51 protein-coding genes, 1 other RNA gene and 2 pseudogenes (2 of these 54 only partly in view) are annotated in these 57,671 nt (G+C 59.2%); 25 read left to right on the top strand and 29 right to left on the bottom strand.

Annotated elements, in window-relative coordinates; genetic code table 11:
• The 4 genes and pseudogenes from J8I82_RS13555 to ssrA form a co-directional block, all read left to right on the top strand.
• Positions 1 to 502: the 3' portion of a Bug family tripartite tricarboxylate transporter substrate binding protein gene (locus J8I82_RS13555; protein ID WP_209758189.1), read on the top strand. The gene continues 500 nt to the left of window position 1, outside the view; only the last 502 of its 1,002 coding nucleotides appear in the window; its start codon lies beyond the left edge, outside the window; its stop codon occupies positions 500 to 502.
• A gap of 7 nt (positions 503 to 509) precedes the next feature.
• Positions 510 to 1,619, top strand: a complete 1,110-nt coding sequence (locus tag J8I82_RS13550; RefSeq protein ID WP_209758187.1) for a CaiB/BaiF CoA transferase family protein — start codon at positions 510 to 512, stop codon at positions 1,617 to 1,619.
• Between the two features lie 438 nt (positions 1,620 to 2,057).
• A pseudogene (locus tag J8I82_RS39600) lies at positions 2,058 to 3,260 on the top strand (PhoPQ-activated protein PqaA family protein); the annotation flags it as partial.
• A 98-nt stretch (positions 3,261 to 3,358) separates the two neighbouring features.
• Positions 3,359 to 3,687: a transfer-messenger RNA gene (ssrA, locus tag J8I82_RS13540) on the top strand.
• Between the two features lie 507 nt (positions 3,688 to 4,194).
• Here the strand turns inward: ssrA and J8I82_RS13535 are convergent.
• The 4 genes from J8I82_RS13535 to J8I82_RS13520 are packed head-to-tail and all read right to left on the bottom strand — an operon-like array spanning position 4,195 to position 6,995.
• Positions 4,195 to 5,118 carry a beta-keto acid cleavage family enzyme gene (locus J8I82_RS13535; protein ID WP_209758185.1) on the bottom strand — a complete coding sequence of 308 codons (924 nt, stop codon included), beginning with the start codon at positions 5,116 to 5,118 and terminating at the stop codon, positions 4,195 to 4,197.
• A 48-nt stretch (positions 5,119 to 5,166) separates the two neighbouring features.
• Positions 5,167 to 5,655 carry an acyl-CoA thioesterase gene (locus J8I82_RS13530; RefSeq protein WP_209758183.1) on the bottom strand — a complete coding sequence of 163 codons (489 nt, stop codon included), beginning with the start codon at positions 5,653 to 5,655 and terminating at the stop codon, positions 5,167 to 5,169.
• A gap of 14 nt (positions 5,656 to 5,669) precedes the next feature.
• Positions 5,670 to 6,749, bottom strand: coding sequence for an MFS transporter (locus tag J8I82_RS13525; protein WP_209758181.1), 1,080 nt, complete (start codon positions 6,747 to 6,749; stop codon positions 5,670 to 5,672).
• A gap of 24 nt (positions 6,750 to 6,773) precedes the next feature.
• Complete coding sequence (locus J8I82_RS13520; RefSeq protein ID WP_209758179.1) at positions 6,774 to 6,995, bottom strand: hypothetical protein; 222 nt, start codon at positions 6,993 to 6,995, stop codon at positions 6,774 to 6,776.
• Positions 6,996 to 7,277: 282 nt separating this feature from the next.
• Here J8I82_RS13520 and J8I82_RS13515 point away from each other — a divergent pair, with 282 nt between their 5' ends.
• The 3 genes from J8I82_RS13515 (at position 7,278) to J8I82_RS13505 (ending at position 9,748) form a co-directional block, all read left to right on the top strand.
• Positions 7,278 to 8,123, top strand: a complete 846-nt coding sequence (locus J8I82_RS13515; RefSeq protein ID WP_209758177.1) for an IclR family transcriptional regulator — start codon at positions 7,278 to 7,280, stop codon at positions 8,121 to 8,123.
• Between the two features lie 588 nt (positions 8,124 to 8,711).
• A complete protein-coding gene (locus tag J8I82_RS13510; RefSeq protein WP_209758175.1) occupies positions 8,712 to 9,173 on the top strand; it encodes an excisionase family DNA-binding protein in 462 nt (153 codons plus the stop codon).
• 2 nt (positions 9,174 to 9,175) lie between these two features.
• On the top strand, positions 9,176 to 9,748 hold the full coding sequence (locus J8I82_RS13505) for a PIN domain-containing protein (RefSeq protein WP_209758173.1): 573 nt from the start codon (positions 9,176 to 9,178) through the stop codon (positions 9,746 to 9,748).
• Positions 9,749 to 9,957: 209 nt separating this feature from the next.
• Here the strand turns inward: J8I82_RS13505 and J8I82_RS13500 are convergent, their stop codons facing one another.
• Positions 9,958 to 10,203, bottom strand: coding sequence for a hypothetical protein (locus J8I82_RS13500; RefSeq protein WP_209758171.1), 246 nt, complete (start codon positions 10,201 to 10,203; stop codon positions 9,958 to 9,960).
• Between the two features lie 207 nt (positions 10,204 to 10,410).
• Here J8I82_RS13500 and J8I82_RS13495 point away from each other — a divergent pair, with 207 nt between their 5' ends.
• The gene (locus J8I82_RS13495; RefSeq protein WP_245179712.1) at positions 10,411 to 10,644 is read left to right on the top strand and encodes a hypothetical protein; all 234 of its coding nucleotides are present in this window, start codon (positions 10,411 to 10,413) and stop codon (positions 10,642 to 10,644) included.
• 785 nt (positions 10,645 to 11,429) lie between these two features.
• On the top strand, positions 11,430 to 12,017 hold the full coding sequence (locus tag J8I82_RS13490; protein ID WP_209758169.1) for a DUF6880 family protein: 588 nt from the start codon (positions 11,430 to 11,432) through the stop codon (positions 12,015 to 12,017).
• Between the two features lie 284 nt (positions 12,018 to 12,301).
• On the opposite strand, the gene J8I82_RS13485 is transcribed toward J8I82_RS13490, so the two are convergent.
• Together J8I82_RS13485 and J8I82_RS13480 are read right to left on the bottom strand one after the other, a co-directional pair.
• Complete coding sequence (locus J8I82_RS13485; protein ID WP_209758345.1) at positions 12,302 to 13,297, bottom strand: tripartite tricarboxylate transporter substrate-binding protein; 996 nt, start codon at positions 13,295 to 13,297, stop codon at positions 12,302 to 12,304.
• Between the two features lie 77 nt (positions 13,298 to 13,374).
• The gene (locus J8I82_RS13480) at positions 13,375 to 14,460 is read right to left on the bottom strand and encodes a tartrate dehydrogenase (RefSeq protein WP_209758167.1); all 1,086 of its coding nucleotides are present in this window, start codon (positions 14,458 to 14,460) and stop codon (positions 13,375 to 13,377) included.
• A 92-nt stretch (positions 14,461 to 14,552) separates the two neighbouring features.
• On the opposite strand from J8I82_RS13480, the gene J8I82_RS13475 reads away from it, so the two are divergent.
• Complete coding sequence (locus J8I82_RS13475; RefSeq protein WP_284183063.1) at positions 14,553 to 15,497, top strand: LysR substrate-binding domain-containing protein; 945 nt, start codon at positions 14,553 to 14,555, stop codon at positions 15,495 to 15,497.
• Positions 15,498 to 15,553: 56 nt separating this feature from the next.
• Here J8I82_RS13475 and J8I82_RS13470 read toward each other — a convergent pair whose 3' ends face one another.
• The 4 genes from J8I82_RS13470 to J8I82_RS13455 form a co-directional block, all read right to left on the bottom strand.
• Positions 15,554 to 16,930 carry an MFS transporter gene (locus tag J8I82_RS13470; protein WP_209758165.1) on the bottom strand — a complete coding sequence of 459 codons (1,377 nt, stop codon included), beginning with the start codon at positions 16,928 to 16,930 and terminating at the stop codon, positions 15,554 to 15,556.
• Positions 16,931 to 17,208: 278 nt separating this feature from the next.
• Entirely contained in the window at positions 17,209 to 17,739 is a 531-nt protein-coding gene (locus J8I82_RS13465) for an isochorismatase family protein (protein ID WP_209758163.1), read from the bottom strand.
• A gap of 63 nt (positions 17,740 to 17,802) precedes the next feature.
• Positions 17,803 to 19,452 carry an AMP-binding protein gene (locus J8I82_RS13460; protein ID WP_284183062.1) on the bottom strand — a complete coding sequence of 550 codons (1,650 nt, stop codon included), beginning with the start codon at positions 19,450 to 19,452 and terminating at the stop codon, positions 17,803 to 17,805.
• Positions 19,453 to 19,792: 340 nt separating this feature from the next.
• Positions 19,793 to 21,367, bottom strand: a complete 1,575-nt coding sequence (locus J8I82_RS13455) for a 4-hydroxyphenylacetate 3-hydroxylase family protein (RefSeq protein WP_209758161.1) — start codon at positions 21,365 to 21,367, stop codon at positions 19,793 to 19,795.
• Between the two features lie 122 nt (positions 21,368 to 21,489).
• Here J8I82_RS13455 and J8I82_RS13450 point away from each other — a divergent pair, with 122 nt between their 5' ends.
• Positions 21,490 to 22,134, top strand: a complete 645-nt coding sequence (locus J8I82_RS13450) for a TetR/AcrR family transcriptional regulator (RefSeq protein ID WP_209758159.1) — start codon at positions 21,490 to 21,492, stop codon at positions 22,132 to 22,134.
• 154 nt (positions 22,135 to 22,288) lie between these two features.
• On the opposite strand, the pseudogene J8I82_RS13445 reads toward J8I82_RS13450, so the two are convergent.
• Both J8I82_RS13445 and J8I82_RS13440 read right to left on the bottom strand, forming a co-directional pair.
• Positions 22,289 to 22,408, bottom strand: a pseudogene (locus J8I82_RS13445) (IS5/IS1182 family transposase); the annotation flags it as partial.
• Complete coding sequence (locus J8I82_RS13440; protein ID WP_209758157.1) at positions 22,396 to 23,028, bottom strand: TetR/AcrR family transcriptional regulator; 633 nt, start codon at positions 23,026 to 23,028, stop codon at positions 22,396 to 22,398. The pseudogene J8I82_RS13445 and the gene J8I82_RS13440, both read right to left, overlap by 13 nt.
• 287 nt (positions 23,029 to 23,315) lie before the next feature.
• Here J8I82_RS13440 and J8I82_RS13435 point away from each other — a divergent pair, with 287 nt between their 5' ends.
• From J8I82_RS13435 to J8I82_RS13425, 3 genes are all read left to right on the top strand, one after another.
• Positions 23,316 to 24,209: an NAD(P)/FAD-dependent oxidoreductase gene (locus J8I82_RS13435; protein ID WP_209758155.1), complete on the top strand. Its 894-nt coding sequence runs from the start codon at positions 23,316 to 23,318 to the stop codon at positions 24,207 to 24,209.
• Between the two features lie 96 nt (positions 24,210 to 24,305).
• Positions 24,306 to 25,169, top strand: a complete 864-nt coding sequence (locus J8I82_RS13430) for a class I SAM-dependent methyltransferase (protein WP_209758153.1) — start codon at positions 24,306 to 24,308, stop codon at positions 25,167 to 25,169.
• 581 nt (positions 25,170 to 25,750) lie between these two features.
• Positions 25,751 to 26,773: a zinc-dependent alcohol dehydrogenase family protein gene (locus J8I82_RS13425; RefSeq protein WP_209758151.1), complete on the top strand. Its 1,023-nt coding sequence runs from the start codon at positions 25,751 to 25,753 to the stop codon at positions 26,771 to 26,773.
• A gap of 429 nt (positions 26,774 to 27,202) precedes the next feature.
• Here J8I82_RS13425 and J8I82_RS13420 read toward each other — a convergent pair whose 3' ends face one another.
• From J8I82_RS13420 to namA, 8 genes are all read right to left on the bottom strand, one after another.
• Positions 27,203 to 28,117 carry a LysR family transcriptional regulator gene (locus J8I82_RS13420; RefSeq protein ID WP_284183061.1) on the bottom strand — a complete coding sequence of 305 codons (915 nt, stop codon included), beginning with the start codon at positions 28,115 to 28,117 and terminating at the stop codon, positions 27,203 to 27,205.
• A 134-nt stretch (positions 28,118 to 28,251) separates the two neighbouring features.
• Positions 28,252 to 29,169 (bottom strand): LysR family transcriptional regulator, encoded by a 918-nt coding sequence (locus tag J8I82_RS13415; RefSeq protein WP_209758149.1) that lies wholly within the window; start codon positions 29,167 to 29,169, stop codon positions 28,252 to 28,254.
• Positions 29,170 to 29,217: 48 nt separating this feature from the next.
• A complete protein-coding gene (locus J8I82_RS13410; RefSeq protein WP_209758147.1) occupies positions 29,218 to 30,192 on the bottom strand; it encodes a quinone oxidoreductase family protein in 975 nt (324 codons plus the stop codon).
• Positions 30,193 to 30,389: 197 nt separating this feature from the next.
• The gene (locus J8I82_RS13405) at positions 30,390 to 30,665 is read right to left on the bottom strand and encodes a YciI family protein (RefSeq protein ID WP_209758145.1); all 276 of its coding nucleotides are present in this window, start codon (positions 30,663 to 30,665) and stop codon (positions 30,390 to 30,392) included.
• Positions 30,666 to 30,755: 90 nt separating this feature from the next.
• The gene (locus J8I82_RS13400) at positions 30,756 to 32,285 is read right to left on the bottom strand and encodes a CoA-acylating methylmalonate-semialdehyde dehydrogenase (RefSeq protein ID WP_284183071.1); all 1,530 of its coding nucleotides are present in this window, start codon (positions 32,283 to 32,285) and stop codon (positions 30,756 to 30,758) included.
• A 105-nt stretch (positions 32,286 to 32,390) separates the two neighbouring features.
• Positions 32,391 to 34,004 (bottom strand): MFS transporter, encoded by a 1,614-nt coding sequence (locus J8I82_RS13395; protein ID WP_209758342.1) that lies wholly within the window; start codon positions 34,002 to 34,004, stop codon positions 32,391 to 32,393.
• A 226-nt stretch (positions 34,005 to 34,230) separates the two neighbouring features.
• Positions 34,231 to 35,121, bottom strand: a complete 891-nt coding sequence (mmsB, locus tag J8I82_RS13390) for a 3-hydroxyisobutyrate dehydrogenase (protein WP_209758143.1) — start codon at positions 35,119 to 35,121, stop codon at positions 34,231 to 34,233.
• A 614-nt stretch (positions 35,122 to 35,735) separates the two neighbouring features.
• Positions 35,736 to 36,782: an NADPH dehydrogenase NamA gene (namA, locus tag J8I82_RS13385; RefSeq protein WP_209758141.1), complete on the bottom strand. Its 1,047-nt coding sequence runs from the start codon at positions 36,780 to 36,782 to the stop codon at positions 35,736 to 35,738.
• Positions 36,783 to 36,908: 126 nt separating this feature from the next.
• Here namA and J8I82_RS13380 point away from each other — a divergent pair, with 126 nt between their 5' ends.
• Positions 36,909 to 37,292, top strand: coding sequence for a winged helix-turn-helix transcriptional regulator (locus J8I82_RS13380; protein WP_209758139.1), 384 nt, complete (start codon positions 36,909 to 36,911; stop codon positions 37,290 to 37,292).
• A gap of 194 nt (positions 37,293 to 37,486) precedes the next feature.
• On the opposite strand, the gene J8I82_RS13375 is transcribed toward J8I82_RS13380, so the two are convergent.
• Positions 37,487 to 38,368, bottom strand: coding sequence for a LysR family transcriptional regulator (locus J8I82_RS13375; protein ID WP_209758137.1), 882 nt, complete (start codon positions 38,366 to 38,368; stop codon positions 37,487 to 37,489).
• A gap of 182 nt (positions 38,369 to 38,550) precedes the next feature.
• Between J8I82_RS13375 and mmsB (J8I82_RS13370) the strand changes: the two genes are divergently transcribed.
• Entirely contained in the window at positions 38,551 to 39,465 is a 915-nt protein-coding gene (mmsB, locus tag J8I82_RS13370) for a 3-hydroxyisobutyrate dehydrogenase (RefSeq protein ID WP_209758135.1), read from the top strand.
• A 5-nt stretch (positions 39,466 to 39,470) separates the two neighbouring features.
• The gene (locus J8I82_RS13365; RefSeq protein WP_209758132.1) at positions 39,471 to 39,761 is read left to right on the top strand and encodes a DUF1330 domain-containing protein; all 291 of its coding nucleotides are present in this window, start codon (positions 39,471 to 39,473) and stop codon (positions 39,759 to 39,761) included.
• Positions 39,762 to 40,009: 248 nt separating this feature from the next.
• Here J8I82_RS13365 and J8I82_RS13360 read toward each other — a convergent pair whose 3' ends face one another.
• Positions 40,010 to 40,903, bottom strand: a complete 894-nt coding sequence (locus tag J8I82_RS13360; protein WP_209758131.1) for a LysR family transcriptional regulator — start codon at positions 40,901 to 40,903, stop codon at positions 40,010 to 40,012.
• Positions 40,904 to 41,026: 123 nt separating this feature from the next.
• On the opposite strand from J8I82_RS13360, the gene J8I82_RS13355 reads away from it, so the two are divergent.
• Entirely contained in the window at positions 41,027 to 41,806 is a 780-nt protein-coding gene (locus tag J8I82_RS13355; RefSeq protein ID WP_209758128.1) for an alpha/beta fold hydrolase, read from the top strand.
• Between the two features lie 159 nt (positions 41,807 to 41,965).
• Here the strand turns inward: J8I82_RS13355 and J8I82_RS13350 are convergent, their stop codons facing one another.
• The 5 genes from J8I82_RS13350 to J8I82_RS13330 all read right to left on the bottom strand — a co-directional run bounded on the left by J8I82_RS13350 (position 41,966) and on the right by J8I82_RS13330 (position 45,936).
• Entirely contained in the window at positions 41,966 to 42,535 is a 570-nt protein-coding gene (locus tag J8I82_RS13350) for a DUF6036 family nucleotidyltransferase (protein ID WP_209758126.1), read from the bottom strand.
• Positions 42,532 to 43,197, bottom strand: a complete 666-nt coding sequence (locus tag J8I82_RS13345) for a helix-turn-helix transcriptional regulator (protein ID WP_209758125.1) — start codon at positions 43,195 to 43,197, stop codon at positions 42,532 to 42,534. Before J8I82_RS13345 ends, J8I82_RS13350 begins: the two co-directional genes overlap by 4 nt.
• Before the next feature lie 367 nt (positions 43,198 to 43,564).
• Positions 43,565 to 44,038 (bottom strand): hypothetical protein, encoded by a 474-nt coding sequence (locus J8I82_RS38295; protein WP_245179707.1) that lies wholly within the window; start codon positions 44,036 to 44,038, stop codon positions 43,565 to 43,567.
• A gap of 514 nt (positions 44,039 to 44,552) precedes the next feature.
• Positions 44,553 to 45,401 carry a class I SAM-dependent methyltransferase gene (locus tag J8I82_RS13335; RefSeq protein ID WP_209758123.1) on the bottom strand — a complete coding sequence of 283 codons (849 nt, stop codon included), beginning with the start codon at positions 45,399 to 45,401 and terminating at the stop codon, positions 44,553 to 44,555.
• A complete protein-coding gene (locus tag J8I82_RS13330; RefSeq protein ID WP_209758121.1) occupies positions 45,310 to 45,936 on the bottom strand; it encodes a DUF2188 domain-containing protein in 627 nt (208 codons plus the stop codon). The genes J8I82_RS13335 and J8I82_RS13330 overlap by 92 nt, the downstream gene beginning before the upstream one ends.
• 242 nt (positions 45,937 to 46,178) lie before the next feature.
• On the opposite strand from J8I82_RS13330, the gene J8I82_RS13325 reads away from it, so the two are divergent.
• Positions 46,179 to 46,895: a hypothetical protein gene (locus J8I82_RS13325; RefSeq protein WP_245179705.1), complete on the top strand. Its 717-nt coding sequence runs from the start codon at positions 46,179 to 46,181 to the stop codon at positions 46,893 to 46,895.
• Positions 46,896 to 47,434: 539 nt separating this feature from the next.
• On the opposite strand, the gene J8I82_RS13320 is transcribed toward J8I82_RS13325, so the two are convergent.
• Positions 47,435 to 48,874, bottom strand: coding sequence for a TetR/AcrR family transcriptional regulator (locus tag J8I82_RS13320; protein WP_209758119.1), 1,440 nt, complete (start codon positions 48,872 to 48,874; stop codon positions 47,435 to 47,437).
• 546 nt (positions 48,875 to 49,420) lie between these two features.
• Here J8I82_RS13320 and J8I82_RS13315 point away from each other — a divergent pair.
• The 6 genes from J8I82_RS13315 to J8I82_RS13290 all read left to right on the top strand — a co-directional run.
• A complete protein-coding gene (locus J8I82_RS13315) occupies positions 49,421 to 50,299 on the top strand; it encodes a phytanoyl-CoA dioxygenase family protein (RefSeq protein WP_209758117.1) in 879 nt (292 codons plus the stop codon).
• A 203-nt stretch (positions 50,300 to 50,502) separates the two neighbouring features.
• Positions 50,503 to 50,916 (top strand): RidA family protein, encoded by a 414-nt coding sequence (locus J8I82_RS13310; RefSeq protein ID WP_209758115.1) that lies wholly within the window; start codon positions 50,503 to 50,505, stop codon positions 50,914 to 50,916.
• 145 nt (positions 50,917 to 51,061) lie between these two features.
• Positions 51,062 to 52,429 carry a DUF1329 domain-containing protein gene (locus tag J8I82_RS13305; protein ID WP_209758113.1) on the top strand — a complete coding sequence of 456 codons (1,368 nt, stop codon included), beginning with the start codon at positions 51,062 to 51,064 and terminating at the stop codon, positions 52,427 to 52,429.
• Between the two features lie 76 nt (positions 52,430 to 52,505).
• Positions 52,506 to 54,338, top strand: a complete 1,833-nt coding sequence (locus J8I82_RS13300) for a DUF1302 domain-containing protein (RefSeq protein WP_209758111.1) — start codon at positions 52,506 to 52,508, stop codon at positions 54,336 to 54,338.
• A 63-nt stretch (positions 54,339 to 54,401) separates the two neighbouring features.
• The gene (locus J8I82_RS13295; RefSeq protein WP_209758110.1) at positions 54,402 to 56,762 is read left to right on the top strand and encodes an efflux RND transporter permease subunit; all 2,361 of its coding nucleotides are present in this window, start codon (positions 54,402 to 54,404) and stop codon (positions 56,760 to 56,762) included.
• A 31-nt stretch (positions 56,763 to 56,793) separates the two neighbouring features.
• Positions 56,794 to 57,671 carry the 5' portion of a WD40/YVTN/BNR-like repeat-containing protein gene (locus tag J8I82_RS13290; protein ID WP_209758108.1) on the top strand. Its footprint extends 94 nt past the window's final position, so only the first 878 of its 972 coding nucleotides appear in the window; the start codon lies at positions 56,794 to 56,796; the stop codon falls past the right edge of the window.

The raw sequence follows: 57,671 nt of genomic DNA, 5'->3' as shown, positions 1-57,671 counted from the left end.
GATTGGCAGCGCCGCTCATCTTGCGGGCGCAGCATTTGCCAAGGCAGCAAACATCGAACTCGTGCATGTGCCGTACAAGGGGTCTGTCGAAATTGTGCCTTCCCTAATACGCCGCGACACGATGGTGGGGTTTCCCGTCGCCTCGACAGCCCTTCCGCAATTACAAAACCAATCCGTGCGCGCGCTAGCGGTCACTTCAGCGCAGCGACTCCCGAGCATGCCGGCGGTCCCTACGCTCAATGAGGCGCTTGGGCGCAAAGACTTGACGCTGGACTCGTGGAGCGGAATCTGGGCGCCAGCAGGGGTACCAACGCCCGTCGTTGCACGCCTGCATGCGGCGTTCCTGAAAGCGCTCAACGATCCGGGCGTACGCGACTTCTACCAGAAGTCGGGCACCGTTATTGACCCGACACCCAGCCCCGAAGCGTTTGCCCGCTTCGTCGCCGACGAAACGGGCAAGTATCGCCGCATCGTCGAACAAAGCCGTATTGCATTGCAGTGAGGCAAGGATGACCAAAGATCTTAATTTCGCTCCTCTGGAAGGCGTCAAGGTGCTGGACTTCTCCCACGTCATAGCCGGGCCACTGGCGACCTTCTATCTGGCGCAATTGGGCGCCACGGTACTGAAGATGGAGAATGCCAACGGCGGTGACGTGATGCGCCGCACCGAAAAGGGCCGACAAGCGTTCGTGGCGTTGAATGCGGGCAAGCAAAGCCATGTGGTCGACCTGGGCGAAGCCGCAGGTCTCGCTCGCGCACTGGAACTGGCGGCCACCTGTGATGTTGTAGTCGACAACTTGCGACCTGGCGTCCTTGAGCGCTATGGCCTCGGATTCGAGGCGATCCGGTCAATCAATTCCAAGGTTGTCTATTGCACGATCTCTGGCTATGGCCAAGGTAGTTCAGACCTGGCCAGCCGACCGGCCTATGACCACGTCATCCAGGCTGCAACAGGCATGGCGTTCATGGCCGGCACCGAAGGAGATCCGCCTATAAAGACCGGCTTCCCAGTGATTGACGCCGCCACCGGCATGCAGGCGACATTAGCCATCCTGGCCGGTCTACGTGAACGGGATCGAAAGGGTTGTGCCGTGCAACTCGACGTGTCCATGACTGGGGCGTCACTGCAACTGATGTACACCTTTGCGTGTGCGGCACTCACGACCGGCGAATCGCCAGCGCGGGTTGGCAACCAGGGATATTCCGGCAGCCCGAGCGCTGACTTCTTCGCTGCACGCGACGGATGGATTGCAGTTGGCGCCAACACGCCCCGCCAGTTGATGAGGCTGCTGGAAGTTCTAGACCTCTCCCATCTCGCAGCCGATCAATCCTACTTTGCCGAGCCGCTGGATCCAGCTTCACCTGCGTCATTTGTGCGATCGGTCAATCCCGCGCGACTTAAAGCGGTCATCGCTGATCGCCTGAGTGAATTCGAGGCGCACGAACTCGAAGCTCTTCTTGCGGAACGCGGCGTGCCGGCCGCCAAGGTACGCACAATTGGCGACTTCGCCAAGGATGCGAAAAGGCTAGGACAGGTGTCGACTGTCACGCTGCAAGACGACGTGGTTTCCGTCGTCTCACCGGGTCTCGGTTTCGGGGCCTGGACCCGGACCCGTTAAGCACGCCTCCCTTGCGCAGCGGACGACACGCGTCACCTCTACCTTGGTGGCCGTCGCGTTGAGTCCTGCAACGCACCGCTTATCACTCGTATCGGGCGCGCAAGCAGGCTCCCGATGGGGCATCCGTGGCGTCGAGGATTTAGGTCGGGGCTATAGCACGAAGAGGACGAACTTGTACCTAACGACGGTATACGCAAAAAATGCGTCGCTCAACTTTGATACCTCTGTCGGAGGACTCGGCTCGGGATACTACCTTGGAGCCGGTAAGAACAGCATGCTCGGCGCGGTGATCGGGATCCGCCATACCTTCTGAACTAGTTGGCTGCAACGGCCTTGCACCGGCATGACGCATCTCCGCACGGTCCCGGAGGCCCATCGCAGTGTTTTCGGGTTTAAGGCGTCCTTTCGGTGTCGACCTTACATTCTACTTGATCGCTCATGAAGAACTTATTTTACTTTCTCGTCTGCTGGACGCTGTTGTGCATCGGCTCAGCCCACGCCCAGAGCCAGGATGCGGAGCTGGCAAAGTATTTCAATTCAGGGGAAATCCTCGACGAAAATACGCTTGGCACGACGATTTCCGAGGATCACGTCGTGCATAGCGTCGCTCGTCCCGGCAAGAACGTTCGTGTAATCAAGTTGAAATTCACGAGCCAGAACTGGAAAGGCATGGTCTGGACGCACCCCGCGCGCATCTATGTGCCTGATGGATACAAGGGCGGGGGCAATGCGGGGATCATCGGCACCGAGCGCAACTTCTTTGATGACGCCAACTGGAACCGGCTGACAATACCCGGAACGCTATTGCGCACAGAAGAGCAGTACGCAGAAGCGACCGCAATTGATCTGGGCCTGCCCATCATGATTTTCAGCAATCCCGCTGAGGACTTCATGGGCATGGATGAAAGCGACCTGATGGGATACGCGCTCAAGAAAGTCCGCGAAACGCAGGATCTTGGCTGGAATGGCTACATTCCTATCACTAGGGCATATCTTCGGGCCATCACTCTGATGCATTCACTGCAAGGCGTTCAAACGGAGCGCGCAGTCATGATGGGGTGTTCAAAGCGTGGCGTAGCTGTCAGTCTGGCCACCGGTACCGGAGATGATCGCGTCGCAGGTGTAATGGCAACTTGCTTTTACGGAGGAAACAACCTCGATAGCCTCGCAAAGAGGTTCGCGGAGTTCGGACCAACCGTGCGGGGGCCCGCTAAGGACCGAGCCGGTCCTGGCTTTCAACCGGCCGAAGCGGTCCTGCGTATGTACAACAACCCGGTGGGACTCAAGATGCTCTCGCACTTCGACCCCTATATGTGGCGCGACAAGATCAAAGCTCGCTATCTCGTAGCACTTGGTACGAACGACGAGTTCTACGCTCTGGGGTCGGCTAACAGCATGCTTACCGAAATGCGAGGCGACAAGGCTTTCCTTGCCGTCGACAATTTGACGCACACGTGGGTGTCGCAGAAGCACCTGGCAGCATGGCGGATGTGGTTGGCGCACACATTTTTGAATCGCCATATCCCAAAGATTGACTCCAAGGCTGTTGTGAAAGAAGGCATGCTGCTTGTGTCAGCAAAGGTCGGATCAGAGACGCAGCCTGTATCCGTCAGGCTCTTTTATTCGTACAACAACGTGCTCGCCGATTGGCGAAAGGCCAAATGGCAATCGATGGACATGCAACGAACCAGCGCCGATTACTCAGTCCAGCTGCCTCTCATAGCGGGACAAAAGCTGGGCTATTACGTCGAAGTCGAAGATGTCGGGCAAGGCGGCGCCGGGTATGTCAGTTCGCTTGTAGAGCGCGTCGAGTAGTACGACGGTTCGATTCCGCCCAGGTCCACCAGAAGCACATTGCACGGGTAGTGCGCTTCTGATGGGCCTGACCTGGTTTCGACAGGGGGAGATAGGGTCGTGAGGCAACCCGTCAGAGAAGACGTTAAAACTAAATCGAAGTAAATGCTAACGACGAAAAGTTCGCATTGGCCGCCTAACAGCCGCCTTGGGTTGTAACTGACCTCGAAACAGAAAAGTTACTGACAAGGGCTCCTTCGGGGGCCCTTGTTCATTTGAAGGCTTGGCATCGATGGCAGCAGCGAATACTCGGAAATACTCGATCACCACGGCAAATGACAGCTCCTCCTGGCGTGCCTCAATGACCCCGCCCGCCTACTCTATGCTGGCGAAAACAGTCCCCACAGCGGCCCAAGCTATAAAACCTTGAAGCCCCGTCCAAGGGTGTGACGTAAAAGTCTAGACATTATGCCGGGTATGTCTCGCCGGAAGGTCTGTGGTATCACCGATCTGGTCGGCGGCGAAAAGTCTTGGTCATCGGAGGGGCACGGCGGTGCGGCAAGTCATGGATCTCCGCCCTCTGTCCGTCGTCTCTTCGCGCCCCACTTCTGCCGTCTGGCGCGGCGAGGCCGAGCGGCGGTAATGGCCGGAGGAGCGGTCATTGCGTTTCGCAACATAAAATAGACCAATGTCTAGTGCATTGCCGATATTGAAGGCCCCCGCGCGCGCGGGCGAACGTCAGTAGGCATGCGTTGCCAAGGCATGCCAAGCGGATGTCCAGTCACAGCAGGGCAAAATCCGGCCGAGTCCTCACGTCCTTCCGCGGCAATCCAAGCATCTGGCGCGCTTCCGCAGGGGAGGCAATGTCGTAGCCCATTTCACGCAGCAGCCGCACGGTCCGTTCGACCAGCGCGACGTTGGTCGCCAGTTCGCCCTGCCGGTAATACAGATTGTCTTCTAGGCCGACACGGATGATCGCGCCCCCAAGCAGCAGCGCATTAATCCCTGCAGGGAGCTGTGCCGGGCCAATTCCGCTTACGCAGAACACGCTGTCGTGCGGCAGCAGGTCGACCATGGATTGGAGCACCCGCGGGGTATAGGGCATTGCGTTCTGAAATCCGCGATGCGCGTTGAGTACCATATTGATGATGTAAGGGGGCTCGTCAAACCCCTGCTCGATCAGACTGGCGACGTCCTGCAGGATATGCGCCGGGTTGAAGACTTCCCATTCCGGCTTGATACCACGCTCCTTCATGCCCTGGGCAAGTTCGCGGCAGCGCGAAGGCGGTGTATTGAGCAGGACTTCCGTGCCGTTGAACGTGGCGTTCATCGTACAGGCGTCAAGCGTGCACATCTCAGCTCCCGCATCCATGCCCTTCAGGCGCTCAGTCCAGACAGTGTCGAGCAGCCCGTCCTCGAACGGCTTCACCATGTCACCATGGATGCCGCCGCCAGTCGAGTTGTTGATGACAATGTCGCACTTGTCCCGGATACGGGAATTGATGTCGCGGTAGATGTCCGCATTGCATGTTGCCAGGTCGTTCGGCAAGCGTGCGTGGATTGCCGCAACACTGGCCCCCGCGTTGTAGCAGTCATAAACATCCCGCGCAATCTCCGCCGGCTGCGTGGGCAGGTGGGGACTGTGCGACTTGAATGCCATGCCGCCGGTCGGGGCGACGAGCACGATTACCTTCTTGCTTTCCATTTTCTGTTCCTCAGGGTTGTACAGCCACGATGCAGTTGTGTCGTTCGCTCATGCCTGACTCGACAGGCCATTCGTGAAGCGGAAGGCGTTCTCCGTTGTTCGCTCTATCAATTGACTCGCCATCCGTGCGCGCAGCGACGGCGGCAAGGGAACGGCCCGGCGCGTTTCCAGCGACATCAGGACCACGGTTTGCCGCACGCGCACGCGTGTGTGTTCGGCACCATCGCCGTCCGTGCCGCGTACCTCAAGGTGCAGATCGATGGAACTGTGGCCAAGCCGATCAACCGACAGCGTGAGCGTGACTTCGTCGCCGAGCTGGCTGGGCGAGAAGAATTCACAGTCAAGCCGGACCACGGGAATGCCCAGCCGTTTTGCGGATATGAGTCTTGCGTAGGGTTCGTCCAAGCCGTCATCGAACCATCGCTCGATGAACGCATGCAGTATCACCAGGTATTGGGGATAGAAGACGATGCCGGCAGGGTCACAATGATGGAAGCGTATGGTTTCGCGGATGGAAAACGGGTACTTTTCTTGCATGGGTTCTCACCTTGTTACTTTGCACCGGCCAGCGCTGGAATCCCGCGACTCAGGGTGCGAACCGTGACGGCGCCCGCGGCCAGTAGCATCAGGCTGATCAGCAGGAGACCGCCTGAGGTGCTCCCGGTCACGGATCGCGCAACGCCGATGAGCGTAGGGCTGAAGAATCCGCCGAGAATGCCAAGACTGCTCACCAGTGCGATACCCACTGCCGCATTGCGCGCCCGCAGCGCAGTCGGTGCAACGCTCCAGAACACCGCCCCCGCCCCCATCAGTCCAAAGTTGGCAATGCTCAGCAACAGCAACGAGGTACCGAGCGATCGACCGGCCAGGGTGCTGGTCGCCAGCGCGATAGACGCAAGCAGGCACATCAGTGCGACATGCCAGCGCCGCTCTCCGCGAATATCGGAATGCCAGGAGACGATGCACATACCGACAGCACCCATGACGTAGGGCGGCAATGAATACCAGCCGATCTGCAGCGGGTCGCTCACCCCCAGCCCCTTGATAATGGAGGGAAGCCAGAACGCGAACGCGTAGGAGCCGCTTGTGAGTGCAAAGTAGATCAGGCCGAGCGCGTACACGCGGCGCTCGGTCATCACCTCCCGCACCTCCTGCCAGCCGTGGCGGCTGCTCGGCTCATGCGCAGGCAAGGCCGCCTCGACAATCCGCTTTTCGTCGGCGCTCAGCCACGACGCGAGCCCGGGCTTGTCACACAGGAACCGGTGGCAAAGCAGGCCGATGAGCGTCGTCGGGAGGCCTTCGAGCAGGAAGCACCATTGCCAGCCCGCCAGACCGCCTGTGCCGTCCATCAGGCGAATGATGGCTCCGGAAACCGGTCCACCCACGACGCCCGCGATAGGCAAGGCAAACAGGAACGCACTGGTCGCGCGCCCGCGCCATTCCGGCGGGAACCAGTAGCTGAGATACAGGATCACGCCGGGAAAGAAGCCGGCTTCAAAGACACCAAGCAGAAAGCGAACGATGTAAAACTGCAGCGGTGTCTGCACGAACATGGTGGCGGCAGAGGCCAGTCCCCATAGCAGCATGATGCGCAGGAAAGTCCGCCGCGCGCCCATACGCTCGAACAGCATGTTGCTTGGCACTTCGCACAGCATTTAGCTGAGGAAGAAGATGCCGGCCCCAAGACCGTAGACTGCGTCGGAGAACCCGAGCGTGTCCTTCATCTGCAACTGCGCATACCCAACGTTGATCCGGTCCAGGAACGCGAACAAGTAGCCGAGGAATAGGATCGGCATCAAACGCCAGGCTATTTTCCGGAATACTCTGTCGACGGTTGTCGACGTTGCTTCGCCCGCGGCGAGCGTTGACAGTTGCATGGGGTCTCCTCCAGAGGCCGCATCGGCTCAGCGGAGCCTGCGGCGGATACGCCGGCAGTGGGCCCCTGCCGGCTTTCGAATTCGGGTAACAGCGGCGTCAGTGTAGGAACGACGCTCCCCGCCCCACAATCCGCTGTTGACGCAGAATTCCGCCTGGCGGAAAATTTTCGCACTTGGATCCGATGACTGGCCCGAGAGGTGCGCACGGCTTTGGCTACGGCCAGGACAATAGCGGCGGCGCAATGGGAGCGTGGGATCACCATGAGACAGAAGGGAACGCCCATGGCAAAGGGACGCAAAGTGGTGGGGACTGCAGTTGGCGGGACCCGCCCCGACGGGCCGCAAGGAACACTGCCTTCGGCGCGGGAAGATACGGTTCGCAGCGCGGAACGCGTAGCCCAAATCCTGGGTGCGGTTGCCATAGGCCAGGACCAGGGGCGGCGGCTCGGAGACATCGCCGCGGAGCTCGGCTTGCCGCCCGCTACGGTGCACAGGCTGCTGGGCACACTCGTCGGCCAGGGACTTGTGGAAAAGCCGCCGGGCGAGAGCCGCTACTACATTGGCCAGGAGGTTTTCCTGCTGGCGCTGTCGCGACGCAACCGGTTCCCGATTCGTGCAATGGCTTCACCGCATCTGGAGAAGCTATGCGCAAGATTCGGCGAGACTGTATTTCTCACGACGCGTAATGCACTCGACTCCGTCTGTATTGACCGGCGCTCCGGGAAAAATCCCGCAAAGATCCTTTACGTCGAAGTTGGCAACCGGCGGCCGCTCGGAGTGAGCGTTGGCGGCATTCCCCTGGTGCAGACAATGCCGGCTGCGGGCCTGGATGCCCTGTTGAGGCAGAATGCGCGCCGTATCGCCGCGTTTGGCGATACGGTGTCGGCGGTGCGCGAGCGCGTCATGCATTGCAGGCGCCATGGCTATGGACGGCTCGAGGTGAACTTCCTGAACACCCACTACCGCGGCATCAGCGTGCCGATCGTTACCAGCTCTCAAGAAACGATTGGCGCAATCGGGCTAGGAGCGCTGGCAAGCAGGATGACGGAAACAAGCATCAGGCGGTACCTGGACGCCATGCAGGAGCATGCCTGGAAGATCGCCGAAGAGGCTCTGGCGGGCGCCTGACCCATTCGCAGGCGCGCGGCCGCGGTAGCGCCACGCCGCTTCCCAGTGCCGGACTAGCTCCGGTAAGCCTCCTGCAATGCCCTCGAGGGCCGTGCGCGGCATCAGCTTGATCACTGCATATGATGTTATCTGTGATGAGCAGCTTTGGTTCACGGTAGGTGCTACAGCGCCTTCAGATGGATGGCTCTTTTGCCGCCCCCATTTCTGCCTTTCGATTTTGTAGAGCCAGATGACCGCTGCTGGCCGGCTACTGCCATTGCAATTTCACGTCATCCCCCCGGTGGATGCAGGCGGGGGAGGGCGTGAGGCCGGCGTTTCGGCGATGGGGCAATATGGTCCGATAACGTTGCGCTTGTCATGCGTGAATACACCGCCTCGCGCTCCGAGCCTAGCCGCCCACGGGTTGGCGCCCATGCGCCTGCGCCCATTCCTCTGCTGTGTACGCCGTCCGTACGTTGTGCATAAAAACCACAATCGCTCCCACGCACGTGACGACGGAGCCTCTTCGCAGGGCTCATTCGTTTCGGATATTGCGAATTCGATTATTTCGAATTACTATGCGCTGACACGTACGAGCCGGGGATTTCCATGCACGCAACCATCACCAACACGACGCTGCCTTCGGCAGACGAAAGCGCTATCGCTCGGGAATCGAGCCGCAGCCTGGCGGTGGCCTTGGACTGCCGATCCGATACGCAGCAATTCGATTTCAAGACTGACAAGGGCGAGTTGCATAGTGTCACATTGCCCACCTCTGCTCTGAGGCTTCTCGTCGAGGTTCTCGCCGAAATCGGCCAAGGGAACGCCGTCTCCATCATTCCCATTCACGCCGAACTGACGACGCAAGAGGCGGCGGACCTGCTTAACGTCTCTCGACCATACTTGGTTCAGCTTCTGGAGAAGGGCGAGATCCCGTTCCGTAAGGTCAACACGCATCGGCGCGTTCTCTACCAGGATGTTGTCAGCTACAAGCAGCGCATTGATGGCGAGCGACGCAAGGCACTTGACGAACTTGCAGCACAGGCCCAAGAGTTGGACATGGGCTATTGAGCATGACTTCCAACTTCGCTGTAGTCTACGATGCCTGCGTTCTCTATCCTGCTCCGCTGCGCGATCTGCTGATGCGGCTCGCGCTGACGGATCTGTACCGTGCAAAGTGGACGAATCAAATTCATGACGAGTGGATTCGCAACCTCCTCGCGCGGCGGCCGGAGCTTTCCGCGGATCGCCTTGCAGGCACTCGCGAACTGATGAACCGAAGTGTTCGTGATTCGCTAGTTTTCGGCTATGAGCACCTTATTGAGTCCATTAAATTGCCTGACCCTGACGATCGACATGTGGTTGCGGCCGCAATTCATAGCGGCTCGGAGGGAATCATCACGTTCAATATGAAGGACTTCCCGCAAGCCGCGCTCAAGGAGTTCAACGTCGAGGCGATCCATCCGGACGATTTCGTCGTGGATCTCTTTGATCTGAATGCAGGGAAGGTCCTGGCGGCAGTGGCGGAACACCGTGCATCTCTGAAGAATCCACCAAAGTCTCCTTCGGAGTATTTGACCACCCTTTCGGCGCAGGGCCTGACGCAAACGGTGTTGATCCTAACGCAGTACAGTCTGGCAATCTAAATCCCCAGCCTCATCTTGGCATTCCGCCGCGACAGATACTGGGCCTCCAGACCTTGTGGCAGCTGCAGCGAGCTTACGGTTTTTACGCCGGAAAGTCCGGTCACCGCCCATTCAACATAACACCCGATCAGCGTTTTTTGCTCTGATTGCCGGGGTGTTATGTTTGATTCGGAGAGAAGAGCAGCGTGTCTCCCTGCGCCGCCAGCACCTCAGTCGGCTATCGAAGCGCAGCCGCTGGACACGGCAGCAAAATCGAAATGCGCAGCGGCATACAGGGCATTGCAGGCCCAGACCTCTTCCCCGTTCTTATAGAACGTGACCCACTTGCCGTCGCTGACGCAGTGGGCGCCAGGGAACACTTCGTCATAGCCGTTCGGACCGTCCAGCGGGAAGGGCGCGTACGGCGTGGCCCAGTAGTGGCCGCTCGGCAGGGGCGCGATCGCTTTTTGAGGCATGCTTATCAGGCCCAGTGCGGTGTCATGGAAGGCGCGGTCCGGTCTTGTGACGGCGAATCGGGGGCCGTGGCAATCCTGCAACGGGGTAGCATCGCGCCGCGCAATCCTAGTGTAGTCTCACCACAACTACTCCTGCTATTCGGTGCGACTTCAATGGCACGATACGTCCGATTTTTGGTTCGGTCCGTCTGCGTCGGAGCCATCATTGTGATCGTCGCCATCGTCTCCCGGCAAGCATATCTGCGCAGCGCCGCTAACGTAGCCGAGGCTGAGGAGGAGCCGGCGAGAATGTTGTTGATCCGCTGCGAGACGATGCACGACCTTCTGCAGAATCGGCGCAGTTCGGCGCGGATGCTGACGAGCGGCCACGCACTCGTTGCCGAGAGTCTTGACCTTGGCGAACGCTCGATCCAGCCCCCAAGTTCAACTTCGCCTGTGTAGTGCTGCTGGGCTGTGCGTTCCCGGTAGCCCCGCGCATTTTTGGCTTGCTTCGTCGGCGCGGTGATGAACCGAAATCGCGCGTCGCGTAGAAGAGTATCGAGTATCGAGCTTTGCTGCCACTGGGAAAAGGTCTCTTCCGACCTCTGCGGGCGCCGTGGACCATGCGCGGGCCGCCAGGCGACGGTAGGCGCCCGAACAGGGCGGCGGACTTGGAACGCAGGCAAAAGAACGCCCGCGGCAAGGCGGGCACGAATCCCTTAGAGAAGAAAGGGAGGAGACGGGTGTTAGTATAAACCCTAACAGGAATTCTTGTAGAGCGCTCCGTGAGCGCCGCTGGCGGATGAACTATGCCAAACCGTAAATTTCAGGATCATGAAATTATTAAAGCGGCGGCTACCGAACGGTGCAAAGATTTGGGCCGCAAAGAGGTTGGCCAACACCCCAGACGCGATCCCAGGGCGCGATGACTGGCCATTCTGCTGAGGGCACAAACATTTGGCAGTCCACAATCCAAACTGTGGCCCAAGCTCTTGCACCTTGAATCTCTTTCGGAATAGGGCTCGTCAGCCTGGAATGGAAGCGGCCGAAGGGGCGTACCGGCGGGGCGTGGTGGAAGTGGAGCACAAGGTAAGGAGCCGCAGCACGATGTGGTCAGCAACGCGGGATTACCAACCACCTGCCGAGTCGTCATGTTCCCAGCGCCATGTGACAATGCCTGAAAAGCGTGGCACGGTCAGGGACTGACAAGTGAGAAGTCCAATGGGCAAGTTCTGAGGAGGATATCGTTGTCGAACGCGGAAGACGAGATTGATACCAAGGCCTTGGCGACCATCGGACCGGAACGCCAGGCGAGACTGCTTGCTGAGATGGCCGCGACGCATCCGCGTCTGTGGCGTCGACTGCGATTCGAGCTGGCCGCCCCACGAAGCGATATGATGGTCGCAGCCATTCGTGAATGGATTAGCGAGCTCAGTGAGCAAGCCTCGTTTCTTGGCACGGAACAAGTCAGCGAATTATCCAGAGAACTCGACGCCCTACGGGTGGCGATCGCCTCATCCATTGCCCATGCCGCTCGTGACCTTGCTCCCGAGCTGATGTGGGACTTTATCGCGCTGGCCGAGACAGTCTACGAACGCACAACGGAAGATGGCTGGGAAATCAGCGTGATCTTTGACGAAGCCTGCGCCGACCTTGTCAAGCTCAGCATCCACGCAGGTGTCAAGCCTGCAGTATTCGCCACGAAAGTGGTCGCGGCCCTCAACTCCAATCAATATGGAGAATACCGCGCGCTGATGCAGGCGATTGCATCAGCTGAGATGTGGGCGCCAGCCTATGTCTCGCAACTGAAGGTGTTGCCCAAGAGCACGCTCTGAATCTTCCCAGATGCGATGTCTCTATTGAAGCGGGGCAGGCGTACGTCCGTCCGTACCCGACCCATCTCCGACACTCATACGAGGATGTTGAATGACCGCATATCCTGCATAAGCGGTCGGCGCCGCTTCTACCAAGAAGCGGCGCGTGCGTGCTGTTGGTGCTTCGCACGATCATGTCGACGTTGCGCCCACATTGGAATGCCTTGGTATCTCCGCCTGGGAGTTGAATTCAGGAGCGCATCAGGTTTGCCATGTTAAGTATGTGGATGAAGTGCAGGCTCGCGTTAGTCCGCGTACGTCCCCGCTTCGCGAATCAACGGGCCCCAGCGAGTGATCTCGGCACTCAGCTTCTCCTGCAGTCCCTTTGGCGTCTGCAGGGCTGGCGCCACGATCTGCACGCCCAGGTCGTCGAGGCGTTTGACAAGAGCAGGTTGCTGCAGCGCCCGCTGCAGCGCTTCGTTAAGCTTCGCAGTTACGTTAGGCGGCGTCCCCTTCGGCGCGTACACGCCGTGCCAGACGACGACCTCGAAGTCCTTGAGGCCTGCTTCGCGCATGGTAGGCGCATCGGGTAACTGCCTCAATCTCTCCTTCGTCGTGACGCCATAGAACTTGACCTTGCCTGCCTTGATATAGGACATGGTCTGCATGGTCTGGTCACACATTGCATCAACCTGCTTGCCCATCAGTCCAGTCATTGCAGGGCCGGTATCCTGATACGGGACGGTTGTTGCTTCGGAGCCAATCGCCTGTTGCAGCAGCATGCCACATAAATGCGATGCCGCACCAAGGCCCGCATGGGCGATGTTCACCTTGCTGCCATTCGCCTTCATGTAAGCGATAAATTCCTTTGGCGTGATTGGTGGTAGGTCAGGGCGGCCGACCACAGTCATCGGCACGTCAGCGACATGGCCGATGTACTCATACGCCTGCAGCGGATTGAAATTGAGCTTTCGATAGAGTGCTGGTGCCGTGGACATGCCGATATGATGCAGCAGGACCGTATAGCCATCCGGTTGTGCTCGAGCCACGGCCGCTGATGCAAGGGTACCGCCTGCGCCGGGTCGGTTCTCGACGACAACTGATTGGTTAAGCACTGCGCTCATGGCCTGAGCCAGGGAGCGACCGAGTAGATCGGTCGGACCGCCTGCCGCGAACGGAATCACCATCGTGATGGGACGGGTCGGATATCCTTGAGCCCTCGCAGGGCTCAGCCAAACCGCGGTTAGCGCAAGTACGGCAATCGCCGGCTTCAGCGCAGGGGTCTTCCATGCAAGTTTCATGTGCATTTTGTCTCCTACTTCCTCTTCCTTGGGACTTCGGGCTTTCGGGCCCAACGGTGGTTTAGCGCCTTGTTGCCCTAGCGCGGCGCAACGGCCTTAAGGCGCTGCACGATCGCGTCGCCGACCTCCGCTGTCGTTGCCTGCCCTCTGAGGTCGCGGGTGTGCGGTCCGTCGCGCAACACGCTTTCGACCCCGGCAAGGATGGCGTCGTGTGCCGCTCGATGGCCGAGAAAGTCGAGCATCAGCGCACCGGACCAAATCATCGCAATGGGATTGGCGATGCCCTTGCCAGCGATATCGGGAGCTGAGCCGTGCACGGGCTCGAACAGCGATGGAAACCGGCGCTCGGGATTGAGGCTTGCCGATGGCGCGATGCCGATGGTGCCAGTGGTCGCGGGGCCAAGGTCGGAAAGGATGTCACCGAACAGGTTCGTCGCCGCCACCACGTCGAAGCGGTTCGGTTGAAGGACGAAGCGCGCCGACAGAATGTCGATGTGCTGCTTGTCGAGCGCGACGTCAGGATATTCGCCGGCGATCGCCTCCGCGCGCAGGTCCCACCAGGGCATGCTAATGGCGATGCCGTTGGATTTCGTCGCCACCGTGACATGCTTGCGCTCGCGGCTCCGGGCAAGCTCGAATGCATAGCGCAATAGACGGTCCGCGCCGCGGCGCGAGAACATTGCTTGCTGTGACACGACCTCATGTTCGGTGCCCTCGTACATGATGCCGCCGATCGACGTGTATTCGCCCTCGGTATTTTCACGCACGACCAGATAGTCAATGTCACCCGGATTGCGGTTGGCGAGCGGGCAGGGGACGCCATCGAACAGTCGTACCGGCCGCAGATTAATGTACTGGTCGAACTCGCGGCGAAACTTTATGAGTGAGCCCCACAGCGACACATGGTCGGGCACAAGTGCGGGCCATCCCACCGCACCGAAGTAGATCGCGTCGTAGGGCAGCAGCGTCTCCTTCCAATTCTCCGGCATCATTGAGCCGTGCTTCGCGTAGTAATCGCAGCTCGCCCATTCAAAGGTATTGATCTCTAGCGAGATGTCGAACAGCGTGGCTGCAGCCTGCACGACTTTAATGCCTTCAGGGAGTACCTCCTTGCCAATGCCATCGCCAGCGATGGCTGCAATTTTCAGGGTTGTGCTCTTCATGTCGAACCTCAGTGCGTTGCAAAGATGCGGCTAGTATAGGAAGCAAACGGGGTGCATAATCGAACCATTCGTCAAGCCAACATTTACGAATCGTGAAGAATCCACCGCTTCCTAACCTCGACGACCTGCGTGTGTTTGTTCACGTGACGCAGCGTTCCAGTTTCGCTGCGGCGGCGGTCGATCTTGGGATGTCGCCTGCATTCATCACCAAGCGCGTAAAAGCGCTCGAATCAGCGGTCGGGGCAAAGTTGTTGATCCGTACTACGCGTCGCGTGACGGTTACTGAGGACGGCGAGCGCACATACCTGTGGGCGCAGAAGATCCTTGACGACGTCGACCACCTGTTCGACGACATCTCGGCTAAGCGCAAGGCTCCGAGAGGGACGCTGCGCATCAGCAGCAGCTTCGGTTTTGGCCGCAACATCGTAGCCCCGGCAATCTCGGCCCTGGCCCAGCGCTATCCAGCGCTGATGATCCGGTTCGAGGTCTTCGATCGGCTAGTGGACGTTGGTGCCGAAGGGTTCGACCTTGACATACGTATCGGCGACGAGATTGCACCCCACCACATTGCACGCAAGCTCGCTCCCAACTATCGCGTGCTGTGCGCATCCGACGCATACCTCAAAAGAGCAGGCATGCCTCGCTCGCTAGCAGATCTGCCGAATCATGACTGCCTGATCATTAAAGAGCGCGACCATCCGTTTGGTGTCTGGCGCTTGCGCGGGCCGGCTGGCGACGAATCTGTGAAGGTGCGCGGGCAGCTCTCCACCAATCATGGCGAGATCGCAGTGCAGTGGGCGGTCGAGGGCCGTGGCATTCTGTTGCGCTCAATGTGGGATGTGAAGCCCCTGCTCGATTCTGGTCAGCTACGGCAAATCCTCCCGGGCTATGCGCAAGAGGCTAACGTCTGGGCCGTATATCCGGAGCGGCTCGAAGCGTCCGCGAAGATCAAAGTGTGTATCGAATGGTTACAGCGTCATTTGCCTGCCGATCGCCTACATGAGCTACCGAACCCGAGCCGGAAGCCGCGCCGTTGACGGAACGTTGAGGCTCTCAACGTTCCAACGACGGTGGTCACATATTTGCTGAACGTTTATGTAGGAAGGTCCAGCAGTTCCTGCCTTTCCGTGGAGGCGGAATTCAACTCCGTGTCGACATACTGCCTGGACGCAGATCGCCGGTGGTTGATACAGGCTAGCGCCACGGCGCCAACCAGGCCCGCCGCGCCAATTACCAGAAAATTGTGCTGCAGTGGCAGCTTCAAGGAAACGATCAGCCCGATTAGCATCGGCGCAGCGATCGCCCCGGATCGACCAATGCCAGACGCCATGCCGATACCCGTGGAGCGGATCGACATTGGGTAAAACTGTGCGCAATAGGCATAGGCAATGAGCTGCGCGCCAGTGGTACATGCACCGACGGCCCCGACGACAAGGTAGAGCACTTCGGTCGAGAGCTTGAATGTCATCATGTACAGATAGACCGCTCCGAGTGCGTACATTGCTACGAGGACCCACTTAATGTGGAAGCGGTCAGCGAGCCACCCGCCGCCAATTGCGCCAACGATGGCACCGAGATTCAAGGCAATAACAAAGCTCAGCGCCGAGCCCAGGCTATAGCCCGACATGGCCATCAGCTTGGTCAGCCATGTGCTCAACGCATAGATCATGAAGAGGCCCGTAAAGAAAGCGATCCAAAACATGAACGTGCTTACACCGCGACCATCCTGAAAAAGCTCGGCTGCCGGCGCGCCAGCAGAATTGCCTTGATGCAGCGCATGAAACTGATCGTCAGGATGCGTCTCTATCCGTGGGTCGATTTGTCGGACTACCCGATGCAACTGTTGTGCATCCTGGCGCGCCATCAGGAATGACAACGACTCCGGCATGGTCTTAAGAATAATTGGAATTAATAGAACCGGCACGCCGGCTGCAAAGAACACGACCTGCCATCCGAACTCAGCGATGAACTGCTTGCCGAGCGCAGCGGCAAGGATGCCTCCGACAGCGTAGCCGGAGAACATCACGGTTGTCATGAAGCTGCGGATGCGTTGCGGCGAGTATTCGGTCATCTGCGCAACGATGTTTGGCATGACACCACCAAGACCAAGCCCCGCGATAAATCGCATCACGCTGAAGGTAACGGGGTCATGCGTCAGTCCGGCCGCTGCTGTGAAGATACTGAACAAGAGTACGCAAATGGAAATCGTCCATCGGCGCCCGATCTTGTCCGACAAGGCGCCCAGGAAGATCGCACCAAACATCATGCCAAACAGCGCCGAACTGGTCATAAAGCCCGCCGTCGAGGCGTCGACACCCATTTCCTTCATGATGGACGGAAGCGCGGCACCCGCGACAGCGATATCGTAGCCGTCGATAATGATGACCAGAAGGCACCACGCCAGCACCTTGGCGTGGAATCTGTTGAACTTGGCCTCATCGACCAACTTGTTCACTTCTATGTGCTGCATGGTGTGTCTCCTTCACCAGAGAATGCTTTTAATGTTCCGACAGGAATCCGGTATCTTTGGTTGCTGCCTCCTGCTAAGTCAGGGCGCGACCGAGCAGGCGCAACTAGTGCGGTAGTCGGCGCTACGAGAGGAAAGGGGTCCCCAACAGCCGCTCGACGTTGCATGTCGGGACAGCCTGGTGTCTCACTCCCCGTTTTTGGGGATTGAGGCGATCTCGGCTAGGTCACAGGCGCGACCAATGCCGGGTCGGGGAAGAGTATCGGAGCGGGAACCTGGCGCTATCGCACGAGTGCAAGCACGTCCCGGAACCTCGGATGCTTGCTTGTCTCCATCCATTCAAACGCAATCATCTCGACCGTCGCAAAGGTGGCCCCCGCCTCGGCAAGGCGATGCAGCGCCGCCTTGTAGTTGCGTTCAGTGCGAGAACCTATTGCGTCGACAACCACCGTTACTTCAGCATGGCGCTTGAGAAGGCCCATACAGGTCTGCAAGACGCAAACGTGGGCTTCGCATCCTGCAACGATGACATGTCGCCGTTGCCCGGGCAGCGCCTCGACGAGGCCATCCTCGCAGCCGTCGAAATGATGTTTGGTCAGCGTTTGATCGCAGAGCATCTTGATGTCGACTACGTTCTCTCCCAATCCTTCCGGACTTTGTTCTGTACCAATGATGGGAACGTCGAGGATTTGAGCAATGCGCGCGAGACGGACGGCTTCCTTAACCACACGGTCGCCCTCGAAGATGCTGGGCATCAGGCGCTGCTGAATGTCCACGAGAAGCAGAACCGATTCGTTTGCGATGTGAACCATGTTTTCCTCCGCGTTGAGGGCGGTGAAGCAATGCGCAAAGAATGCTCCACCGCCTGGGTTCAACTATCGATGCTCACCTCGATCGGCATCAATCGATTCGCCCTGGACACCACGCGCCTTAACCACCCGTTCAATTTCGGAGACTACTGAAGCATCCTCAATCGTTGCGGGAATCGAGGCAGGTATCCCGTCGACCATCTGCAAGAGCGTCCGGCGAAGTATCTTGCCGGATCGCGTCTTGGGAAGTTTGTCGACGACAAACGCCGCCTGCATCGTTGCAATCGCACCAAGATTGTCCCGGACCGCTTTGATGGCCTCCGATTCTGCATCGGCGGGCAGGCACTGGGCATCATCGCGCAGCACAACAAAGGCTATCGGAACCTGGCCTTTTATCGGATGCGCCATTCCCACCACAGCGCACTCGGCCACTTTGTCGAGCTTTGCGACAACCTCTTCAATCGCACCCGTTGACAGCCGGTGGCCCGCGACGTTGATCACGTCGTCGGTACGACCCATCACATGGACATAGCCATTGGGATCGATGAAGCCAGCATCCCCTGTGTCGTACCAGCGATCAAAGCGCGTAAAGTACGAGCTGACGTACCGGTCATGAGCATTCCAGATGGTGGTCATGGCCCCCGGCGGCAAGGGCACTCCGCAGACGATGTTGCCTGAGCTTCCTGCCTGAAGCGGTTGGCCATCGTCGTCGACACATTGAACGTCCCATCCCGGCATGGCTCGTCCTGCAGCCCCGGGCGGAATGACGCCCGCGCTGGCTTCCGCAGGCGTAGCCGCTGTGATCGACCAGCCCGCCTCCGTTTGCCACCAATGATCGAGCACTGGTCGCCCCAGCAACTCTTCCGCCCAGTTCGCCGTGGGCGAGTCACATCGTTCGCCCGCAAGGAAGACCGCACGCAGACTGTTGATGTTGTACTGGTAAAGCCATTGCCCTCCGGAGGGATGACGTAAAGCCAAACCAGCGGGGTCTGCCTTGCGAATCGCTCGCAGTGCCGTTGGGGCGCAGAAGAGCACGTTGACCCTATGCCGTTCGATCACCCGCCAGAACGATGCGTTGTCCGGTGTACCGACCGGCTTGCCCTCGTAAAGCACTGTGGTGCAGCCCTTAAGCAGAGGGCCATATGTCATATACGAATGACCGACCACCCAGCCTACGTCGGACGCGGCCCAAAACACATCGCCGGGTCCGCAGCCGTAGATATTCCGCATGGACCATAGCAGAGCGGTCATGTAGCCGCCCGTATCACGGACAATGCCCTTGGGCGCTCCCGTTGTACCCGATGTATGAAGGATATAGAGGGGATGAGTGGAAGGCACAGCCAATGGCGGACAGGGAGGTGCTTCGCGCTCTGCCTCTTCCCAGTCGATGTCATCGACCCCGAGCATGGCGGGCACCTGCTTGCGCTGGTACACAAGCGTCGGTCCCTGCCATGCTGCGAGGTGGATCGCCTCGCGAAGGGTTTCCTTGTAAGGGATGACCCGCTTCGCCTCGAAGCCACATGAGGCGGTGAGGATTGCCTTCGGAGAGGTGTCCCGCAATCGCGTCGCAAGCTCGTTCGCGGCGAAGCCGCCGAAAACCACGCAATGGGTAGCACCAATGCGCGCACATGCAAGCATCGCGATGAGTGCTTCGGGGATGACGGGCATGTAGATAACCACCACATCGCCAGCTTCCACGCCTTGTTGATGCAGCACGCCTGCGACCTTGAAACACGCTCCGTCAGCGTCGCATACGTGATGGTCTGTGACGTTCCGGTTACGGGACTCTCATATGCGATCGCGACTTGCTGCCCCCGGCCGGCTTTGACATGCCGGTCGAGGCAGTTGTAGCTGGCATTGGTGGTAGCGCCGTCGAACCAGGTGTATCGGTTTTCTGGTTGCTGAACCAGGACATTCGTCCAGGGTTCATGCCAATCCACCATCGCAGCGGCCTCTTGCCAGTAGCCAATTGGATCGCGCTCCCAATCGGCCCGTTCCATCTCATAATTCATGTTGTCTCCCACACGCTTGCTCGGATGGATGGGAATTGAGCGAATCAGCCGTTGGCAGACTTCTTCGACGGAAGCTCGGGGAGATCCACCATCACCGGCGCGCCCGGTACCGTGCAGCCTTGCGTGCAGCACTTGCCAGGTTGGGTGTTGCGCGTGATCGCGCGATTCGGATCTTCTGTCAAGCCACGATCCAGCAGACGCTCGACAAGCTGGACCTTGGAGCCGACCGGATAGTTGCGATAGATCTCCCGCTTCATGGCTTCCGGCGAGCCGCCTCCGTGGAGGCTGATGACGGAATACCAGCCACCCTGATACGAGGCCGTCAGATCTTCAATAAAGCGAGCGGTCTCAATACGCTTCTCGTACGGTACATCCGGGTTCGCACGCAACACCTCGCTCAGGGTCGCCGCGGTATGCGGATTGTGGTCTTCGTCAGGGCCAGGCAGTGCGACGATCAGGCCGCCCGAGACATAGTGGGCGATCTTGTGCATGTCGTAGATCTGGGTAGCGAGCAGGAGCTTGCCAATGTTCGAGAAGACATGATCGGGAACAAAGCTCTGTGCAGGTACGTCCTGAGTGGCGTACACCGACGACGCAACGCCACATGCATAGAAGCCTTCCGTGATCTTGATCAGTTCGACCATCTGGTCGCGGAGGTGGGATTCTTCGCCCGGATCAAAGCCGTTAGCCTCGCACATGAGAGCGCCAGCGCCGATCAGCAGGTCGCCGAAGCCCGCGCGCGCTCCGATACAGCTATGGCGGTGGTGCGTCGCGTAGTTGTAGGTCATGTAGCCGCTATGTTCCCATTCGCCGGCGTAGAACACGCGTTCCCACGGCACGAACACGTCCTGGAATACCACGACGCCCGTTGATTGACCATATTTGTTCGAGAACAGCGCTGCCTTCTCGCCAGGACGTCCAGCGGGACGAGCGACGATCGTGATGCCGGGGGCGTCAACCGGAACAGCGCAGCACACCGCGAAGTCGGCGTCTTCCTTGCTCATGTTTCGGCACGGCATGACGAGGAATTCATGCATGTAGGGTGCGCCGGTCACGATCGCTTTCGTACCGGAGATACGGATGCCCTTGCCGTCGCGATGCGTGATGTGGACATAGGTATCCGGATTGCCTTGCTGATGCGGGCGCTTGCTGCGGTCACCCTTCGCATCGGTCATGGCTACACCCAGCGTCAGGTCGCGGTCCTGGATGTCATGGAGATACGCCTGGAAGCGGTCGCGATGCTCGGTCGTGCCCTTGGCGTCGTCAATGCGCGCCGATACCTGGTGGATCGCGTTCAAGGCATCGTGTGTCAGATAGCGCTGGGCGCATCCAGTTTCCTGGCAGACCAAGCGAACGGCTTCGAGCTTGTTCAGCAGGTCGCCGCTGCTGGTGTTGATGTGCAGAAGGCGATTCACCACCTTGCCGCTGCTCGCTTGGGTCGCGGTCATGATGGGCGCGTACTTCGCCTCCAGCGCATAGTCGTAAGTGAGGCCAACAGCATTCACGCCGGGCCGGAACGCGGGTTCATCGACCACGCTCTCGACCAGACGGCCATCGACAAAGACTTTGGGGCTGTACTGGCGGAGCGACTCTTCATAGTCGCGTGCGGACATCATCATTTGGAGCTCCTTTGGTGGGGCGGGTACATGGCGCTAAACTCCTGTTTTTTAAATTAAACAATGTTCAATGAAATTTCAAGCGTTCGTTTTTATGGCACAATGGTTGCCAAGGAGAAACCCCTATGAGTGCAACTGCAGAGACCCATGACAGGCAGCGGCTCGACAGGAAGGCCGCTGTAAGCGAAGCGAAGCGCGCCCACATCCTGGCGGCAGCCCGGCAGGTTTTCGAAGAGCGCGGCCTGGAAGGCGCAAATATTCGTGAGATCGCCAAGCAGGCCGGGTACACCCCCGGCGCGATCTACTCGTACTTTCAAGCCAAAGAAGAGATTTATGGGGCGCTTCTAGCCGAATCGCTTGAGCGGCTAAATGAGGCAGTTGCCCAAAGCGTGACGGCTCCCCGCTCTGCAAGAGAGCGGGCCGTGCGGGCGGCACTTGGCTTCTACGAGTTTTATGCCAACAATCCCCGCGACCTCGACCTTGGGTTCTACCTTTTCGGTGGAATGCGGCCGCATGGCCTCACCCCGGACCTCAATGCCACACTGAATGCGAGGCTGCGAGACGCTCTGACACCATTCGGCCGAGGATTGCAGGAACTGGGTGCGTCAGAAGCGGAGGCGAAGACGGAGGTGACCGCGTTTTTTGGTCATTGCGTCGGTTTGCTGATCCTTGAGAACACGAAGCGGATCAAGATGTTCCAAGAGGACTCGGGACGGCTATGTAAGCGTTATATCGACCAAGTGATTCAACGCATTTGCTCTGCCACCTGATGTAGCGATCCAGGCATTGTGCTGCCGTGGTGACATAAGCGACGGGAAACTTAGTTTGCCCTCGTCAGAGGCCGCTGTCGCGGCAGAAGCCGACCCTTCTCTGTCGTTCCACTTAGGCCGCAGTGGTGCCTGCCCGCGCGGACGGCTTTTGCGCTCATGCAATGGCCTCGCCCATCAGTCGTCCACGCATCATCCATGGGTTGCTCAGGGCGAACAGCGTATGCAACTGCTGCGTGTTCTTCATCGGCCGCGATGGCATCTTTAGATGCCACCGTGCGCGGCGATGAACATGGTGACGGCTGACCGGCAATAGGATTCGATTTCGTTGTCGTCCTCTGCTCTCGCCTCGTCGAAGCGGGCGATAAGCAGGAGATCGGATCCTTTGAAAAGCGCGGCAAACAAGCGGGCGGACTGGAGAGCATCGGGTACGTTCAGAATCGCTTTCGCGTGCAACTGACGCAACACGGCCTCGATTTGGGTGATGACATGAGCGGGCCCGGCCTCGTAATGGAGCTTGCTTAACGACTTTTGATTCGTCTTGTCGGCCAAAACCATGGCTTCGACACTGCGGACGTCCGGGCTCAACAGCGTGCGAAGCAGGGATGACCCCACCGCCATGAGCTGGTCTTCGGCCGAACCGTCGACGCCTTCAAAAAGGGCCTGCGGTGCAAACTGCTCGCAGCGGGCCACCATGGCCGCGCTGAACAGCGCCTCCTTGTTCTCGAAGTGCCGATAGATGCTTAGCTTGGATATCTTCGCCCGCTGGGCGACCTTGTCCATGGTCGTCGCTTGAAAACCCAGTTCCACGAAGAGTTCGCAGGCGGTGTCAACTATCGTTTGGCGAAGCGCCTCGTTGGCGGGCCGGCCGCGCCGGCCCTGGCTGTTTTCGGTCACGACAATTCCAGTACTTGACAGTATTTAAATACTTGCACTACGATACCACGTAGTATCGCAAATGTGCAAGCCAAGGGTAGGTTTCAACCGGGTTGTCCAAATCAGGTTTCCCCGGGCCGCCCGGCGATAACGAATGCGGCATTGTCCGGCCGGTCAATACAGCCATGGGCAACTTTCTCGCCAATGCCGAAGCCCCCTGGTCGCTGACCGTCTCAAGCGCTTATCTCCGGACGTTATTGCGCACCAGGCCCAGCCACCCCTCTAGCCACAACACGGAGCCCAGCACCATGAATGACGTCATCATCATCGGCGGCAGCTTTGCCGGCCTCGCCGCCGCCCTGCAGCTCGGCCGTGCCCGCCGCAAGGTCACCGTTCTCGATACCGGCCTGCCGCGCAATCGCTTCGCCGGCCACTCGCATGGCCTGCTCGGCCATGATCACAAGCCGCCGCTGGACATCCTAGTCGAGGCGCGGCAGCAACTCGCGCGGTATCCAACGATCAGGCTGGTCAATGCTCGGGCCGAGAGCGTGTCTGGCGCCATCGACGATTTCTGCGTCGTCACTGACGATCACGAAAGCCTGAGGGCGCGCCGCCTCATCCTGAGCTATGGCGTCGCCGACCAGATGCCTGATGTTCCGGGCTTTGCCGAAAGCTGGGGCACGTCCATCGTGCCCTGCCCCTATTGCGACGGCTTTGAAGTCGCCGGCCAGCATTGGGGCCTCCTCTGGTCCGGCCCACAGTCGCACCAGTCTGCCAGGCTGTTCCGCGATTGGACTGACAAGTTGACTGTCTTCGCCGATGGTCATGACATTGCGGCCGAAATCCAGGCCGATCTGGCGCGCCGCAACATACCTGTCGTCGATGGCCGGATTATCGAGATCGCCCATCACAAGGGCCATATCACCACCGTCAATCTCGATACCCGCCGCAATGTCGCGGTCGACGTCCTGTTCGCCCATCCGCGCAACAAGCCGTCCGCAAGCCTGCATGAATCACTGGGCCTTGCCACGGTCGATACGCCCACTGGCATCGTCCTTAAAGTCGACGAGCGCCGCCAAACCAGCATCCCCGGCATCTACGCCGCTGGCGACCTCGCCACGCCCTTCTTGCCCTCGGTCACCCAGGCATCATCGCAGGGCGCGATGGCGGCTATCTTCGCCCAGCAGTCGATGGTTGTTTGAGAGCACAGATTCCTTTCTCCCGTTGCGTCGTCGCCTTCGAAAAGGTTGGCGTAGATCGGCGCGATGAAGGACGGATCGTCGAGTCAAGGAGATGACATGGCAGAGCAAAGTGCCGATCAGGTCGGTGACTGGAATGGTCAAAGCGGGGAGCGCTGGGTCGCCAACCAGGCGCGGCTCGACGCTATGGTGGCGGTGTTCGGCCAGGCCGCGATAGAAGCCGCCGCGCCCGCGACGGGTGAGCGCGTGCTGGACATCGGCTGCGGCGCGGGCGCGTCGAGTCTGGCTCTCGCAGCCCGCGTCGGCGCAGGGGGCCAAGTGCTGGGCGTGGACATATCCGAACCGCTGATCGGCCGAGCGCGCGCGCTTGCGCAACAGGATACGCCGGCCCTGTTTCAGGTGGCCGACGCCAGCAGCGCAGAGCTGCCCGAGGGCGCGTTCGACATCCTGTTCTCGCGTTTCGGGGTGATGTTCTTCGACGATCCGATAGCGGCGTTCGCCCACATGCGACGCGCGCTCCGGCCCGGCGGGCGGGTCGCTTTCGTCTGCTGGCGCGGCGCGGCCGAGAACGATTGGGTGCGCCTGCCGATGGGCGCGCTCAAGGGCATCGTCCCGCCGAGCGCGCTGCCCGATCCCGAAGCGCCCGGCCCGTTTTCGTTCGGCGATCGGGGGCGCGTGGCACGCATCCTGACGGCGGCCGGCTTCACCGATATTGCGATCGCCCCCTTCGACGCTTCCGTCCCATTCGGCGAGGGCGGGACGCGGGACGCTGCGATCGACGACGCCGTGAAGATGACACTCGAGGTCGGCCCGTTGTCGCGTGCGCTCGCTGATCAGCCCGACGACATCCGCGCCCGCGCCTCGGCCGCAGTTCGTGCCGCCTTCGCGGGCCTCCCCGGCGAGCGGTCGGTGATGATCAACGGCGCGGCGTGGATCGTCATGGCACGCAATCCGGTAAGCTGACAGGGATTAAACAGGGAGACGCCCCCGCTCGGTGGGGTGGGGCGTCTTTGGCTGGCCAAATTGTTGTCCCTCCGAGCTTGGAAGCCGCCATTACTGAGCTAGAGGCCTTGATGGCGAGGTACAGGCCGCTTCTGGCCGGTCTCGACCCGCTGGCCATTTGGGGCCGGACTCTGCAGCGCCAGAAGCGACTTCCGACCCGTCTCTGCCGTCCAGCGACTCAACGCCGAACGGCCGGAGTGGTAGATTTTCCGTCAATCGGTAGCGTTAGACTGTCCCCGTGCGCGGCCCGAATGACCGTTCGCGGCTGCTCAACGGACTGATTTTTGCCGATCCCCAGCCATGCATTGCCCGGTGCGCGCGGGGTCTGCCAGACCGCGCGCCGCCGATGATTCTCGGAAATCGGCCCATACGCGGCGCGCCTAAGGTTATTTCGAGAGGCCAGATATCCAACCCTATTCGAGCATCCCATGCAGTTCACATATGCACATAACCCGTCAACATCAAGTTGAATTTCCTCCTTTATAAATCCATGATGAAGGCCTACCCTCGCCTCAAGGCGAAGGACCGAATCAGGAGACGCCATGCGGGTATGCCAGGTTGAAGGCGAATGGAAGAGGGAGAACATTCGCATTAGTGAACGTACATTACCAATACCGAGGGACGGGCAGGTACGTGTCAAAATCTCGGCGAACGCATTGAACTACCGAGACTTGATCATTCCACTTCGCGGCTATGGCAAAAGAATGCAAGAGCTACCCCTGGTGATGCTAAGCGATGGTGCTGGCATTATTGACGCAGTAGGACGTGGCGTCACGCAGGTTCAGGTCGGGGATCGGGTGTGTCCAGTTTTCTACCAAAGCTGGCTGAGTGGTGCGCCCGACAACGCGCGCTTCCGGTTTAGCCTGGGCTGTGAGCAAGATGGCACGATGGCGGACTATATCGTGCTCCCGGCGGACGGGGTCTGTGCAGCGCCAAGCCATCTGACAGACGTTGAGGCTGCAACGCTCCCGACGGCTGCGGTAACTGCTTGGCGGGCGTTGGTCACGGAAGGGCGAATCAAGCCGGGCGACACGGTGCTGATCCAGGGGACTGGGGGCGTTTCCCTTTTCGCCCTGCAATTCGCCAAGCTCCTTGGTGCTCGTGTCATTGCCACATCTTCGAGCGATCAAAAGCTTGCGAAAGTGCATGCGCTGGGTGCGGACGAAACCATAAACTATCGTGAGAACGAGCAATGGGGGAAAGTCGCACGAGAGATCGCCGGCGGCACTGGCGTGGACCACATCATCGAGGTGGGTGGTGCGGGAACGCTCGAGCAGTCCCTACGCGCAATACGTACCGGTGGAACGATCAGCTTGATAGGTGTGCTCGCCGGCTCAGATTGCAACGTGCCCTTAGGGCAGGTCGTGACGCGTCACATCAAACTGCAGGGCATTACCGTCGGCAGCCGGGATGATTTCGAAGCGATGGCCAAAGCTATCGCCCAGCACAAGCTCCGCCCGGTGATTGACCGAGTGTTTGATTTCGGTGAATTGGGCATGGCGCTTGACTACCTTTCCAGCGGGCAGCATTTCGGGAAGGTCTGCATACAACATGACAAGGCTTAAATATCCTGAGCATCGCGTACGCGCTGATGATGCTCGCACCCCTAGAATCCAACACGTTTTTATCATGACTCCGGCCAGGCACATCTATGTAGTAAGCATGATTGCCGGACTCGCTATCCTGGATTGCTGCTCCAGCCGGGCCTCGGCCGCAGCAATGGTCGAGGTCGCTGCGCCGGAAAAGACCGCTGCTGCACCGCGCACGTCTATCTGCACGAGTGTCGCCTCGGCCCGTGACGGGCCCGGGCTGCAGAAGCACGCACAGGAACCGGTAGCTTGTATGCCTCGAAGTGGGGTGCCCTGGTAAGCGTCCGCTTCCGGTCGGCATATCGATGGCTACGACCTGAGTGGTTGGTATCAAGTAAGACCGGCAAAAAAGGTCACCCTAGGCAGGTTCGGACCTGTACCATGTCGTCGACCGGGATGCCACGATTATGCATCTCGCATGAATAGCGCCAAGTTGTCCTGGACTAGTCTCGCGACGAAGCTGGCCACCACGCGAATATGAGCTGCCTTGCGATGATCCTCGTGCACATGCATATGGAATGATCGCGTCAAGCTGAACTGCCCGGGAAGCACGGCTACGAGATCGGGAAATGATGCTGCAATATACGCAGGCAGGATTGCCAGCCCGTGTCCACCCGCCGCCGCGAAAACTTGAGGCAGCAACGCCGAGCTGCGGATGCGTGGCTGAATACCTGCATCGATTGCGTGCAGATAGTTGAGTTCGGGCGCAAACAGCCCCTCCTCGACATAACCGACAAAGGGATGGTCTTTAAGGTCCTGCATCGCCGTGATTGGCGCCGCATGTCGCAGATAGGCTTTGGAGCCATACACAAACATGCGGTAATCGGTAAGCCGTCGTGAGGCTACCCGTAGATGCTGCGCGCCGGAAAGGCTGATTGCGATATCCGCTTCCCGTTTGGATAGGCTGAAGATCCTTGGCGCTGCGAAGATCTCAATCTCCAGGCGCGGATTTGCTTCGGTCAGCTCATGAACCCGCGGTGCGAGAAAGTGTGAACCAAATCCGTCAGGCGCACCGATGCGCACGACGCCTTCCACTTCATTGGTTTCGGCACCTGCCATCGCGCGAGAGGTATAGAATGCGCTCTCGATGCCTTGCACGATTTCAAGCACTCGCTCTCCTTCTGGCGTGAGAACGTAACCGGTCGTGCTCTTATGGAACAGGCGGTTGTTCAGTCCACTTTCCAGTGAGCGAATGCGCCGGGACACTGTCGTGTGTTCTGTGCCGAGCCGCTCTGCGGCCGCCGACAGCGTGCCGGTACGCGCCACGGCAAGAAAATAGCGGTAGTCGTCCCAGTTTTCCGATAGCTTTCTGGATGCCACGATGCACCTTTGAGGTCTGTATTGATCTCCTGTAGTAATTCTGATTTGTGCAAAACAAACCGAATAACTATGCTTTCACCCAAGTTTCAGCAATGTCGCCCCCGTCAGGACATCCTCACCGGGGGGGGCTGGACTCAGGCCCATGGCGGCTTCTGAACAAACTTCTCTTCAATCCATTGTTTGAATAGCTTCAGTTTTGCAGGGGTGTGTTTGATCGACGGCGTGACGAAGTAGATGCCGGAACGCGCGTCAAGACACCATTGTGGTAACACGCGGACGAGCTTCCCGGATGCAATATCCCGGCTCATCAACCAGTCGCCGCCCGCAATGATGCCGACACCTCGCACCGCTGCCAGAAGCAGCGTTGAATTCTCGTTGCTGGAAAGATTTCCGCGCACAGTAACCGTCTCCTTACGGTTTCCATCCGAAAGCTTCCATGCAGGGTACGTGGCAAGCCCGGTGAAGCCGAGGCAATTGTGGCGGACCAAGTCAGCCGGCGTTTCCGGCATGCCGCGCTTGCGCAAGTACTCTGGCGAAGCACAGAGAATCCTGTGGTGGTCACATAGCTTCCTGGCCCGTAGCCGGCTGTCAGTCAACTCACCCACACGAATCGCCGCATCGAAACCCTCCGCGATGATGTCCACAAACTGCTCGGAGTATTCCGCGTGAACGATCAGATCAGGGTTCATTGATGCGAACTCGGTAATCAAGGGAGCCAGCCACAGCCGCCCCAGCGCACCCGGCAGAGCGAGACGAAGCGTTCCCGTTGCCTGTACCGCAGCTTCGGACACCTCGCGTTCGGCATCCGCCAATACCGTCTCTGCTTCGCGCAACCGTTGGATGTAGCGGATTCCTGCTTCAGTAAATCGGACGTGCCGCGTCGAGCGTTCGACCAGGCGAACGCCAAGCCGTGACTCCAGCTCCGCGATCCGCTTTGAAATCACGGTTGGATGTCGTTGCAGAATCTTGCCCGCCTGGGCAAAGGTACCGCCGTCGTGTAAGGCTAGCAGTGCCCCGATCTGGTCGGCATGTTGGCTTTCGAATGCGCTCATTGTGGCGGCCGGCACGATGCGCCATCGGTGGCTCGGCTTCTCATGACGTCAGGGCTTCAGTATAACGGCGCCCTCTGTCTTGCCTTGCTCAAGCAGCGCATGGGCTGTCCGTACGTCGGAAAGGGAGAAAATGTGCCTGGGATCGGCGCGGATAATGCCGGTCTCCAGCGCGCGTAGCACCTCATGCGCCCGTTGCTGGTATACCTCTGATGATGCCGTATGCGCCGCCAGCGAGGGGCGTGTCAGGTACAGGGAGCCTTTGGCATTCAGCGTCGATACGCTGACGGGAGAGGGCGCACCTGAGGTCATGCCAAACGACACCATGAGGCCGCGCGGGCGGAGACAATTCAGCGAGGCATCGAAAGAAACCTTCCCCACGCCGTCATACACCACGTCTGCCATCCGGCCCCGCGTGATGTCCGCCACCTGCTCACCCATTGTGGCCGAGTCAAACACCAGCACATGATCACAGCCCGCCGCACGGGCCCGCTCGACACTCGCGGATCGCGACACCACGCCGATGACACGCGCGCCCAGATGCCTGGCCCACGGGACCATGATCTGGCCCAGTGCCCCGGCAGCGCCATAGATGACAGCCACCGTGTCGTTGCCAACCGGGTAGGTAGTGGTCAGGAGATACTGCGCAGTAATCCCTTTGAACAGCACCGCCGCCGCCGAATCAAAGCTTACGGCGTCCGGTAGCCTGACCAGTCGCTCAGCCGGATATTGTCTGCCGCTCGCATATGCGCCCAGCGGACCTGTTGCGTAGCCCACGCGCTCCCCCACATGGAAAGCTGTGACACCCTCGCCCACAGCACCAACAGTGCCAGCGCCCTCGAGGCCGAGTCCCGACGGCAGTGTCACTGGCGCGTCTCCGCGGCGTTGACTGACATCAAGTGGATTGACCCCGATTGCCAACTGGTCCAGCCAGACTTCGCCAGGTGCCGGCCTCTCACGACCGACGTCGCAGCATTGCAGCACCTCCACGCCACCTGTTGTAGATATCCGAACCGCTAAGGCCATTCGATGACTCCTTGTATACCTGGAATGAAGCTGTGTGTCCCTAACAGTAGGCGCTTGCGAGCTGCCTCGCAAGAGCATCGCATGCATTGATATGCTGCATGGCTTGCAGCAATGTCGCCATCAGGCTGGCGGAATGACCGTTGTATAAGAAAAGGGGCCGCGATACCATCGCGGCCAGAAGGACACCACCAGAAGACTCAGATCGCCTTGATAAATGGATGCACGTTCATGTCTTTCCAGACCTTGTTGATATAGAAAGGATCGCCATGCCCAAAGGCGCAGGCTTCTTCCAGATCGCGGGCTTCGACGAGCAGCATGCTGCCGATGCGCCGCTCTCCCCGCGTATCAGTCAGCGGGCCCGCAGCAACGATGGGGATAGGCGCCGATGACAGATAGGCACGATGTGCAGCATAGTACTGGTCGCGCGCTTGGGGCGTCGCCGGGTCGTCCAGACAATAGATGACGAAATGCATAATCTCTCCTTGACGTTGCCAGGTGCCGGACTGTGGCAGAGCCCGCGAAAGCGATTCGGGCCATACCTGCCGCGCCGTCACGCCATTCACCTATCGCAGCGCAATCGTGGTATTTACGCCTTCATTGAAGGTCGCATCGTCAAACCAGCGCGCCGTAACCGTCTTCGTCTGCGTGTAGAAGTGGATCACTTGCTTGCCATACGCGCCCAAATCACCGAGCTTCGAGCCGCGTGACCCGGTGAAACTGAAGATGGGGACCGGTACCGGAATGGGAATATTGATGCCGACCTGGCCAACATCGATCTCACTCTGGAACTTGCGCGCCGCCGCCCCGCTTTGGGTGAAGACGCTGACACCATTTCCCATCGGATTGCGATTGATCAGTTCGATAGCGTCGTCCAGCGAGTCCGCCTCCATCACACAGATCACGGGCCCAAAGATTTCTGTCTCGTAGACGGTCATGCCCGGCGTGACATCCGAGAAGACCGTCGGACCGATGAAGTTTCCTTCGGCGTAGCCATCGACCGCAATATCCCGCCCGTCGAGCGCGAGGGTTGCACCTTCCTTCACGCCGGCTTCGATCAGGCTAAGGATGCGCGCCTTGGCCGCGCGTGACACGACTGGACCGACGTCGGTACCCGGCACCGTGCCGGCATTGACCTTGAGGCCGCGCGCACGGTCAACAAGATCGGGCAGCCACTCTTGAGACGCGCCAACCAGCACCACCACCGACGTGGCCATGCACCGCTGTCCCGCGGCACCGAAGCCCGCACCAGCCAGCGCATTGAGGGTCTGCTCCTTGTTCGCGTCCGGCAGGACCACTGCATGGTTCTTCGCGCCCATCATCGACTGGACGCGCTTGCCATGTTGACTGCCAAGGTTGTAGACGTGCGTGCCAACATGGGTCGAACCGACGAACGAGATGGCCTTGATGTCGGGATGCGTGCAGATGGCATCCACGACTTCCTTGCCACCGTGGACCACGTTGAGCACGCCAGCCGGGACGCCGGCCTCCAGTGCAAGCTCCACCAGTTCCATCGTGGACAATGGATCCTGCTCCGACGGCTTGAGAACGAAGGTATTGCCACAGACGATCGCCATCGGGAACATCCACAACGGAATCATCGCCGGAAAGTTAAATGGCGTGATGCCCGCGCAAACGCCGATCGGCTGCCTTAACGTGTACGTGTCCACCTTGCCAGCGACATTCTCCGCGAATTCTCCCAGTTGCAGCGTGCCGACTGAGCATGCGTGCTCGACGACTTCTAGACCGCGGAAGATGTCGCCCTCGGCGTCCGGAAGCGTCTTTCCCTGCTCCGCGGTCAACGTCTGCGCGATGCGCTTCGTGTTCTGGCGCACCAGCTCCTGGAACTTCAGCATCACCCGCATGCGCGTGCCGATCGGTGTCACGCTCCACGTACGGAACGCCTGCTGCGCGGCCGCCACAGCGGCATTCAGCTCGCCCATCGTGGCAAAGGGCACGCGACCAATTACCGCTTGGGTCGCCGGATTGACGATATCGCGCCATTCTTCACTCTTCGATTCGACGAAAGCCCCGTCGATCAGCAGCTTTGCGGTACGCAGGCCTTGCACTCCATGGATGTTTCTTTCAACAGCGATATTCACAGATCACTCCTTTTGATTGAACCCTCTTTCTCAAGCCTGGGCGGAAACAGCGGAGGCTAGTTCCGCCCGCTGGTCTGCCGGACCAGCCGTGCACAGCGGCTAGTCGACGCTTGTGCCGCGCGTCTCCCGCACGAAGAACAGGCAAACGACGCAGCTCATTGCCGCGATCACGATCGGGTACCACAATCCCGAATAGATGTTGCCTTGGGCTGCAACGATCGCGAAGGCAGTGGCAGGCAGGAAGCCACCGAACCAGCCATTGCCGATGTGGTACGGCACGGAAAGGCAGGTGTAGCGGATGCGCGCGGGGAAGCACTCCACCAGCATGGCTGCCATCGGCCCGTACACCATGGTGCCGTACAGCATGAGGATGACGAGGATAAGGATGGTCATCGTGACGTTGACGCGAGCAGGATCAGCGGCACGCGGGTAGCCAGCCTCGGTCAATGCCTTCACCAGTGCAGCGTTGAATGCGGCCCCCTTGTCTTTGGCGTTCTCCGAAGCCGCATCATAGGAGGCAATCTGGACCGAGCCCACCACGATCGTTGCAGTCTGTGGTGCGGTTGCAGGCTGGTTTTCATAGCTCAAGCCTGCTTTCGACAATGCGGCTTTTGCTACGTCGCAGGAGCTCGTAAACTTTGCCGTCCCAACCGGATTGAACTGGAATGAGCACTCCTTCGGATCCGCGATCAGGACAATCGGCGAGCTCTTCTGCGCGGCTTCCAGGGCAGGATTGACGTAGTGCGTCAATGCCTTGAACAGCGGCATGTAGGTCAGCACGGCAAGCAGGCAGCCGATAAACATGATCGGCTTGCGCCCGATCCGATCAGATAGCATCCCGGCTACGACGTAGAACGGGGCGGAGATCAGGAGCGCGGCAATGAGGATCGTGTTTGTCATCGACCCTTCCAGCTTCAATGTTTCGGTAAGGAAGAACAATGTGTAGAACTGGCCGGTGTACCAGACCACAGCTTCACCGGCAGTGACACCGAACAGGGCAATGAGCATGAGCCGGACGTTTTTCCACTGCCCGAAGGCCTCCTTGACGGGTGCCTTGGACGTCTTGCCTTCGTCCACCATCTTCTGGAATGCCGGCGATTCGCTGAGCTTCAGGCGAATCCACACCGAGATGCCCAGCAGCACGATCGAGAGCAGGAACGGGATACGCCATCCCCAGGCACTGAATGCCTCTTCGCCAATAAGCGTCCGCACACCGAGAATGACGAGCAGCGAAAGAAACAGTCCGAGAGTCGCGGTCATCTGGATCCATGAGGTCCAGCCTCCCCGCTTGCTTGCTGGGGCGTGCTCGGCCACGTAGGTTGCAGCGCCACCATACTCCCCGCCCAATGCGAGACCTTGCACCAGCCGCATTGCCACGAAGAAGATCGGCGCGAAAATGCCGATGGTGGCGTAACCAGGCAGCAAACCTACGAAGAACGTAGAAGCGCCCATCAACAGGATGGTCACAAGGAACGTGTACTTGCGGCCGAGCATGTCGCCCAACCGACCAAACACCACTGCACCGAGAGGCCGCACGGCAAAGCCGGCGGCGAAGCTGAGCAGGGTAAAGATGAAGGCGGCCGAGGGGCTCACCCCTGCAAAAATGGCCTTGCTGATAAAAGGTGCAAGCGCGCCAGCAAGGAAGAAGTCATACCATTCAAAAATGGTACCCAACGAGGACGCGAACACTACTGTGCGGCTGCGGCCCGTCATTTTCTCGGGCCGAGTCGACTCTTCGATAGTTGTGGTTAGCATGGAATGTCTCCGATTGGAAGTGGCTTTCATGAACCACTTTCCTATGGATGCAGCATCGCAATTGGCACAGCCCGTAACGACCATGCGAAGGTGCTGAAGCATCGCGACCGATGCCCTGTGAGTGCCACAGCGACGGCCAGCCAGCGCATGGCGGCCGGCCGCGGCCAGTGGCGGTGCGGGGTCCTCAGGTGTTTCTGGACAGGTGCAGAACCAGCGACGTTGCGTCGAGATCCGCACCACCGGCTTCCGCGTGGCGGGTCATCAGCGCGTATGCCGTTTCAGCGGTTTCCAGGCGGGCGCCCACCTCGCGTCCTGCTTCGACGGCGAGGCTCAGATCCTTGGCCAGGAGCCAGGTCTTGAAGCCTGGTTTGTAGCCATTCGACGCCGGCGATGCCTCGACCACCCCCGGTGCCGGATTCCAGAGACGGAAGGACCAGTTGTCGGCGGACGACCGCGTAGCGATCTCGAAGAACGCCTTCATGTCGAGACCAAGCCGCTGTCCCAGGGCAGTCGCCTCGCAGTTGACCGTGACGCTGACTGCCATGATCAGGTTGTTCACTACCTTGGCGGCTTGACCTGCACCCGGACCACCCACGTAGGCGATGTAGTCGCCAAGGGGTTGCAGCAATTCGGTGGCCTGCCCGGCATACTTCTTGTCGCAGCCGATCATGAACGTCAGCGTGCCATCGCGGGCACCCTCAGTGCCGCCAGAGACCGGCGCCTCGACAAATACAACACCAGCCTTCTCTGCGGCGGCATGCAGCTTGCGCGCATAGTCGATGCCGATCGTCGAGCAGTCAATCACGATCGTGCCGGGACGCGCGCTTGCAAACACGCCATTGGCCAACGTCATGACTTCGTGGACATCGGCGCCGGAAGGCAACATGCTGTACACGACGTCTGCGTCCTTGCACGCCGCGGCGATCGTATCGGCAACCAGCACGCCATTAGCAGCGGCGCTCTCGCGCGCCGTGGCGTCAATGTCTACACCGCGGACGGTGTAGCCCGCCTTGATCATGTGTTTGGACATGGGGTTACCCATCAGGCCGAGGCCAATCCACGCAATAGTGGGCATGGCGATGCTCCTTTTCTAACGATGTTTGGTAGTGGCAATGAAGTCCGACGCTTTGGAGCCCCTGCGTCTCCTGGACAGTGGCGAGCTCCTGGACTGCGACGAATCTTAGGGGCCGCAACGGCGATGGCACAGTGCACTGGCGGCCAATGGCTGTGCAAAAATGTGGGAACCGTAGATAGCTGAGGGCCGCGCTCGATCCAGCATTAGCTAGCGCTGCATCAGCGATAGGTGTCGCCTGCCCGGCGACATGGCGGACATGGGCTGCAGGAGCGCCGGTTAGGCCCCGCCACGACAGGGCAAGCGCCCCGTTTGCACATCCTGAGACACGCGCCTGAATCGTGGTGAGACCGCTTTGTTGGCAGGCCGCTCCTGCCCATCATTGAACTGGCGGCTTACGCATCTGACAATGCATGGTTCATTGCGAGACCACTGCGCGATCACGTGCAGACCATTGCGGATACTCGGCCTCACCAATGCGCCCGCGCGGAGTTCTTCTTGCCAATGAATTGACTGCGCGCTGATATTGTTCATGATGCAGCCATATGCGACAAATGGCTCGCCAACGAATTGGCGAGCCATTCAAAGAGCCGTTCGATGTCTGGGAACCTATAGGCTTACGCACCCAGCCTGGTGTCTAGCCAGACCGAGCCGTAGCGGGTGTAGGAAGGAGGGGTTTCGATGTGCTCCTTCAAGTCGTCAGCCGCGCTACGCACCCAGAAGGGGTCTCGGAGCATCTGCCGGCCCACGAACACCAGATCGGCGCGGCCATTTCGCAGGATCTCTTCAGCTTGGCGACCATTCTGGATCAATCCAACTGCACCGGTGGCAATGCCGATCTCCCGCCGGAGCAGTTCGGCGGCCGGTACCTGATACCCCGGATACGCCTGTACCTTGATCATCTTGATACCGCCAGAACTGCAATCGATCAAGTCCACGCCCTGAGCTTTCATCCAGCGGCCATATTCGAGGAACGACTCCGGAGTGTTGCCGCCTTCACTGTAGTCGGTGCTGGAAATCCGCACGAACAGAGGACGGTCTCCCCAATGCCGTTTCACCTCATCGATGATCTCACGCACGATGCGATAACGGCGCTCCGCATCGCCCCCATATTCGTCCTCGCGCGTATTCGCCAATGGCGAGAGGAACTCGTTCAGCAGATAGCCATGCGCGGTATGGAGTTCCAGTACGTCGAAACCGGCGTTGCGGGCACGGCGTGCTGCGCGGCCAAAGGATTGGACAAGCTCTGGGATTTCCTCCACCGCGATTTCGCGAGGAACCCGACTTTGAGGAGTGAATGGGATAGCTGAAGGGGCGATACGAACGACACCTGGCAAGTCCGCATTACGGCCTGCATGGCCGATCTGGGCGCCAACCTTGGCACCTAAGCTGTGGAGCAGATCGGTCAGGCCGCGCAGGCCCGCGACATGATCATCACTCCAGATCCCGAGATCGCCCTGACCAATGCGCCCGTCCGCATGGACGGCTAAGGTTTCAAAGAAGATCAGGCCGGCTTGGCCCAGGGCACGAGCGCCATAGTGAACGCGATGCCAATCGGTAACCAAACCATCTTCACCAGCGCTATGCATGCACATCGGAGACATGACAACCCGATTTTTCAGTTTGAGGCCTTTGATTTCGAAGGGGGATAACAACAGACTCATCTTTGCTCCGTTAGGTTTTACGTGAGCCGATGCTAAACTTAACCAACGATTTTCGTAAGTACGCACAATCTTGTGCAGTAGGCACATTTTTTATACCGCTATCACTATCTGGTCGAGGACCTTGAGATGAAGCTTGGAATTCCCCATGGAGAGGTCGAGGCATTCGCCTGCCCCGTCACTTTTACTGTTGATGTGATAGGAGGGAAATGGAAATCGCTGATCCTTTTTCACCTTATGTCCGGAACCCGTCGCTTCAACGAATTAAGACGTTTGATTCCGGAAGTGACTCAGCGGATGCTTACGCTGCAACTGCGTGAACTCGAGGCCGGCAGTATCATCGCAAGGGAAATTTATCGGGAGGTCCCGCCAAAGGTGGAATACTCATTGACGGCGCTTGGCTTGACGCTAGTACCTCTGGTTAGCGCGATGCGCGACTGGGGCGCGGCCCATGAGCAAGTAATCATGGCCCGCCGACAAGCCGTCAAGAGCAATAGCGGAAGTGAAGCTTAGCCGATCCGCTCGCTAAGGCTTCATCGCCGAGAGCCACCTGCATTGGTTCCGCCCCTCTCCCAGTGACTCGCCAGCGCGGTGCTAATGGCAGCAGTCGGCAAATCTTTAGCTGGTGGGAATTCAGCTTACGCGTCCCGCTTCGCCGGACTACGCGGGAGAAGTTCAATGTTTACTCAATGCCGACAGCCCCTGCCTTACGGTAGCAGCAGATGTTGGTCCCGCTGAGCGTAGTCGCGCAACAACTGCCACACCTTTTTGAATCGGCCGACGTTCTTCAGTTCGGCATGCATGGTGATCCAGTAGCTTTTTCGGATCGCAATTTTGCCCTCAAGTATCGGAACCAATCCCATCTCGGCCGTCACCAGGTATGCGGGGAGAATCGCAATGCCTAGTCCCGCCTGTGCCGCGGAGCGTTGCGCCAGGATGCTCGTGCTGCGAAACCTGGTGCTGCCGGGCCGAGTCAAATGACTTGGATTTGGAACATCCTTTGCCAGCACCATTCCTGCAACGTAGTCGATAAACGCATGGCCTGCGAGATCGTCTGTCTTCACGATCGTCGGGACGGTCGCAAGATATCCCGCTGAGGCGTACAGACCCAGGCTGTATTCAGCGAGTTTCGAAACAATGTAGGGACCACGCTGCGGCCGGTCAATGGTGATGACGATGTCAGCTTCGTTGCGGGGCAAGGGAATCGCTCTCGGCAAGGCCAGAACATCGATAGCCAGCCCTGGGAATCGGCGCATGATTTCCGCAGCATGCAGGGGCAGCAGCGAAGTCCCATAACCTTCATTGCAGCCAACCCGGATCAAGCCATTGATATCCGATGAGGGCAGACTTGCCTCCACAACGGCATAGGCTCGCTCCATCTCTTCCACTTTAGCCAACAGCGCGATACCTCTATCCGTTAGTTCATAGCCAGACGCGGTCCGCACAAAAAGTGGGCTTCCGAGCGCCTTCTCCAAAGCGTGAATCCGCCTCGCTACCGTGGTGTGTTCCACGCTAAGCCTCCTGGCGGATACGGTCAACTTTCCCGTACGTGCCAGTTCCAGAAAGAATCTGAGGTCATCCCAATTCATCTTGCGTTCCACATGGAGACATGTGCAATTCTGCACAGTGAGTGTGCATGATACATGACGGCTTTCGGAGCGCTGCTCGTGATACGTTTAGGTCCTCGAATGGAATTACGTCATCTATCCGTCATTGAAGGAATCGCTTAGCGGTTTTTCAACGGACAAAAATAGACAAGAAGAGGAGACTTATGTCAGTAATTGGCTTCATAGGACTCGGCAATATGGGCCTGCCCATGGCGACGAACTTGCTCAAGGCAAACCATGGTTTGAAGGTCTTTGATCTGAATCCCGTTGCGCTGGAGACGATCAGGAAATTAGGCGCCACAGTGTCAGCGCATGCCATTGATGCGTCGCAGGATGTGGATGTTGTGATCACCATGCTGCCGAATGGCAGCGTCGTAGAGTCGACGTACCTTGGCGAACATGGGATTCTGCAGCAGGCCAACCGTGAACCAATCTATATTGATTGCTCCACCATTGCTCCCGAGTCGTCAAAACGGATTGCCGACGCAGCGAATCAACACGGCCTCGAAGTTGTCGACGCGCCGGTTTCCGGAGGGATCATGGGTGCGCGCGAAGGAACGCTTTGCTTTATCGTCGGCGGCGAAGCGGGAACGGTAGGAAAGATCGATCCCATACTTCGCGCAATGGGTAAGACCGTCATCCATGCCGGCGGACATGGTACAGGGCAATTGGCGAAAATTTGCAACAACTTGCTCGCAGCCGTGTTGATGACCGGCACCGCGGAGGCGCTGGCATTGGGAGTCAGGAACGGGCTTTCACCTGACATCCTGTCGGAGGTGATTCGGAACAGCAGCGGACGCAACTTTATGATCGATCGCTGGAACCCGTGGCCTGGCATCCTGCCAGATGTGCCATCAAGCCATGATTACAACGGTGGCTTCCAGGTCAATCTCATGCTCAAGGATCTGGCCCTGGCATTGGACTGTGCCCAAGCTTCACAGGCAAGCGTTCCACTCGGATCCCTGGCCAGAAATCTGTTTTCCCTATATAGCGAGGCCGATGAAGATAATCCGTTTTCTGATATATCCAGTATCCAACAATTTTTCTACCGAAATCCTAAACATATAGAAAATAGGTGACTATGATGACTAAAGCTTATTGGGTTGCACATGTGGAAGTTTTCGACGCGGACGCCTATACCATCTACGCAAAGGGCGCGACGGAGAGCTTTAGAAAATATGGTGGAAAGCCGTTGGCAAGGGGCGGATTCACGCAACATCTGGAAGGAGAAAGCCGGCCAAGGAATGTCGTGGTCGAGTTTGAGAGCATGGAAGCAGCGCTGGCGTGCTACAACTCGCCGGAATACCAAGCGGCAAAATCTCACCGGGAAGGTAAGGCTGTCGCCGATCTGATGATCATGGAAGCAGTTGAATAGCGGACGTTCGCAGACGGCGAACGATGGATTAGGGGCGGTCCCGAGAACGGCGCCGACCCCGGGGCTTTCCTCACCTGTCACTTAACTATTTGAACATCCGGCACACGCGCTTCCAAAAATCGGCGCAATTCCGGCTTTGGCATGTGATGCGCCGCACCCCGACCGCGGACGGATACCGGCGCTATAACGCATGGATACGGCGCAGGTCCGAACCGGGCTATTTTTCCGCCCTTGGAGCGCGCTTCTGGCTACATTCGATTTGCACCGAACCTCTGCACTGCAAAGTCCAGAAAACTCCGCAGCTTCGGCGTCATTCGTCTATCAGATGCATACAGTGCATGTAACGGGCGGGCAGGCGGCTCATACTCCGGCAAAAGCCTGACTAAGCGCCCGGCCTTGATCTCTTCAGAAACCAGTTCGTGCGGCTGCAGAAGTACACCCATACCTGCAACTGCAGCTGCCCGAAGCGCCTCGCCGCTGTTGGTCGAGAATCTGCCGAGAATCGGCACGGACACGCGCCCGTGGGGCCCGTCAAACGACCAGTGTGTACGTAGCGACGTGTGCGAAAAAACCAGGCATTCATGATGCCGGAGATCTTCTGGCGTTCGCAAAGGAGCAGCTGACTTGAGATAGTCGGCTGATGCGCAGAGGAGCAGCCGATGCGGTGCCAGGGGTCTCGCAAGCAAGGAGCTGTCTGGAAGCGGCCCAGTCCGGAAGACAATATCGAAACCCTCGTCCACCAGGTCTACCGTGCGGTTGGTGAGATATAGGTCCAGGGAGACCTCCGGGTGCTGCCTGAGGTACGCCGGGATTTCGGGTGTCAGCGCATGACTGCCAAAGGTAATTGGCGCGCTGACGCGAAGCCGGCCCCGCGGTTTCGAGCGAGTCTCCGCAATCATTGATTCGGCCAGCTCCATTTCCGCAAGGATGTTCTTTGCCTGCTCGTAAAAGACTTGGCCGCTGTCCGTCAGGCTCTGACTGCGAGTCGTGCGGTTCAGCAGTTTGACGCCCAGGCTCTGTTCCAGCGCCCGTATCTGCTTGCCCGCGAGCTGCGACGACAGGTTCAAGTCCTTGGCGGCAGCGGAGATAGAGCCAGCTTCCACGGCTCGCACAAAAACCTCCATGCATCTCAGTCTGTCCATTTGAAACGTCTAGTTTATTGTCTTGAGCATTTCGCATCATTTTACCCGCATTGTTTCTGACGTACACTCACCACATCGCAACCGGCTGTCCATGGGGTTAGCCTCAACTTGGAATAAGAACTGATGCAATCGATCTCGAAAAATGCAATTCTTGCCGCGACTTTGGGAACCGCTGCCTTGGCCTCGACTGCAGCCCCGATCGGCAACCTCGACGCCCAGAAGCCTACTGTGCTGCTGGTTCATGGCGCATTTGCCGACGGCTCGTCATGGAACCAGATCATTCCGATACTTCAGCAAAGAGGACTGAAGGTCGTGTCGGTCCAAAACCCGCTGAACTCTCTGGCCGCCGACATTGCTGCGACACGGCGTGCTCTTGACATGCAGACCGGTCCGGTGGTTCTGGTGGGACACTCATGGGGTGGCGTCGTCATCACCGTGGCGGGCCAGCATGAGAACGTCAAGTCGCTGGTCTACGTCGCTGCGTTCGCCCCCTCAGTAGGGCAATCGGTGGTTGACTTGTCCAAGGGCTATCCAACTCCATCAGGTTTCAACCATATCGTCACGGACAAGGAGGGATTTCTGACGCTCAGTCCTGAAGGTGTGGAGAAACACCTCGCCCAAGACGTTACGACGGAACAAGCAAGACTGATGGCCGCCACACAAGGTCCCGTGCGCGGAACAAATTTCGAGGAAAGGGTTTCTGCCGCTGCCTGGATGACGAAACCGTCGTGGTATGTAGTGAGCGAGGAAGACCGCATGCTGCCGCCGGCTCTGCAGACGGCGATGGCGCAGAAGATCTCGGCTCACGTGGTGAGCCTGCCGGCCGGGCATGTGCCTCAGCAGTCCCGACCCGTTGATGTCGCGAACGTTATTCTCACAGCTGTGGCGCACGCATCAAAGTAGCAGTCGGTTGGGGCGTTGCAGCAGGTCGGCGCGGAGGCGGGTTTCCAGAGGAGACGAGAATACGTCCGAAAACGGGCGCTTATGGCGAGTTGCCGAGCACCCCGCAACGTTGTTGCTACACCTACGAGCCGAACGTAACCAAAGACAAGGTAGCTCCCACTAGGCGTCGTCGCCATCGGGAACCGCATAACCTTGGTCCCGCAAGGCCTTCGTCCAGCGCTTGATGCGAGCACGCAGTCGTCCCTGTGCAGCTTTTTCTATCGGCATATCGTCGACGCGGCTGATCGCTGTGAGCGGCAAAACATAGCCGTATTGGATTAGGGCCATACAAAAGACGCGGTCCTTATCGCGATCCGCTACCGCCTTCGCCATAAACAGGTCAACGACGTCCAAGCAATAGCCAACCCGCCCATTCGTGCCCGCCGTCTGAATGCGTTGCAAGCGGTTTTGCCATCCGGCAGGCAGGCACGCAGTCTCAGGCCCGACGCCCTGCGCATAGTAACCATACGTCTCGTGAAAACGTGAACCTTCGCCGATGGCGGCATCAATCGCATCTGCCTTGTCGACAGCGTTGAGCGGGTAGATGTCGGCCTCCGCAGACATCGTGAAGACCGCCGGAGGGTTGGGGATCGGCCCGAGGATCGATTGGCTGCCGACGACAACGAACTCGTATTCGTTCGTGATGTCGGCCGCAGCCCGAATGATGTGCTCCAAATCTTCCCGGTTCATTCCTGATCCCCGAGGACAACACCTTTCTTCAACGCCTGGATTTGTGCAAGCACCTCCTGCCGAACGGCATCAGGTAGAACCGTCGGTAAGGGAGAAGCCTGGCGAAGCTCTTGAGCACGTCGAGTTCGGCCAAGCACTTTGCGCCACGACCGGTTCGCAAGAATCGTCTCCCACTCCGACCAAAGTGAATCAGACCGTGAGTCTCCCTGCGAGCGCCATCCCTTCAGCACCTCTTGGGCCCGACCCAGTAGCGCAGGGTCCTCATGAATCATGCGGATCGCCTCCTTGTGGAGCGCCATGCTCTGCAAGTCCTGAGCTTGATGGCGGCTGGGATCCGTCGTCACCATAACCTGCACCTGCGGTCTGGTACGCTTGGAAGAGGCGGCTGCTGAATTCGCCGGTGGGGGCTGGAACGTGTCGCTGACTAACAGTGCGAGGTCACCGGCCACACCGAGGACCGACATGACGCGAAGGTAAGTGCCCATCGTCGGCGCGGGGTCACCTGCCTCGACGGCAGAGAGTGTGGTCCGTGAGATTCCCACGCGCTTGGCCATCTCGACCGTGCTCATGTTCTGGGCCTTCCGCAGGCGCTTGATGCGGTCGCCGAGTTGCAGCAACAAGTGACGTTCTAGGACTGTGGTAGTATCAGTAAAGGCTGGCATATGTTCAGTATTCTAGTCAAAATATGGAAATTAGACTAGTTTGCTGTACATATTCCACTTGATCGACAGTTCGCGTAGTTTGAACCCGAAGTATCGCCTGCTGAACCACTTGGGAGCGTATCCGAGCGAGACCTTGTCTACGCACTGCATTGACAAATGAGGCGAACTCCTTCGCATCCTGAAGTCTCAGCCAGCGAGTCAGCGGGCAGTTGCGCCTGCCTGATTGATTTGCCGCGATCCCCCAGAAGCCACCGCCGTTGGACGCTGCCCAGTTTATACATAACGTCCGGAGGGCGATTTTGCGGTTGTGCTGGGGCGGGGAGCCTAGGTTTGCCTGGCGGCGCGGAGCAGCGCATCTGCCGAGCGCTCAGCCGGCCGTCGACGTGCAGTCCTGGGGCAGGGCAGAACAGTCGAAATGGGCGGCTGCATACACGGCGTTGCACGCCCACACTTCTTGCTCGTCTTTGTAGAAGGTCACCCACTTGCCGTCGCTAACGCAGCCGGCGCCGGGAAAAACCTCATCATGGCCGTTGCCGCCGTCCAGGGGGAACGGGGCGTGGGGCACGGCCCAGTAGTGGCCGCTCGCTAAGGCTTCGATCGATTTTCGGGACATCCTTTTCAGCCCCCCTGCGGCGAACGTGCCAGCTCGCCGCCGCGGCAAACGGTTCGTGTCAATCCTGCCAAGGCGTGACACCGTCGCGAAACCGTCTCGTGTAGTCTCACCGACTATCGCCTCTTGCTGATCCCGTGCAATGTCGCCATGGCGCCAACCCTCCGCATCGTCGTCCGAATGCTTGGCATCGGCGCCATCCTTGTCATCATCGCCGTTGTCTCGCGACAAGTCTATCTGCAAGTCGCCGCGCAAGCTGACTTAGCTGACGCGGAGGAGGCTCCCGCGGAAATGATGTTGATCCGCTGCGAGACGCTGCATCAACGCCTGGAGAATCGGCAGAGCCGCGCGGACACCGAGGCTACTGACGCGCTACCACGCGTTCGTTGTCGGGAGTCTTGACTCGGAGAGCTTCCGCCAATCACGCCCCTTGCGCAAAGCTGGTGGGTTGGCGACTTGCGGCGGCAAGCACTGAGCGAGATGGCTTGGATTGTTTTCGTTTTGCCCTCCTGGACTGGCTTGGTCAGCAGAAGAGGGGGGTCCCATTCATAATGTCACGATCTCGAAAGTATCCCGTCGAGAGGGGCCTCCGCCTTCGATACTCTTTTCGCGACCCTTCGGCGTCAATCAATTCTTCGTGTCTGGAACGGCCGTCCATCGTTGTTGAGCCGCCATTCGCTCACACCTGCAAATCGGTAGCGCCGAGGACTCAAACTTTCTCCCGATCTGCATCGGCCTGTTGAAACTATCCTGGCTTGGCGCCCGACCCGATAATGAGTTCAAGCTGGGTCTTGAAGCCTTCACCGACTTCGAACTGCTTTAGGCATTCATAGACATCGTTCCAGGCCTTCAATCTCGCCGCGACGTCGAGGTCCGCTACGACAGCCCGGTATGCCCCGGCGGCTTCCTGCATCAGTTGCAGAGCGTCCGACGCGCTCGGCAAGACGAGCTGCGCTCGAACGTGCTGGGTTTTCACATCCCCAAGACCGCTGTCGTTCATCAGGCGTTCCAACACGCCATTGCCTCCCAGTGCGAAGATTCCAGGCTGTCCGGGCGCGGGAGGAGCCTTGCCCGCGTGGCGTAAAAGGATCGCCATAGGCTGAGCCATAAAGGGATTGTTGGCCGGCGTCGTGAAGACCAGCGCCGCGAAACGCGCGCCAGGCTTGAGTGCGCGTTGAACAGCATCCAGTGCCTCCCCAGGCGACGGAAAAAGCATCAATCCTAATCGGCACATCGCCGCGTCGAATGGCGCCAATGTCTGGTCTAACTCATCTGCTGCGCATTCCAGCGTTTCGATATTCTGAAGACCGGCACTAGCGGCATTTCGGCGGACGTGCTCCAGCATGGTGCCCGATAAATCACAGGCGACCACTTCGCCGTCGGCACCCACTCGCATCGCTGCCTGGATGCTCTGGCTGCCGGCACCGCAAGCGAGATCGAGAACGCGCATGCCCGGCCGGATACCGGCCATATCGATGAGCGTGTCAGTGGCGCCCGAAAGACTAGTGGCAAACACATGCTCCCACTTCGCCCAGCCGGGTGCTGCCGATTCCCACGTATTGCGAAGATTGAATTTCGCTCTGCTGTCGGTCATCTGGACACGCCCCCACCGCCGTCTGTACAGGAGCATCGTATTGCACAAGCGATCTTGTTGACCCCGTCAAGCAGCGCCCGTAAGTTGGCTTCCCCTCAGAAGGCTTTGGCTTGCGGCGCTGGTAAATGCCGAGCTCTATAGCAACAGACGGTTGCCGTCGAAGAATTCCCGCGGCCGGCGCACGTGGGCGCAGTGGCAAAGGCAACTGGCGAATGCGGCAGTTCAACTCTAGAGCCCCAAGGCACCGGGACGCGGTTGTGGGCGGGGGTGTTTCGGTAATCACGTCAGCGTCCATCCAGTAAACAGTTATGAGAATCGTGACATAAGTGGGAGCGACGCGATTTGTACGGAATGTGCCCGTTCTGACCGGAAGCTTCCACGGAATGAACAGTTCGACCTGCTTCTGCTTGGCTCTCTCCGTGCCTGCGGCGATCGCTTCGTCCTGAGTGTCGAATGTTTCGCGGGCGTGGCCGCCCTCGGTCTCAACGGCCCAGCGGTCGTCGGCCGGGACCACGTGGATGTCCTGTCCCGGCATGGCTGTCTCCTGAAGTGATGGAGCCAGTCTGTGCCTGGCGACCAGGCGTCGGTATCACGCGCTGTCCGACAAAAGAAAAAGAAAAGCCCTTAGCCTGCCTGCCAAGGGCTTCAAATGTCGACAGGCAGTTCGCAGACCTGTCGCTCGGAATCGTCACATGCACTACGCTCACTTGCATCCCCTCATTCGGGGGTGACCGGAAAGCGCATCTACCGGAGTCCGGATACCGTCCGACAAGCCGAGTGCAAGAGACGCCGCTTCTTTTCGCATTGTCCCGGATGCTCTTAGAATTGGCGGAAGGCCGCATCCGGAGCCCGGCCGAAACACTCAGGGGAACCCGTATGTGCTACTCGGTGCAGATCCAGGCGGACTATCGAAAATACCAAAGGCTGTTTGGCGCATCGGTGAGCCTGGAATTGTTCGTCGAGCTGTTCTGGGAAAGGCGCCGGCGCGGCGATTGGTCGAAGCTGCCAAAGGCGATGCTTGCCCCCTTCGCTTCGCCGGACGGCGAAGCCGAACAGCGTGCAGCCGAACTGATCACGGCAGCCGAGCGTGAGCAAACCACGGCGTTCGAGGCTGAGTTGTTCCAGCAGAAGACGCGCCTGGCCGGCGCCGAAAGGGCGCTCGCCACCAAGCCGACCAAGAAGGCACAGAACGATCAGCGCATCGCCACCGACAAGATTCAGCGCGCGCAGCGCAATCTGGCCGATCTGCATCGCTCCGAGTTACTGCCACGCGATTCGCGCGTCTTCCCGGGCTACTATGCGCCAGTTCTGGTCGTCCGCGACGGCCAACTCACGGTGATTCCGATGCGCTACCAGTGTCGCCTGCCGGGCTGGACGGCGGCCATGGAACGGCAAAAGCCCGGAACCTACAACGCTTTCGGAACCTTGCTAACAGTTAGGTGGAAAAATATTCTTTTCAATCAACCACTTAGATCTACTAACTCTTTTTCCTAACCTCTCGAGCAACTGCGTGGTTGTGAGGTTGAATCTATGTGAGCCAATGGCCAGCGGTTCGCTGCGGTACTTGAATGATTGATGCCAGTTCAACTCAGCGGTTGCTCCGGCGACTCTCAGGCATAGCTGGGGAGGCGATACTCCGGCCGTCTCTCATCGACCCGTTTCCGCCCTTCGGCGCAGCGACATTTCATCGGCAGCTTTCAAGCGGCAACAGTCATTCATGGCTCGCTGGCTGCCGGATTGCGGACAGTAAGGATGCGGCGCTTATGTCGTGCCCAATCCTGGATAAGCTGCTGGGACCTACATTTGGCTGTGCCGGCATCCTGATCAACGCTCCGCGCATCTGCTGATGGGGCGCGGAAGCTGGTCTACGCACTCTGGCAATCCAACACGCGCTGATATTCGGCTACGGAGCGCCGAACTGCGAAGAAGGACAAAGTGCTGGCAGTTTCCTGTCAGCCCTTCAGTCTCTGGTGTGGGGGTGACTACTCGACAGCTAGGCGACATTGTCGGCTTAGGCAACGAATGCGATAGCTTTACGTCGCGCCCTTGGTGGCAACGGTTCCTTGCGCGACGCGAATCGTGACGGCTTTCATCAACTCGAAAATGCGATTCGCATCCGGCGGTTGCTTCTTCGAGCCAAACACCAAAGTCGTCGCCCCCTCTATCTGGGCCACAATGAGCGTCGCGCGCGCGTGGCATTCGCGCGCGGTGGCAGATGCGTCAAGCTCGCGTACTAAATCCACGTAGTTTGCTCGATAGGCCGAGTAGAGAGTTTTCGTCAGTTCAAGCGTAACGTCCGAGTGCTGAGCCAGTGCGAGCATTTCGAATATGAAGCGACATACTCTTGAATCGCGAGCTTCCTCAAAAGCATCAACAACGATCTCGCACAGTCGCTCCAGCGCAGGTTTGCCGCTCGGCTTGCCCATGTCTGCATACCGGTCCAGATAGACCTTCATCAGCGCGCTCGTTGTTGAGCGGAGTAGATCATCATGTGTTGGGAAGTAGTTCCGGAGCGCGGACTCCGGAATGCCAAGCTCCCTGGCTACCCGCGCGAGGGTAAAGTTCGCGTATCCTTCCGCCGCCAATAGGTTGGCGGCGGTAGAGACGATCTCATTGATTTTTACCTTTCGACGCTTCCCTTGAACGGTTGGTCGATAATAGGGCGCATCTTGGCCTGTCTGCCGCATGTTCAGCTCAAATAGTTCCCGCTGGCCATCCTCATCAGAATTAAAGATGCCGCCGTGCGCGCTGTTCGTGCCGTGGCTCTTCAGGTTGGGCAAGCTGCGAAGCGTTTCGTCGTTCTCAAGTGCTTGTGGCGACAAGTCAACGATCATTTTCACAGATTGCTTTGCCACGCGAACGCATTCGGCATAGTCCTTATCCGAATCTCCGCCGTTGTAAGCGAGTATCATCGTGCCAGCCGTCTGCGCGACAATCACTGACGCCCGGGCAAGGCACTCTTCGTGGGTCAAAGTCGGGTGGATCTCGGATAACAACTTCGCGAAGATGCTTCGATGCTCGGCATACATGTCATCAACGAGCTCCGCAGTGTAGGGTTCTTGCTGAGCGAAAGCCCAAACTTCAAACAGGAACTTCGGCCGATCGGTTTCGTTGATGTCGAAGAAAATGCGTTCTACCAGCGCGGAACAACGCCGCGTGGCACTGATGCCTGCCTGGTTTGCGATGGCGGTGTAGTCGCTGACTATCTGGGACACGTATTCTTGCAGCGCTGCACATAGCAACTCCCCTTTCGTTCGAAAGTAGTACTGCAGGTTTCCTAGTGTGATTCCTACGCGCCCAGCTACGCCGCGTGTTGCGAATGCGGCATATCCATCCTCACAAAAGGTTTGCTGCGCTGCATGAATGATCTGTGCCAGGCGCAGTTCCCGATTTCCCTGCGCAGCCGATCTCTTCTCTGCTCTTGCCTCTACAAGGTCACCCGAGGCTCCTCGCCTTACGGCTTTTTGTTGCACGTCGGCTCCCCCTTAAAAAAGAATTAACTGCGACCTGATCGCAGATCATAGGTCGCAACCACGGTAAGAGAATACACCATCGCATATCCAAACATGCGGCCTGTCGTTTAGGTTGTAGTCGCGATTGAAGCCGGCAACCGGCACCGCGCCGGTTCTGCTGTGTCGTGGCCATCGCGGATTGACCGTGTTCCACCAAGCGTTATCGGAAGCTCTGGCACTCCAGGTCAGTGTTTTCCCTAGCTCGACTCACCTTGTGGTTAGGTCGCTGCCGCGCTACGATTAGGTCAATGACGCGTTAATTATAGGTCTAAGACGCGTGTGATGTAGGTCGCATACGCGCTAAAGTTGGGCGCGGAGGTGCGCCGGCGGTGGGCGGAGGCGAAAAGGGACCTCGCTGGTCCTCATCGAAGGCGACGTGCTCGCGGGGACAGGAACGGTCGCTGTTGTCCCTCTTCGCTATATGGCTCTTGTTTCCCACCGCCTCACCCGGAAGTGAAGTTTGAGGTACATGCATTTGAAATTGCCCTACCAATGAAAGGTCCAGATATGAGCATCCGTAAGCTGCCCAATACATCGTCGCCTGACGAAATTGCCGCTGTCCTAGAGGAAGACGGGGTTGTTTGCGTTAAAGGCTTTACGACGCCGGAAACGCTGAATGGCTTGAAACAGGATTTGATGCCGTTGCTGGACACGACTCCGGGCGGTGACGATACCTTCTTCCTCGGTAACAAGACGCGCCGACTCGCGCGGCTCTTCGCGCGCACTGATCACGCTGTTTCTGTGGCGACGAATCCGCTGTATCTCGAGACTGCGCGCAAGATCCTGCAGTCCAAACCGCGAAAAGTTTGGGCTGGCGAACATCCGATGGAAGTCATCCCAGATCTCCAGATTGGCGGCACACAGGCTATCCAGATCTGGCCCGGGCAGGGTGCTCAACCCTTGCACCGCGACGATGCTGTTTTTCTCTGGCCCCATCCGTCCTCTCAGGAAGCTCGGATGAACATGATGGTGGCGCTGACGGAGTTCACACATGAGAACGGCGCAACGCGGGTCATCCCAGGCAGCAACAAATGGGGCGACGAGCGCATGCCGAAAGTCGAGGAGACGGTCACTGCGGAGATGAGCGCGGGGGATGCACTCATCTGGGTCGGGTCGACATACCACGGTGGTGGCGAGAACGCTGCGGATGCTCCCCGTACCGGCATTGTGATCCAGCTCGACCTGGCGTACCTGCGACAGGAAGAGAACCAATACCTCTCTATTCCGATCGAGCGGATGAAAGCTCTTCCTGAGGAAATTCAGCGGCTTCTCGGCTGGTCGCGAAGTGAAACGTACGGCGGCTGGGTAGAGCATAAGGGCCAGATGGTCGCCCCGCTCGAGCTGCTCAAGATTGATGACTTCAAGGAAGTTGGCTTGATTCCGTGAGAACGGTTTGGAGCACGGCGCCAATCGATGATGCCCGAGGGATTTTCCACGAAAACTTGGGCGTTATTGCAAAGGGTTCGCCGTAGAACAGGCTCGAGCTTTCGCCGTCGACATTGAACCTGCGATTCGCAATCGATCCCCGGGAAACCTGCCATACGAGAGGTTCCCGTGGGACAGCATGACTTCGTTTAGAGCAAAGGATCATGGCAACCACCATCAAACGACAATCGATCACACCACCTGCATTCCAGGCGTGGTACGACACCTATCACTTCTCACCGGCGACCCGCGTGGGAGACAGGATTTGGGTTTCCGGGCAGGTTGGAATGACTCCGGATGGAAGGATTGGCGAGGATATTCAAGCGCAGGCACGGATAGCCTTTGAATCCCTGAAAGTCGTTCTCGAGGCGGCGGGGGCAAGCCTTGCCGACGTCGTCGAATTGATGACCTTCCACACGGACCTTCGCGGAGAGGTCGAGGGCTTTGCGGCAGTGAAGGATGAGTACTTCCCAAACCGGTATCCATCGTGGACAGGGGTAGGGGTGACGCAATTGGCCCTTCCTGAGTTGCGCGTCGAAATTCGGGTGGTGGCTGTGGCTGGGTCTGGCAACGAGTGACTCCGCCATTTGACCAGTAGCGCGGCGGGGGACATCGCCCCAGTCCGCAGATAGACACAGTGCTTAACGCGTGCAACACGCTTTTGACCCTCGCCCCCTGCGATGAATCGCAAAGAGCGAGTGAAGGTCGAATTGGAAGGAGACCATGATGAAGAAGTACAGAATCGGAGTTGTGTCCGCTGTCGCGGCTGCGGCATGTCTTGTGATCGGCACCGCCGCCATGGCGGAAGACCTAACGCCGGAAGGCGGCGACCGTGCTGCCAGCAAGGACGGCAGCGTGCCCGCCTATGCAGGCAAGCAATCACCCGAGGCTGGTTGGGAGTGGGGCAAAGTTCGCGGTGATTTCTGGAAGCACAAAAACGAGAAGCCGCTGTACTCGATCGACGCGTCAAACGTTGATAAGTACGCAGACAAGCTGACGCCGGGTCAGGTCGCGCTGGTCAAGCAGAAGAAGGGCTACCGGCTGGACGTGTATCCGTCGCATCGCGAATGCCAGATGCCGGACCTTGCTGCGCAGAACTCCAAGGCAAATCTTACGTCGGCAAAGCTCGATTCGACCGGCGAGCAGTTGCAGACGGCGAACCTTCCAGGGGTCGCGTTTCCGCAGCCGAAAAGCGGCGCTGAAGCGATGCTGAACTACCTAATGCGGTACCGGGGTGAAGGCATTGAATGGCCGTCTGTGGTCACAACTGTTTCCCCCCGTCCGGGTAGCAGCGAATGGATCGATGCTACCAGCACAGCAAGTCAATACTTTCCGGCGGGCAAGTTGGGCAAGCGCACGCCTCAGGACGTCGACCAACTCAGCAGTGGCAGCTTCTTCAAGATGGAATCGCCCCCGGCACTCGCGGGGCAGGCCTTTGTTCAGCGTCAATTCTTCAACAAGGATCCGGAAACCTTCTATTACTTCCCCGGACAGCGGCGTGTGCGACGCATGCCGGCCTACACACACGATGCACCAGTCATCGGCTTCGAGAACCAGTACCTGATTGATGAGGCCAACATGTTCTTTGGCTCCCTCGACCGCTTCAACTGGAAGCTCGTTGGCAAGCAGGAAATGATCGTGCCGTACAACGCCTTCGGCATGTACAGGTTCAACGAGAAGTTGCACGACGTGATAACGCCTGATGGCATCGCCGCCGCTAACCGGCGCTATGAGATGCACCGTGTGTGGGTAGTCGAGGGCACGCTCAAGCCCACCGCGCGCCACGTTGCATCGAAGAAGGTTTTCTATCTGGACGAGGACAGCTGGTTGGCGCTTGTCGCCAATGACTACGACGCCCAGGGCAAGCTGTGGAGAGTGCGCGAGAGCTACCCGATCCCGGTGTGGGAACTGGGCGGCACCTGCGATAACGAGCCGTTTGCACAGTATGACCTGATCAACGGTCGGTACGTAACCGACTATTCGACGATCGGCCAGGGTAAAGACATTCGCTGGCATGAGAAGACCAACGATCCGCGCTTCAAGGCGGACTTCTTCACCTCCGAAACACTGAGGTCGGTGAGCGAGCGCTGAAGGCAGCCGCAGGGGAGGGCCGGCGCGCGTTTGAGGAGGCACGCGCCGGCTAAAGGAATCGGGTTGGAGGAAGGCGATGAAAACAAACAAGGTATCCCGGCGGAGCGCGATTTCGCTCGCCGTGCTGGGGGCGACAGCATCGAGCGCGTACGCGTTCGACTTTACGGCGGGCGCGGACGATGCCATCAAAGGCTCGCTGGTGACCAACATTACTGCCGGCGCGGGGATTCGGGTCAAGAACCCGAGCTGTTCCCTCACGGGCGATCCGAACGCGAACGGCTGCGGCGCAGCTGCCAATGTCGATCAGTGGGGCTTTGGCGACAACGGCAACCTGAACTACCGCAAGGGGCAGGCATTCAGCACTTACCTCAGCGCGACCAGTGAATTGCTGCTGACGATGCCGGGCGAGGGGCTCAAATTCATGGCCCGCGGTACCGGCATGTATGACTTCATGTCCAAGGACACGGCCAGGACGCCGTTGACGAGCACCGCGGCGGCGCAGGTGGTCTACGACGCGCAGTTGCTCGATCTCTGGGGCCAGAAGGACTTCACCATCGCGGAACGGAAAGCGCATGTGCGCCTCGGCAACCAGGTGATCAACTGGGGGGAGAGCATCTTCGCGCAGAGTGGCATCAATGCGACCAACTCGCTCGATATCCAGAAGCTGCTGATTCCCGGCACACAGCTCAAGCAGGCCCTGCGCCCGGCGCCGATGCTGAGCTTCGCCACCGGTCTTCCCGGCGGCTTCAGCACCGAGGCCTATTACCAGTTCCAGTGGAACGGCAACCGCTACCCGCCGGTCGGATCCTACTGGTCGGCCACGAATGTCTTAGGCCGCGGCGCGGAGCCATTGACAATCAATACAAGAAATTTCAACGTGGCAGGCCCTAGCGCGGGCACGATTGCGGGGCCAGATAGCCACAACTCGAGCACGATCAGCGCCATCAACAATGGCCTGGTCAACGGCGACTTTGCTGGCCCCCCATTCTTTGATATCGGTATTCCCGTCGCGTCGGAACTGCCCGCGAAGTACAGGCCCCAGTTCGGTCTGAAACTCAACTACACGCCGGCATCCTTGCCTGCAAACTTCGCGCTCTATTACATCAACTATATCGACAAGTCGCCGGTGCTGGCCTCATTGCCTAACGGGGCGGCACAGTGGTCGTATCTCGGCAATCGCCAGCTCTTCGGGGCCAGCGCGAATTTCCCCGTTGGCGATTGGGCGATCGGTACCGAGCTGTCATATCGGCCTCATGACGCCGTGGCGTTATCAGGCTGCTATGGCGCCGGCGGTCCGCTCGACATGAACACGAACGGTGTCTCCGGCATCAATTGCCGGCAGTGGGCCGACAGGAAGAAGCTTCAGTTCGACATCAACGGCATCCTGGCCCTTACGCGCAGCGAGTATCCGTTCCTCAAGCTGCTCGGCGCAGACCAGGCGAATCTGACCTGGGAGGCCACGTGGATCTACTACCCGGGCCTGAGCTCGCATGGCGTTACGCGAACGATCGACGGACAAACCGTGACACAGGCGACCGCTGCCGGCTATCTGCCCTGGTTGAACCAGAACTCAGGTCTGGGCTATCCGATCGCGATGTCGCAGGGCACGTCGAGTTCGGTGGGCGCAACCATCGATTTCAACTGGACGTATGACGGATCGCTAATTCCCGGCTGGCAGGTGACACCCGGCGTGACGTTCATGACATCGCTCTATGGCTATACGCCGACTATGTCGGCGAACTACCTCCAGGGCGCGAAGGCACTGAACTTGTATGTCCTGTTCAATCAGAACCCGGCCAAGTGGCAGGCCGGCGTGAACTTCACGGCGTTCTTCGGTGGGCACCAGTCGGTGGGACAGCCATACGCGGATCGCAACTTCATCGGTGCATTCGTCACGCGAAATTTCTGACGGGGTGACCCGTGAGGGGCGGTGCATGCGGTGCGCCGCTGGAATACTTAAAGGAGTGAGGTTGTGCTCAATCGTCTAGTCAGCGGCATGGAAAGTGTCTTCTTTGGCCACCGCATGATCGTGCTTGCCGTGATCGGGCTGTTTACGGCCGTGATGGCGGTATTCGCCGTGCAATTGCGGATGGACGCCGGCTTCGAGAAGCAGATGCCGATCGGCCATGAATACATCGAGACGTTCCAGAAGTACCGGTCCAATTTGCTCGGCGCGAACCGGATCACGGTGGTGGTGCGCGCCAGGAACGGCTCCATCTGGACGCCGGAAGGCCTGACGCGACTGTACAAGGTGACGCAGGCGGTGACGTACCTGCCGAACGTGGATCGCATCGGTGTGCGCTCGCTCTGGACGCCCAACGCGTTCGTCAACGAGGTCACAGAAGAAGGGTTTCGCGCGGAGCCGATCATCTCGGGCAACATCACGCCGGATCAACTGACGCCAGAGGTTGTTGCGGACATCCGTCGCGCGACCACGCTGGGCGGTTATGTCGGCACGCTGGTCTCGCACAACGAAGACAGCGCCATGATCACGGCCGAGCTGAACGAACGGGATAGCACGGGCAAGGTGCTCGACTACGTGGCGTTCAACCATACGCTCGAAGACAAGATCCGCAAGCCGTTCGAGGACGCCGGCTACGAAGTGCAGATCATCGGCTTCGCCAAGCAGATCGGCGACATTGCCGATGGCGCCACGGCCGTGCTGGGATTTTGCGCAATCGCACTGCTGCTGACCGCACTCGCGGTCTACTGGTACTGCCATTCGGTGCGCTTCACCGTGCTGCTGATCGTGTGTTCGCTGTCATCGCTGGTCTGGCAGTTCGGCACCTTGAGGCTGCTGGGCTTTGGTCTGGACCCGCTGGCGGTGCTGGTGCCCTTCCTGGTATTTGCCATCGGCGTGTCGCACGGCGTGCAGCAGGTCAACTTCATCGTGCGTGAAATCGCACGCGGCAATAGCTCATATGACGCTGCACGCCATAGCTTCAGCGGCCTGCTGATCCCGGGCGTGCTGGCACTCGTCACCGCGTTCGTGTCGTTCATCACGCTGCTGCTGATCCCAATTCCGATGGTGCGCGAGTTGGCGATCACGGCATCACTGGGCGTGGCCTACAAGATCGTCACGAACCTGATCCTGCTGCCGGTGGCCGCATCGTGCTTCAACTTCACCCAGGCCTATGCTGAAAGCGCACTCAAGCGAGGTGCCTGGCGCTCGGCGTTCCTGCGCCCGCTGTCGCGGGTGGCACAGCCGAAGGTCGCAGGCGTCACGCTTCTGATCACGTTGATGGTGTTTGCTGTCTCCGTCTGGCAGAGCCGCGACCGTGTGATCGGCACGCTGCAGCCGGGCGCGCCGGAGCTGCGTGAGGAAGCCCGCTTCAACCGCGATGCGACGTCTATCGCGGGCAATTACGACATGGGTCTCGACTGGCTCTCGGTGGCGATCGAATCGAGCGGCAAGGCGTGCGACAACGCTGCAGTTGGGCTGTATGAGAACGAGTTCACAGCCGCCATGCGCACCGCGCCTGGCGTGGTGTCCGCACAGTCGTACTCGGGGATGCTGCGCACGTACAACGCGGGCTACAACGAAGACTATCCCAAGATGAACGTCATACCGATCGACCCCGACAACTATGGCGCGGTGTCTGTCGATGTGGCCCGCCTGAAGGGCTTCATGACGGCCGACTGCAGCATGACCGCCGTCCACCTGTACCTGACCGATCACAAAGCGACGACGATCAACCGGATCCTCGACGACATCAAACAGTACCGCACGACACATCCGTTCCCGGGTATCAACATCCGCCTCGCGGCGGGCAATGCAGGTGTGCTGGCAGCCACCAACGACGAGGTAGAAAAGAGCGAACTGCCGATGATGTTGTACGTGTACGCCGCCATCGTGATTCTGGTGTTCCTGGCCTACCGCGACTGGCGCTCGATGCTGGCGTGCTGTGTGCCGCTGTCGGTGGCGACCTTCATCGGCTACTGGTTCATGAAGGAACTCAAAATCGGCCTGACGGTGGCGACCTTGCCGGTGATGGTGCTGGCGGTCGGTATCGGTGTGGACTATGCGCTGTACATCTACAACCGCCTGCAGCGGCACCTGGCCGAAGGCGATCCGATCGAGAAAGCCATGGAGCGTGCGCTGGAGTTCGAGTGCGTGGCCACGATCTTTACGGCCATCACGCTGGCAATCGGTGTGGCGACGTGGAGCTTCTCGGCACTGAAGTTCCAGGCCGACATGGGCAAGCTGCTGGCGTTCATGTTCCTCGTCAACCTGGTAATGGCCATGACGGCACTGCCCGCGCTGGCTTCGGTGCTGGAGCGTTGGTTTCCGCGCAGCAAGCCGGCGCGCGCGCCGGGCCTGCTCAGCCACTGATGCGCAGGAACATCACTACAGAGACTCAGCCATGATCAAGACTCTTGTTGCCGGCATCGCGCTGTGTGTGGCTACCGCAGCGTTTGCACAAACACCACCCAAAGGGTCGGTTACCACCTGGGCCGCGAAGCCCGCGCACACGTGGTCTGCTTCCACCCACAGGATGCTGCTGGATGCCACGCGCGCCGGCAAACGCATCGTTGCCGTGGGCGAGCACGGCATCGTTCTGCTCTCCGACGACGAAGGCAAGACCTATCGGCAGGCGCGCAGCGTACCGGTCTCCGCCACGCTGTCCGCCGTCACCTTTGCCGATGACAAGCACGGCTGGGTGGTGGGTCAGTGGGGCGTGATTCTCGCCACCCGCGATGGCGGTGAAACTTGGGAAAAGCAGCGCATGGACACGGCGGTCGATCAGCCGTTGTTTTCGGTGCTTTTCACCAACGACCACGATGGCGTTGCCGTCGGTCTGTGGTCATTGATGCTCCAGACCCATGACGGTGGCAAGACATGGACCAAAACGACGCTCCCGAAACCCCCGGACGGCGGCAAGGCCGATCGCAACTTGTACCACGTGTTCGCGGATCAGAAGGGCGCGCTTTACATCTCTGCTGAGCAAGGGACGGTTCTGAAGTCGACCGACGGCGGTGCAAACTGGGGCTACCTGGCGACGGGCGGCAAGGGCTCGCTGTGGTCGGGCGTGGCAATGCCCGATGGACGGATTGTTGTGGGTGGTCTGCTCGGCAGCCTGTTCCAGAGCAGCGATGGCGGTGCGACCTGGTCGCCGTTGAAGACGAAGACGAAGAGTTCGATCACCAATCTCGTGGCAAGCGGTAATGGCTTTGTTGGCGTTGGACTGGACGGGCTCGTCATGAGGCAGCTTGAAGACGGTGCGCCACCGGAGGTCGCGCA

Origin of the sequence: Cupriavidus consociatus (assembly GCF_017814975.1) — a bacterium.
GTDB lineage: Bacteria > Pseudomonadota > Gammaproteobacteria > Burkholderiales > Burkholderiaceae > Cupriavidus > Cupriavidus consociatus.
This window is presented reverse-complemented; position numbering and strand designations above follow the sequence as displayed.

Coding starts and splice junctions, on each gene's coding strand:
- J8I82_RS13300 (WP_209758111.1), top strand. CDS start 52,506: ATGAAAACAAACAAGGTATCCCGGCGGAGCGCGATTTCGCTCGCCGTG.
- J8I82_RS13415 (WP_209758149.1), bottom strand. CDS start 29,169: ATGAGCGCATTCGAAAGCCAACATGCCGACCAGATCGGGGCACTGCTA.
- J8I82_RS13550 (WP_209758187.1), top strand. CDS start 510: ATGACCAAAGATCTTAATTTCGCTCCTCTGGAAGGCGTCAAGGTGCTG.
- J8I82_RS13380 (WP_209758139.1), top strand. CDS start 36,909: ATGAAGCTTGGAATTCCCCATGGAGAGGTCGAGGCATTCGCCTGCCCC.
- J8I82_RS13455 (WP_209758161.1), bottom strand. CDS start 21,367: ATGATGATGTCCGCACGCGACTATGAAGAGTCGCTCCGCCAGTACAGC.
- J8I82_RS13395 (WP_209758342.1), bottom strand. CDS start 34,004: ATGACGGGCCGCAGCCGCACAGTAGTGTTCGCGTCCTCGTTGGGTACC.
- J8I82_RS13315 (WP_209758117.1), top strand. CDS start 49,421: ATGAGCATCCGTAAGCTGCCCAATACATCGTCGCCTGACGAAATTGCC.
- J8I82_RS13355 (WP_209758128.1), top strand. CDS start 41,027: ATGCAATCGATCTCGAAAAATGCAATTCTTGCCGCGACTTTGGGAACC.
- J8I82_RS13510 (WP_209758175.1), top strand. CDS start 8,712: ATGCACGCAACCATCACCAACACGACGCTGCCTTCGGCAGACGAAAGC.
- J8I82_RS13500 (WP_209758171.1), bottom strand. CDS start 10,203: ATGCCTCAAAAAGCGATCGCGCCCCTGCCGAGCGGCCACTACTGGGCC.
- J8I82_RS13465 (WP_209758163.1), bottom strand. CDS start 17,739: ATGGTTCACATCGCAAACGAATCGGTTCTGCTTCTCGTGGACATTCAG.
- J8I82_RS13305 (WP_209758113.1), top strand. CDS start 51,062: ATGATGAAGAAGTACAGAATCGGAGTTGTGTCCGCTGTCGCGGCTGCG.
- J8I82_RS13430 (WP_209758153.1), top strand. CDS start 24,306: ATGGCAGAGCAAAGTGCCGATCAGGTCGGTGACTGGAATGGTCAAAGC.
- namA (WP_209758141.1), bottom strand. CDS start 36,782: ATGAGTCTGTTGTTATCCCCCTTCGAAATCAAAGGCCTCAAACTGAAA.
- J8I82_RS13375 (WP_209758137.1), bottom strand. CDS start 38,368: ATGAATTGGGATGACCTCAGATTCTTTCTGGAACTGGCACGTACGGGA.
- J8I82_RS13435 (WP_209758155.1), top strand. CDS start 23,316: ATGAATGACGTCATCATCATCGGCGGCAGCTTTGCCGGCCTCGCCGCC.
- J8I82_RS13480 (WP_209758167.1), bottom strand. CDS start 14,460: ATGAAGAGCACAACCCTGAAAATTGCAGCCATCGCTGGCGATGGCATT.
- J8I82_RS13350 (WP_209758126.1), bottom strand. CDS start 42,535: ATGAACCGGGAAGATTTGGAGCACATCATTCGGGCTGCGGCCGACATC.
- J8I82_RS13470 (WP_209758165.1), bottom strand. CDS start 16,930: ATGCAGCACATAGAAGTGAACAAGTTGGTCGATGAGGCCAAGTTCAAC.
- J8I82_RS13410 (WP_209758147.1), bottom strand. CDS start 30,192: ATGGCCTTAGCGGTTCGGATATCTACAACAGGTGGCGTGGAGGTGCTG.
- J8I82_RS13425 (WP_209758151.1), top strand. CDS start 25,751: ATGCGGGTATGCCAGGTTGAAGGCGAATGGAAGAGGGAGAACATTCGC.
- J8I82_RS13535 (WP_209758185.1), bottom strand. CDS start 5,118: ATGGAAAGCAAGAAGGTAATCGTGCTCGTCGCCCCGACCGGCGGCATG.
- J8I82_RS13335 (WP_209758123.1), bottom strand. CDS start 45,401: ATGACCGACAGCAGAGCGAAATTCAATCTTCGCAATACGTGGGAATCG.
- J8I82_RS13485 (WP_209758345.1), bottom strand. CDS start 13,297: ATGAAACTTGCATGGAAGACCCCTGCGCTGAAGCCGGCGATTGCCGTA.
- J8I82_RS13365 (WP_209758132.1), top strand. CDS start 39,471: ATGACTAAAGCTTATTGGGTTGCACATGTGGAAGTTTTCGACGCGGAC.
- J8I82_RS13345 (WP_209758125.1), bottom strand. CDS start 43,197: ATGCCAGCCTTTACTGATACTACCACAGTCCTAGAACGTCACTTGTTG.
- J8I82_RS13330 (WP_209758121.1), bottom strand. CDS start 45,936: ATGCCGGGACAGGACATCCACGTGGTCCCGGCCGACGACCGCTGGGCC.
- mmsB (WP_209758135.1), top strand. CDS start 38,551: ATGTCAGTAATTGGCTTCATAGGACTCGGCAATATGGGCCTGCCCATG.
- J8I82_RS13520 (WP_209758179.1), bottom strand. CDS start 6,995: ATGCAACTGTCAACGCTCGCCGCGGGCGAAGCAACGTCGACAACCGTC.
- J8I82_RS13405 (WP_209758145.1), bottom strand. CDS start 30,665: ATGCATTTCGTCATCTATTGTCTGGACGACCCGGCGACGCCCCAAGCG.
- J8I82_RS13530 (WP_209758183.1), bottom strand. CDS start 5,655: ATGCAAGAAAAGTACCCGTTTTCCATCCGCGAAACCATACGCTTCCAT.
- J8I82_RS13360 (WP_209758131.1), bottom strand. CDS start 40,903: ATGGACAGACTGAGATGCATGGAGGTTTTTGTGCGAGCCGTGGAAGCT.
- J8I82_RS13525 (WP_209758181.1), bottom strand. CDS start 6,749: ATGCTGTTCGAGCGTATGGGCGCGCGGCGGACTTTCCTGCGCATCATG.
- J8I82_RS13310 (WP_209758115.1), top strand. CDS start 50,503: ATGGCAACCACCATCAAACGACAATCGATCACACCACCTGCATTCCAG.
- J8I82_RS13450 (WP_209758159.1), top strand. CDS start 21,490: ATGAGTGCAACTGCAGAGACCCATGACAGGCAGCGGCTCGACAGGAAG.
- J8I82_RS13505 (WP_209758173.1), top strand. CDS start 9,176: ATGACTTCCAACTTCGCTGTAGTCTACGATGCCTGCGTTCTCTATCCT.
- mmsB (WP_209758143.1), bottom strand. CDS start 35,121: ATGCCCACTATTGCGTGGATTGGCCTCGGCCTGATGGGTAACCCCATG.
- J8I82_RS13515 (WP_209758177.1), top strand. CDS start 7,278: ATGGCAAAGGGACGCAAAGTGGTGGGGACTGCAGTTGGCGGGACCCGC.